This is a genomic window from Thermus antranikianii DSM 12462 (genome assembly GCF_000423905.1).
Classification (GTDB): Bacteria; Deinococcota; Deinococci; order Deinococcales; family Thermaceae; genus Thermus; species Thermus antranikianii.
On the sequence record NZ_AUIW01000013.1, the window covers coordinates 1 to 51,949 of the forward strand.

Annotated in this window: 59 protein-coding genes, 1 tRNA gene, 1 rRNA gene and 1 pseudogene; 40 read left to right on the forward strand and 22 right to left on the reverse strand. The window is 65.1% G+C overall.

Translation table 11 applies throughout. From position 1 onward, the window contains the following. The 3 genes from G584_RS0108850 to G584_RS0108860 all read right to left on the reverse strand — a co-directional run. Window positions 1-694: ribosomal RNA gene (locus tag G584_RS0108850) — 16S ribosomal RNA — on the reverse strand; the annotation flags it as partial. 104 nt (window positions 695-798) lie between these two features. Continuing rightward, window positions 799-1,260: a transcriptional regulator NrdR gene (gene nrdR / locus G584_RS0108855; protein ID WP_028494308.1), complete on the reverse strand. Its 462-nt coding sequence runs from the start codon at window positions 1,258-1,260 to the stop codon at window positions 799-801. Next, on the reverse strand, window positions 1,257-1,964 hold the full coding sequence (locus tag G584_RS0108860; RefSeq protein ID WP_028494309.1) for an SDR family NAD(P)-dependent oxidoreductase: 708 nt from the start codon (window positions 1,962-1,964) through the stop codon (window positions 1,257-1,259). Before G584_RS0108860 ends, nrdR begins: the two co-directional genes overlap by 4 nt. A gap of 28 nt (window positions 1,965-1,992) precedes the next feature. Between G584_RS0108860 and G584_RS0108865 the strand changes: the two genes are divergently transcribed. After that, the gene (locus tag G584_RS0108865; protein ID WP_028494310.1) at window positions 1,993-2,472 is read left to right on the forward strand and encodes a macro domain-containing protein; all 480 of its coding nucleotides are present in this window, start codon (window positions 1,993-1,995) and stop codon (window positions 2,470-2,472) included. On the opposite strand, the gene aac(6') is transcribed toward G584_RS0108865, so the two are convergent. Beyond that, window positions 2,469-2,909, reverse strand: coding sequence for an aminoglycoside 6'-N-acetyltransferase (gene aac(6'), locus G584_RS0108870; RefSeq protein ID WP_245563377.1), 441 nt, complete (start codon window positions 2,907-2,909; stop codon window positions 2,469-2,471). The genes G584_RS0108865 and aac(6') overlap by 4 nt on opposite strands. After that, window positions 2,906-3,787 (reverse strand): putative Ig domain-containing protein, encoded by an 882-nt coding sequence (locus G584_RS0108875; RefSeq protein ID WP_028494312.1) that lies wholly within the window; start codon window positions 3,785-3,787, stop codon window positions 2,906-2,908. The genes aac(6') and G584_RS0108875 overlap by 4 nt, the downstream gene beginning before the upstream one ends. A gap of 30 nt (window positions 3,788-3,817) precedes the next feature. On the opposite strand from G584_RS0108875, the gene dcd reads away from it, so the two are divergent. The 5 genes from dcd to trmH are packed head-to-tail and all read left to right on the forward strand — an operon-like array spanning window position 3,818 to window position 6,828. Further along, window positions 3,818-4,363 (forward strand): dCTP deaminase, encoded by a 546-nt coding sequence (gene dcd, locus G584_RS0108880; RefSeq protein ID WP_028494313.1) that lies wholly within the window; start codon window positions 3,818-3,820, stop codon window positions 4,361-4,363. A gap of 3 nt (window positions 4,364-4,366) precedes the next feature. Further along, a complete protein-coding gene (locus tag G584_RS12845; RefSeq protein ID WP_028494314.1) occupies window positions 4,367-4,567 on the forward strand; it encodes a hypothetical protein in 201 nt (66 codons plus the stop codon). Next, window positions 4,564-5,649, forward strand: a complete 1,086-nt coding sequence (locus G584_RS0108890) for an ATP phosphoribosyltransferase regulatory subunit (RefSeq protein ID WP_028494315.1) — start codon at window positions 4,564-4,566, stop codon at window positions 5,647-5,649. The genes G584_RS12845 and G584_RS0108890 overlap by 4 nt, the downstream gene beginning before the upstream one ends. After that, window positions 5,646-6,269: an ATP phosphoribosyltransferase gene (hisG, locus tag G584_RS0108895; protein WP_028494316.1), complete on the forward strand. Its 624-nt coding sequence runs from the start codon at window positions 5,646-5,648 to the stop codon at window positions 6,267-6,269. Before G584_RS0108890 ends, hisG begins: the two co-directional genes overlap by 4 nt. Further along, complete coding sequence (trmH, locus tag G584_RS0108900) at window positions 6,253-6,828, forward strand: tRNA (guanosine(18)-2'-O)-methyltransferase TrmH (RefSeq protein ID WP_028494317.1); 576 nt, start codon at window positions 6,253-6,255, stop codon at window positions 6,826-6,828. Before hisG ends, trmH begins: the two co-directional genes overlap by 17 nt. Here trmH and G584_RS0108905 read toward each other — a convergent pair. Next, window positions 6,818-7,771 (reverse strand): branched-chain amino acid transaminase, encoded by a 954-nt coding sequence (locus G584_RS0108905; RefSeq protein WP_028494318.1) that lies wholly within the window; start codon window positions 7,769-7,771, stop codon window positions 6,818-6,820. The genes trmH and G584_RS0108905 overlap by 11 nt on opposite strands. A 37-nt stretch (window positions 7,772-7,808) precedes the next feature. Further along, window positions 7,809-8,705 carry a LysR family transcriptional regulator gene (locus tag G584_RS0108910; RefSeq protein ID WP_028494319.1) on the reverse strand — a complete coding sequence of 299 codons (897 nt, stop codon included), beginning with the start codon at window positions 8,703-8,705 and terminating at the stop codon, window positions 7,809-7,811. Between the two features lie 102 nt (window positions 8,706-8,807). Here G584_RS0108910 and G584_RS0108915 point away from each other — a divergent pair, with 102 nt between their 5' ends. Then, window positions 8,808-9,716, forward strand: coding sequence for a manganese catalase family protein (locus G584_RS0108915; RefSeq protein ID WP_028494320.1), 909 nt, complete (start codon window positions 8,808-8,810; stop codon window positions 9,714-9,716). Window positions 9,717-9,755: 39 nt separating this feature from the next. Here the strand turns inward: G584_RS0108915 and dprA are convergent, their stop codons facing one another. Then, window positions 9,756-10,757 (reverse strand): DNA-processing protein DprA, encoded by a 1,002-nt coding sequence (gene dprA, locus G584_RS0108920; protein ID WP_028494321.1) that lies wholly within the window; start codon window positions 10,755-10,757, stop codon window positions 9,756-9,758. 109 nt (window positions 10,758-10,866) lie between these two features. Here dprA and era point away from each other — a divergent pair, with 109 nt between their 5' ends. Genes era through G584_RS0108935 form a run of 3 tightly spaced genes read left to right on the forward strand, consistent with a single transcriptional unit; the run spans window position 10,867 to window position 13,516 of the window. Beyond that, window positions 10,867-11,778, forward strand: coding sequence for a GTPase Era (gene era, locus G584_RS0108925; RefSeq protein ID WP_028494322.1), 912 nt, complete (start codon window positions 10,867-10,869; stop codon window positions 11,776-11,778). A 44-nt stretch (window positions 11,779-11,822) separates the two neighbouring features. Then, window positions 11,823-12,704, forward strand: coding sequence for an acyltransferase (locus G584_RS0108930; RefSeq protein ID WP_028494323.1), 882 nt, complete (start codon window positions 11,823-11,825; stop codon window positions 12,702-12,704). A gap of 2 nt (window positions 12,705-12,706) precedes the next feature. After that, window positions 12,707-13,516, forward strand: coding sequence for a HesA/MoeB/ThiF family protein (locus G584_RS0108935; protein WP_028494324.1), 810 nt, complete (start codon window positions 12,707-12,709; stop codon window positions 13,514-13,516). Between the two features lie 138 nt (window positions 13,517-13,654). Here the strand turns inward: G584_RS0108935 and G584_RS0108940 are convergent, their stop codons facing one another. Further along, a complete protein-coding gene (locus G584_RS0108940; protein ID WP_028494325.1) occupies window positions 13,655-14,788 on the reverse strand; it encodes a citrate synthase/methylcitrate synthase in 1,134 nt (377 codons plus the stop codon). A gap of 81 nt (window positions 14,789-14,869) precedes the next feature. Then, window positions 14,870-16,015: a class I SAM-dependent rRNA methyltransferase gene (locus G584_RS0108945; protein ID WP_028494326.1), complete on the reverse strand. Its 1,146-nt coding sequence runs from the start codon at window positions 16,013-16,015 to the stop codon at window positions 14,870-14,872. A gap of 33 nt (window positions 16,016-16,048) precedes the next feature. Between G584_RS0108945 and sppA the strand changes: the two genes are divergently transcribed. From sppA to G584_RS0108960, 3 genes are all read left to right on the forward strand, one after another. Further along, entirely contained in the window at window positions 16,049-16,981 is a 933-nt protein-coding gene (sppA, locus tag G584_RS0108950; protein WP_028494327.1) for a signal peptide peptidase SppA, read from the forward strand. Then, window positions 16,975-17,412, forward strand: coding sequence for an RDD family protein (locus G584_RS0108955; protein WP_028494328.1), 438 nt, complete (start codon window positions 16,975-16,977; stop codon window positions 17,410-17,412). The genes sppA and G584_RS0108955 overlap by 7 nt, the downstream gene beginning before the upstream one ends. A gap of 119 nt (window positions 17,413-17,531) precedes the next feature. Next, window positions 17,532-17,852, forward strand: coding sequence for a hypothetical protein (locus G584_RS0108960; RefSeq protein WP_028494329.1), 321 nt, complete (start codon window positions 17,532-17,534; stop codon window positions 17,850-17,852). Window positions 17,853-17,901: 49 nt separating this feature from the next. Here the strand turns inward: G584_RS0108960 and chrA are convergent, their stop codons facing one another. Together chrA and G584_RS0108970 are read right to left on the reverse strand one after the other, a co-directional pair. Next, window positions 17,902-19,296 carry a chromate efflux transporter gene (chrA, locus tag G584_RS0108965; RefSeq protein ID WP_028494330.1) on the reverse strand — a complete coding sequence of 465 codons (1,395 nt, stop codon included), beginning with the start codon at window positions 19,294-19,296 and terminating at the stop codon, window positions 17,902-17,904. A gap of 291 nt (window positions 19,297-19,587) precedes the next feature. Continuing rightward, the gene (locus G584_RS0108970) at window positions 19,588-19,989 is read right to left on the reverse strand and encodes a metal-sulfur cluster assembly factor (RefSeq protein ID WP_245563379.1); all 402 of its coding nucleotides are present in this window, start codon (window positions 19,987-19,989) and stop codon (window positions 19,588-19,590) included. Between the two features lie 232 nt (window positions 19,990-20,221). On the opposite strand from G584_RS0108970, the gene G584_RS0108975 reads away from it, so the two are divergent. Continuing rightward, complete coding sequence (locus G584_RS0108975; protein WP_028494332.1) at window positions 20,222-20,917, forward strand: TerC family protein; 696 nt, start codon at window positions 20,222-20,224, stop codon at window positions 20,915-20,917. A gap of 1 nt (window position 20,918) precedes the next feature. Next, window positions 20,919-21,449, forward strand: coding sequence for a DedA family protein (locus G584_RS0108980; RefSeq protein WP_028494333.1), 531 nt, complete (start codon window positions 20,919-20,921; stop codon window positions 21,447-21,449). On the opposite strand, the gene G584_RS0108985 is transcribed toward G584_RS0108980, so the two are convergent. Together G584_RS0108985 and G584_RS0108990 are read right to left on the reverse strand one after the other, a co-directional pair. Further along, on the reverse strand, window positions 21,446-21,748 hold the full coding sequence (locus G584_RS0108985; protein WP_015716536.1) for a P-II family nitrogen regulator: 303 nt from the start codon (window positions 21,746-21,748) through the stop codon (window positions 21,446-21,448). The genes G584_RS0108980 and G584_RS0108985 overlap by 4 nt on opposite strands. Window positions 21,749-21,751: 3 nt before the next feature. Continuing rightward, complete coding sequence (locus tag G584_RS0108990) at window positions 21,752-22,708, reverse strand: sodium-dependent bicarbonate transport family permease (RefSeq protein WP_028494334.1); 957 nt, start codon at window positions 22,706-22,708, stop codon at window positions 21,752-21,754. A 47-nt stretch (window positions 22,709-22,755) separates the two neighbouring features. On the opposite strand from G584_RS0108990, the gene purE reads away from it, so the two are divergent. The 4 genes from purE (at window position 22,756) to G584_RS0109010 (ending at window position 26,680) form a co-directional block, all read left to right on the forward strand. Beyond that, the gene (gene purE, locus G584_RS0108995) at window positions 22,756-23,250 is read left to right on the forward strand and encodes a 5-(carboxyamino)imidazole ribonucleotide mutase (protein ID WP_028494335.1); all 495 of its coding nucleotides are present in this window, start codon (window positions 22,756-22,758) and stop codon (window positions 23,248-23,250) included. Further along, on the forward strand, window positions 23,247-24,350 hold the full coding sequence (locus tag G584_RS0109000; protein WP_028494336.1) for a 5-(carboxyamino)imidazole ribonucleotide synthase: 1,104 nt from the start codon (window positions 23,247-23,249) through the stop codon (window positions 24,348-24,350). The genes purE and G584_RS0109000 overlap by 4 nt, the downstream gene beginning before the upstream one ends. 38 nt (window positions 24,351-24,388) lie before the next feature. After that, a complete protein-coding gene (locus G584_RS0109005; RefSeq protein WP_028494337.1) occupies window positions 24,389-25,525 on the forward strand; it encodes a phenylacetate--CoA ligase family protein in 1,137 nt (378 codons plus the stop codon). A 228-nt stretch (window positions 25,526-25,753) separates the two neighbouring features. Continuing rightward, window positions 25,754-26,680, forward strand: coding sequence for a carbohydrate kinase family protein (locus tag G584_RS0109010; RefSeq protein WP_028494338.1), 927 nt, complete (start codon window positions 25,754-25,756; stop codon window positions 26,678-26,680). Here G584_RS0109010 and hisH read toward each other — a convergent pair. Genes hisH through G584_RS0109030 form a run of 4 tightly spaced genes read right to left on the reverse strand, consistent with a single transcriptional unit; the run spans window position 26,645 to window position 29,823 of the window. Further along, window positions 26,645-27,241, reverse strand: a complete 597-nt coding sequence (gene hisH / locus G584_RS0109015; protein WP_028494339.1) for an imidazole glycerol phosphate synthase subunit HisH — start codon at window positions 27,239-27,241, stop codon at window positions 26,645-26,647. The two genes, G584_RS0109010 and hisH, sit on opposite strands and share 36 nt — an antisense overlap. 3 nt (window positions 27,242-27,244) lie before the next feature. After that, the gene (gene hisB / locus G584_RS0109020; protein ID WP_028494340.1) at window positions 27,245-27,829 is read right to left on the reverse strand and encodes an imidazoleglycerol-phosphate dehydratase HisB; all 585 of its coding nucleotides are present in this window, start codon (window positions 27,827-27,829) and stop codon (window positions 27,245-27,247) included. After that, window positions 27,822-28,874 (reverse strand): pyridoxal phosphate-dependent aminotransferase, encoded by a 1,053-nt coding sequence (locus G584_RS0109025; RefSeq protein ID WP_028494341.1) that lies wholly within the window; start codon window positions 28,872-28,874, stop codon window positions 27,822-27,824. The genes hisB and G584_RS0109025 overlap by 8 nt, the downstream gene beginning before the upstream one ends. A 13-nt stretch (window positions 28,875-28,887) precedes the next feature. After that, window positions 28,888-29,823: a thiamine-phosphate kinase gene (locus tag G584_RS0109030; RefSeq protein ID WP_028494342.1), complete on the reverse strand. Its 936-nt coding sequence runs from the start codon at window positions 29,821-29,823 to the stop codon at window positions 28,888-28,890. A 27-nt stretch (window positions 29,824-29,850) separates the two neighbouring features. Between G584_RS0109030 and G584_RS0109035 the strand changes: the two genes are divergently transcribed. The 3 genes from G584_RS0109035 to G584_RS0109045 are packed head-to-tail and all read left to right on the forward strand — an operon-like array spanning window position 29,851 to window position 33,164. Beyond that, the gene (locus G584_RS0109035; protein WP_028494343.1) at window positions 29,851-30,567 is read left to right on the forward strand and encodes a 2-phosphosulfolactate phosphatase; all 717 of its coding nucleotides are present in this window, start codon (window positions 29,851-29,853) and stop codon (window positions 30,565-30,567) included. Then, entirely contained in the window at window positions 30,555-31,259 is a 705-nt protein-coding gene (locus G584_RS0109040; protein ID WP_028494344.1) for a WecB/TagA/CpsF family glycosyltransferase, read from the forward strand. The genes G584_RS0109035 and G584_RS0109040 overlap by 13 nt, the downstream gene beginning before the upstream one ends. 9 nt (window positions 31,260-31,268) lie before the next feature. Next, window positions 31,269-33,164: a tetratricopeptide repeat protein gene (locus G584_RS0109045; RefSeq protein WP_028494345.1), complete on the forward strand. Its 1,896-nt coding sequence runs from the start codon at window positions 31,269-31,271 to the stop codon at window positions 33,162-33,164. 178 nt (window positions 33,165-33,342) lie between these two features. On the opposite strand, the gene G584_RS0109050 is transcribed toward G584_RS0109045, so the two are convergent. Continuing rightward, a tRNA-Ala gene (locus tag G584_RS0109050) sits at window positions 33,343-33,418 on the reverse strand. 37 nt (window positions 33,419-33,455) lie between these two features. Further along, window positions 33,456-33,818, reverse strand: a complete 363-nt coding sequence (locus G584_RS0109055; RefSeq protein ID WP_028494346.1) for a hypothetical protein — start codon at window positions 33,816-33,818, stop codon at window positions 33,456-33,458. Between the two features lie 62 nt (window positions 33,819-33,880). Between G584_RS0109055 and G584_RS0109060 the strand changes: the two genes are divergently transcribed. The 18 genes from G584_RS0109060 to G584_RS0109145 all read left to right on the forward strand — a co-directional run bounded on the left by G584_RS0109060 (window position 33,881) and on the right by G584_RS0109145 (window position 50,665). Continuing rightward, window positions 33,881-34,525, forward strand: a complete 645-nt coding sequence (locus G584_RS0109060) for a Rad52/Rad22 family DNA repair protein (RefSeq protein ID WP_028494347.1) — start codon at window positions 33,881-33,883, stop codon at window positions 34,523-34,525. Continuing rightward, window positions 34,522-35,271, forward strand: coding sequence for a metallophosphoesterase (locus G584_RS0109065; RefSeq protein WP_028494348.1), 750 nt, complete (start codon window positions 34,522-34,524; stop codon window positions 35,269-35,271). Before G584_RS0109060 ends, G584_RS0109065 begins: the two co-directional genes overlap by 4 nt. Further along, window positions 35,261-36,079, forward strand: a complete 819-nt coding sequence (gene rsmA, locus G584_RS0109070) for a 16S rRNA (adenine(1518)-N(6)/adenine(1519)-N(6))-dimethyltransferase RsmA (RefSeq protein WP_028494349.1) — start codon at window positions 35,261-35,263, stop codon at window positions 36,077-36,079. The genes G584_RS0109065 and rsmA overlap by 11 nt, the downstream gene beginning before the upstream one ends. Window positions 36,080-36,247: 168 nt before the next feature. Then, the gene (locus G584_RS0109075) at window positions 36,248-36,607 is read left to right on the forward strand and encodes an NADH-quinone oxidoreductase subunit A (protein WP_028494350.1); all 360 of its coding nucleotides are present in this window, start codon (window positions 36,248-36,250) and stop codon (window positions 36,605-36,607) included. Then, window positions 36,598-37,143, forward strand: coding sequence for a NuoB/complex I 20 kDa subunit family protein (locus G584_RS0109080; protein ID WP_015716518.1), 546 nt, complete (start codon window positions 36,598-36,600; stop codon window positions 37,141-37,143). The genes G584_RS0109075 and G584_RS0109080 overlap by 10 nt, the downstream gene beginning before the upstream one ends. 3 nt (window positions 37,144-37,146) lie before the next feature. Next, window positions 37,147-37,767, forward strand: coding sequence for an NADH-quinone oxidoreductase subunit C (locus G584_RS0109085; protein WP_028494351.1), 621 nt, complete (start codon window positions 37,147-37,149; stop codon window positions 37,765-37,767). Beyond that, window positions 37,764-38,984, forward strand: a complete 1,221-nt coding sequence (gene nuoD / locus G584_RS0109090; protein ID WP_028494352.1) for an NADH dehydrogenase (quinone) subunit D — start codon at window positions 37,764-37,766, stop codon at window positions 38,982-38,984. Before G584_RS0109085 ends, nuoD begins: the two co-directional genes overlap by 4 nt. A gap of 13 nt (window positions 38,985-38,997) precedes the next feature. After that, window positions 38,998-39,543, forward strand: a complete 546-nt coding sequence (nuoE, locus tag G584_RS0109095; protein ID WP_028494353.1) for an NADH-quinone oxidoreductase subunit NuoE — start codon at window positions 38,998-39,000, stop codon at window positions 39,541-39,543. Continuing rightward, window positions 39,540-40,853 carry an NADH-quinone oxidoreductase subunit NuoF gene (gene nuoF / locus G584_RS0109100; RefSeq protein WP_028494354.1) on the forward strand — a complete coding sequence of 438 codons (1,314 nt, stop codon included), beginning with the start codon at window positions 39,540-39,542 and terminating at the stop codon, window positions 40,851-40,853. The genes nuoE and nuoF overlap by 4 nt, the downstream gene beginning before the upstream one ends. A gap of 2 nt (window positions 40,854-40,855) precedes the next feature. Continuing rightward, window positions 40,856-43,204: an NADH-quinone oxidoreductase subunit NuoG gene (gene nuoG, locus G584_RS0109105; RefSeq protein ID WP_028494355.1), complete on the forward strand. Its 2,349-nt coding sequence runs from the start codon at window positions 40,856-40,858 to the stop codon at window positions 43,202-43,204. After that, a complete protein-coding gene (nuoH, locus tag G584_RS0109110) occupies window positions 43,201-44,319 on the forward strand; it encodes an NADH-quinone oxidoreductase subunit NuoH (protein ID WP_028494356.1) in 1,119 nt (372 codons plus the stop codon). The genes nuoG and nuoH overlap by 4 nt, the downstream gene beginning before the upstream one ends. Continuing rightward, window positions 44,316-44,864: an NADH-quinone oxidoreductase subunit NuoI gene (gene nuoI / locus G584_RS0109115; RefSeq protein ID WP_028494357.1), complete on the forward strand. Its 549-nt coding sequence runs from the start codon at window positions 44,316-44,318 to the stop codon at window positions 44,862-44,864. The genes nuoH and nuoI overlap by 4 nt, the downstream gene beginning before the upstream one ends. After that, on the forward strand, window positions 44,861-45,400 hold the full coding sequence (locus G584_RS0109120) for an NADH-quinone oxidoreductase subunit J family protein (protein WP_028494358.1): 540 nt from the start codon (window positions 44,861-44,863) through the stop codon (window positions 45,398-45,400). Before nuoI ends, G584_RS0109120 begins: the two co-directional genes overlap by 4 nt. Continuing rightward, window positions 45,397-45,684 (forward strand): NADH-quinone oxidoreductase subunit NuoK, encoded by a 288-nt coding sequence (nuoK, locus tag G584_RS0109125; protein WP_028494359.1) that lies wholly within the window; start codon window positions 45,397-45,399, stop codon window positions 45,682-45,684. The genes G584_RS0109120 and nuoK overlap by 4 nt, the downstream gene beginning before the upstream one ends. A gap of 2 nt (window positions 45,685-45,686) precedes the next feature. Next, entirely contained in the window at window positions 45,687-47,507 is a 1,821-nt protein-coding gene (gene nuoL, locus G584_RS0109130) for an NADH-quinone oxidoreductase subunit L (RefSeq protein WP_028494360.1), read from the forward strand. Beyond that, the gene (locus tag G584_RS0109135) at window positions 47,501-48,910 is read left to right on the forward strand and encodes a complex I subunit 4 family protein (protein WP_028494361.1); all 1,410 of its coding nucleotides are present in this window, start codon (window positions 47,501-47,503) and stop codon (window positions 48,908-48,910) included. Before nuoL ends, G584_RS0109135 begins: the two co-directional genes overlap by 7 nt. Continuing rightward, window positions 48,907-50,196 carry an NADH-quinone oxidoreductase subunit N gene (locus tag G584_RS0109140; RefSeq protein WP_028494362.1) on the forward strand — a complete coding sequence of 430 codons (1,290 nt, stop codon included), beginning with the start codon at window positions 48,907-48,909 and terminating at the stop codon, window positions 50,194-50,196. Before G584_RS0109135 ends, G584_RS0109140 begins: the two co-directional genes overlap by 4 nt. Window positions 50,197-50,281: 85 nt before the next feature. Beyond that, window positions 50,282-50,665, forward strand: coding sequence for a hypothetical protein (locus tag G584_RS0109145; protein WP_028494363.1), 384 nt, complete (start codon window positions 50,282-50,284; stop codon window positions 50,663-50,665). A 31-nt stretch (window positions 50,666-50,696) separates the two neighbouring features. On the opposite strand, the gene rocF is transcribed toward G584_RS0109145, so the two are convergent. Together rocF and G584_RS0109155 are read right to left on the reverse strand one after the other, a co-directional pair. After that, window positions 50,697-51,587: an arginase gene (gene rocF / locus G584_RS0109150; protein WP_028494364.1), complete on the reverse strand. Its 891-nt coding sequence runs from the start codon at window positions 51,585-51,587 to the stop codon at window positions 50,697-50,699. Window positions 51,588-51,643: 56 nt separating this feature from the next. Further along, a pseudogene (locus G584_RS0109155) lies at window positions 51,644-51,949 on the reverse strand (transposase); the annotation flags it as partial.

The window sequence follows — 51,949 nt, forward strand, 5'->3', positions numbered from 1 at the left end:
TCCCGGTATCTGCGCATTTCACCGCTACTCCGGGAATTCCACCACCCTCTCCCACCCTCTAGCTTGAGCGTATCCCACGCTCCCCCACGGTTGAGCCGTGGTCTTTCACATGGGACGCCCCAAGCCGCCTACACGCCCTTTACGCCCAGTAAATCCGGGTAACGCTCGCGCCCTCCGTATTACCGCGGCTGCTGGCACGGAGTTGGCCGGCGCTATTACCTGGGTACCGTCATCCCCCTAACCGGGGCTTTCGTCCCCAGTTCAGGAGTTTACACCCCGAAGGGCTTCCTCCTCCAAGCGGCGTCGCTCCGTCAGGCTTCCGCCCATTGCGGAAGATTCCTAACTGCTGCCTCCCGTAGGAGTGGGGCCCGTGTCTCAGTGCCCCTGTGGCCGGCCGTCCTCTCAGACCGGCTACCCGTCGTCGCCTTGGTGGGCCTTTACCCCACCAACTAGCTGATGGGACGCGGGCCCATCCGGAAGCGGGGCTATCCACCCCTTTAGTCCTACCCCACAGGATAGGACCACATGGCGGATTAGCCTGGGTTTCCCCAGGTTGTCCACCTCTTCCGGGTAGGTCACCCACGCGTTACTCACCCGTCCGCCGCTGGGTAGGCATAAACCTACCCCGCTCGACTTGCATGTCTTAGGCACGCCGCCAGCGTTCACCCTGAGCCAGGATCAAACTCTCCAACAAAAAGAACTCGCCCGAAGGCGTTGTTGGCTTGGTGTTAGCCTCTGCTCCCCCCTTTTCAAGATCCCCCTGCTCGGGCTTTCGCCCGCGCAGCAAAAGCTATGCTATCAAGCCCCCTCCTTCTTGTCAACACCCCCCAGGCGGCGGATCTCCTCGATGAAGCGCTCCACGGAATCAAACTCTCGGTATACGGAGGCAAAGCGGATGTAGGCCACGTGGTCCAGATCCCTTAAGAAGGCCATGGCCTTAAGGCCGATCTCCTCAGAGGTGATCTCCGGGCCCGTCACCTGGTCCTCAAAGGTATAGGCGAAGCGGCGGAGAACCTCCGGATCCACAGGGCGTTTCTCGCAGGCCAAGAGGAGCCCCCTCAGAAGCTTATCGGGGTTGAAGGGTTCCCTTCGGCCATCCCGCTTCACCACCATCAAGGGCTCCAGCTGGGTGCGCTCGTAGGTGGTGAAACGGCGACCGCAGGCCGGGCATTCCCGGCGGCGGCGGATGGCCGCTCCCTCATCCGAGGGGCGGGAGTCCACCACCCGGGTATCGGGATGACCGCAGTAAGGACACTTCATGGCACTTCCCTAAGGAGCTCGTAGATCTCGGGGGATGGGGGAGGCTCGGGAAGCTCCACCTCCAGCACCACCCCGCGCACCCCTTCGGAAATCATGGAACCCAGGCCCAAGGCCGCTCGAACCAAGGCCTGGTCATAAACCTCGGAAACCGGGTCCCGGGAGGGTACCACCCCGTTTACCCGCACCCCGGGGAAGGTCCGGGTAACCCCTTCGATGAGCCCCTCCACCGCCCGGCGCACGGAAAGGGTATGGGGCTCTATACGCACCGCTGGTGGCAACACCAGGGTGACAAACCCACCCCCTGCCAGGTGGCGTAGGCCCTGCTGGAGCACATATAGGCTGGACTTCACATCCTGGCTCATGAGGTCGTACCACTCCCCCTCCAGAAGCTCCACGAAGGGGGTCTTGCTCTCGGCGGTGGTCACATGAACGATGCCGTCCAATAGCCCAAAAAGCTCCTCCACCTTTTCAAAGGTGCTGGTCACATCCAAAACCACGCTCATATCGCCCCGGATGGGGATGGCCGTGGCCCCCAGAGCCTCCACCTCCGAGGCCACGCTGGTGGCCATCTCCACATCGGGGTCTACGGCAATGACCGTGGCCCCATTGCGTCCATAGCCGTGGGCAATGGCCCGGCCGAAGCCCCTGCCGGCCCCGGTTACCATGACGATCCGCCCCTCGAGGCCCAAGATATCCCGTGACATCAGGCCCATTGTACGGGAAAATGAGGACATGGCCCGCATCCGCGTGGAAGAAGGGGACATCACCGAGTTCCGGGGAGATGCCATCGTCAACGCCGCCAACAACTACCTGAAGCTGGGGGCCGGGGTGGCGGGAGCCATCCTCAGGAAAGGAGGCCCCTCCATCCAAGAGGAATGCGACCGGATCGGGAAGATCCGGGTGGGGGAAGCCGCGGTCACGGGGGCGGGGAACCTGGGGGTGCGCTACGTGATCCACGCCGCTGTCCTAGGGGATGAACCCGCCAGCTTGGAAAGCGTGCGCAAGGCCACCCGAAGCGCCCTGGCAAAGGCCGTGGAGCTAGGCCTAAGAACCGTGGCTTTTCCCCTTTTGGGCACCGGGGTGGGAGGGCTTCCCGTGGACCAGGTGGCCCAGGTGATGCTGGAGGAGATCAAGAAGGCCCCAGATACCCTCGAGGTCACCCTCTACGGCTACCGGAAGGAGGACGCCGAGGCCATCCGCCGGGCCCTTTAAAGGTCTTTGCGAAAACAGATCAGGCGCTCCACCTCCTGGTAGCCCAGGCGGCGGTGGGCCTCCTGGCCAAGAAGGTTGCCAGGTTCCGCATCGGAGGCCATCTCTCGGCACCCCCTTGCCCTGGCCCAGTCCTCCGCTGCCTCCACCAGGAGCCGGCCTATTCCCTGCCCTCGCCACGCGGGGGCCACGTACCAGCCCTCGAGGTAGCCCACAGGGCTGGTGGTGCACCCCTCGGCGTAGGGACGCAGGGCAACCTCCACGAAACCCACGAGGGCTCCCGCCTCCTCCGCCACAAAGGCTGCCTGATCTGAGCGGGAAAGAAGGCCCTCCACCTCCTCCCGGTCTGCACCTCCCCCCGGCCAAAGGGACGTGCGCAGGCTCAGGTAAGCGGGGACATCCTCTAGCCCCAAGGGCCGGATGTGGATGCCCCCCCTCACGGGGCTTCCTCCTCCGCGGGCCCCGGATTGCCCTCCCCACCCCCAGGGAAAGGCGCTGGGGCCTTGAGGAAGTAGCCCTGGCCCAGCGCCTGGAGATCGGCGCCTTCCACCCTACCATCCCCGTTCAGGTCCCCTTTGAGCTCCTTCCCTTCCTTGCCCCAGTCCTGGGCCATCTGGAGGAGTTCGGCAAAGGGCCTGCCCCGCTTCAAGGCCTCCCCCAGGGGTTTCCCCTCCTTGTCGTAGAAGACCACCCGGGGAAAAAGCCTGGGGGTAAGGGGTCTTTGCGGGGTAAGGAGGAGGCGGAAGGCCTCCTGGTCCTTTAGGGGTTTGGCGAAGGCCACATCCAGGCGCAAAAGCCCCGCTTCCGGATCGTAATCCAGGAGGTAGACGGGGCTCGCCACCTTCAGGCTGGCAAGATCCGGGCTCAGATCCCTTAAGGGAAGCTCCAGCTGGAAGCCCAAGGCCTCCCGCACCTCCACCCGGCCCAAGAGCAGGAAGGGCCCTTCCACCTGGGCCGGCGGGGCCACCAAGGTAAGCCTGGGCGGGGGTGGGTCGGACACCGTGAGGGTAAGCCGCTGGACCCGGCTGTTCTTGGCCCCGTCCTCCACGGTGAGGGTAAGGGGGAACTGGCCCTTCTCCCTGGGTACCCCGGTGATCCGCCCTCCCTGGAAGGCGAGGCCTTGGGGGAGCCTGCCCTCGAGGCTAAAGGAATAAGGCCGCACCCCGCCTTCGGCGCTGAAGGTGACGGCGTAGGCCTCCCCCAGGTAGGCGGGAGGAAGGCTGGTGCTGGCGAGGCGCAAGGGCTCCATCCCTGCCCCCGTGGGGTCTTGCGTGCCGCAGGCGCTCAGGAGGAGGAACAGGGCCCATAGCCTCTGCACGGCTCCAGTCTAGCGGGTATAGTTGAAGGCATGATTAAGCCGGACTGGTGGATCCGGGAGATGGCCAAAAAGGGAATGATTGAGCCCTTTGAGGAAAGGCTGGTACGGGAAGGGGTGATCAGCTACGGGCTTTCCAGCTTCGGCTACGACCTCCGCGCCGCCCCGGAGTGGAGGATCTTTACCAACGTCTTCTCCACGGTGGTGGATCCCAAGGGCTTTGACCCCAAAAGCTTCGTGGAGTACGAGGGTGAGGAGGTCATCATCCCCCCCAACTCCTTCGCCCTCACCCGGAGCATCGAGTACATCCGCATGCCGGAGAATGTGATCGCCATCGCCCTGGGCAAAAGCACCTACGCCCGTTGCGGCATCGTGGCCAACGTGACCCCTTTAGAACCCGGCTGGGAAGGGCACGTCACCCTGGAGATCTCCAACACCACCCCCCTGCCCGCCAAGGTCTACGCCAACGAGGGCATCGTACAGATCATCTTCCTCGAGGGCCCACGGCCCGAAACCACCTATAAGGACCGCCGGGGCAAGTACCAAGGGCAGAAGGGCATCACCCTGCCCCGGGTGTAGGCTATGAAGGTACGCCCCTTCTCCCTCGCCTTTCTCCCCATGGGCGCCTGCAAGGGTGAGAGCATGCGACCCCTTCCCTACCTTTTGGAAACGCCGGTCCGTTCCCTCGAGATGGAAGCGCCAAGGCGCCTCGCCCCCACGGAGGGCTTGGGCGCCACGGGGGAACGGAACATCCTCAGCGTGGAGATCCTGGTCAAGAAATGATCCCCGAAGGCACCCGCTTTCTGCTCCCCCCCGAGGCCCGGCTCAAGGCCGAGCTCATGGCCCGGCTACGGGATCTCTTCCTCCGCCATGGGTATGAGCCTGTGGAACTCCCAGCCCTCGAGGTCTATGACCCCTCCCATCCCCTGGCGGAACGGGCCTTCAAGCTGGTGGACAAAACCGGGGAGGTGCTTACCCTAAGGAGCGAGTTCACCACCCTTCTGGCCAAGCTCTTGAGGCCCCACCTGGGGGAAGGGGTGGCCCGCTTCCAGTACGCCGGAGCCCTTTGGCTTAGGGAAGGGGATGCGGAACTTGGTCGCTACCGGGAGTACACCCAGGTGGGGCTGGAACTCATCGGGGCCACGGGCCCCCTGGCGGATGCCGAGATCCTTTCCCTGGCCTTTTCCGCCCTCGAGGCCCTCGGCCTTGAAGGGGAGGTGGAGGTGGGCCTCCCCAGCCTGGTGGGGGAGGTGCTCAAGGCCTCGGGCCTGCCGGAGGAGGCCCGCAAGGAGGCCCAAAGGGCCATCCATCGCAAGAACCTACCCGAGCTCACCGAGCTCCTCTCCCGCCACCCGGTTTCCCCTGAGGCCAGGCGTACCCTCCTGGCCCTCCCCGACCTCTACGGGGGCATGGAGGTGCTGGCCGAGGCCAAGAGCCTCCCCCTCCCCGAAAGAGCCAGGAAGGCCCTGGAGGATCTGGAAAAGACCCTGGAACTTCTGGAAAGGCCCGTGCTTTTGGACCTGGGCATGGCCCGGCGCTACGAGTACTACTCGGGGGTCTTCTTCCGCGCCTACACCCCTGGGTTCGGCCTGCCCCTTTTAGGAGGCGGCCGGTACGACGGGGCCCTCCTCCCCAAGGCGGCGGGGTTCGCTATAGGGGTAGAGCGGGCCCTGGAGGCCCTAAAACCCCCCAAGGTGGACGTAAGCCCCGAGGTTTTGGCCCTGGACCTAAAGGCCCTTCGCCGTTTCGCCCAGGAGAAGCGGGTAGAGCTCTTCCACGGGGAAGACCCCGTGGCCTACGCCAAGGCCCGGGGCATTCCCTACCTGGCCCAAGGGGAGCGCATCTGGAGGGTGGAGGAGGCATGAAGCGCTTTGCCCTTACCATTGCCCTGCCCAAGGGGCGAATGTTTCAGGAAGCCTACGAGGCCTTAAGGAAAGCGGGGCTGGAACTCCCCCCCATAGAGAACGAGCGGGCCCTCCTCCACGGGGAAGAAGGAGGAATCGCCCTCCTGGAGCTTCGCAACAAGGATGTGCCCGTGTATGTGGATCTGGGGATCGCCGAGGTGGGGGTGGTGGGCAAGGATGTGCTTTTGGACTCGGGCCGGGACCTTTTCGAGCCGGTGGACCTGGGCTTCGGAGCCTGCCGCCTTTCCCTCATCCGACGCCCCGGCGATACCTCCCCCATCCGGCGCATCGCCACCAAGTATCCCCTCTTCACCACCCGGCTCCTGAAGGAACGGGGCTGGGTGGCGGATGTGGTGGAGCTATCCGGCAACATCGAGCTGGCCGCGGTCACGGGCCTGGCGGATGCGGTGGTGGACGTGGTCCAGACCGGGGCTACCCTTAGGGCAGCGGGCCTTGTGGAGGTGGAGGTCCTGGCCCATTCCACCGCCCGCCTCATCGTGAACCGCCAGGCCTTGAAGCTTAAACGCTCGCTTTTAAAGCCCCTGATCGCTAAGCTGAGAAACCGTGACGGAGGCCCGTAGACGCCGCATAGAGGAGGTCCTTAAAAAGCGCCAGCCCGACCTCACCGTCTTACTGGAAAACGTGCACAAGCCCCACAACCTCTCGGCCATCCTGAGGACCTGCGACGCGGTAGGGGTCCTCGAGGCCCATGCGGTAAACCCCACCGGGGGCGTGCCCACCTTCAACGAGACCAGCGGGGGAAGCCATAAGTGGGTCTACCTGCGGGTGCACCCCGACATCCAGACGGCGATCGCCCACCTGAGAGAGCGGGGCTTTCGGGTCTACGCCACCGCCTTGCGGGAGGACGCCCAAGACTTCCGGGAAATGGACTACACCAAGCCCACCGCCATCCTCCTGGGAGCGGAGAAATGGGGGGTTTCCGAAGAGGCCCTAGCCCTTTCCCATGGAGCCATAAAGATCCCCATGCTGGGCATGGTGCAGAGCCTGAACGTGAGCGTGGCGGCGGCGGTGATCCTCTTTGAGGCCCAAAGGCAAAGGTTAAAGGCGGGGTTTTACGAACATCCCCGCCTGGACCCAGAGCTCTACCAAAGGGTCCTCGAGGACTGGCTTAGGAAGTGACGTAGGTAAGCCAACCCTCGTACTCGGGCCGCAAGCCCCTGGCGGCCTCCAGGTAGACCTCCCGTAGCCTCAGGGTGATGGGCCCGGCGGTACCCGAGCCGATGGGCCGCCAGTCGATCATGGAAACCGGCGTCACCTCGGCGGCGGTGCCGGTCATGAAGACCTCGTCGGCCATGTAGAGCTGGTCCCGGGTGGCCCGCACCACCTGGACCTCGTACCCCAGGTCCTTGGCGATGCGGATCACGGAATCCCGGGTGATCCCCTCCAGGTTCACCGAGTGCTCGAGGGCATAGATCACCCCGTCCCGCACGAAGAAGAGGTTCTCCCCGCTGCCCTCGGCCACATACCCCTCCTCGTCCAAAAGGAGCGCCTCATCGGCGCCGGCCGCCACCGCCTCCATCTTGGCCAGGGCCGAGTTCACGTAGTTCCCTCCCACCTTGGCCTTGCCCGGCATCACGTTGGCGGGGAAGCGAGCCCAGGAGCTGGTGATGAGCTTAGCCCCCTTGCGCACCGCCTCCTCCCCAAGATAGGCTCCCCACTCCCAGGCGGCCACCATCACCTCGGCGGGGTTGTTGGGCAGGGGGTTCACCCCCAAGGCCTTGGCCCCCATCCAAGCCAGGGGGCGGATGTAGCAGCTTTTGTAGCCGTTTCGCCGCACCACCTCCTTGATGGCCTCCTCGATCTCCTCCGGGGTGAAAGGGATCTCCATGCGCAGGACCTTGGCGGAGTTGAAAAAGCGCCGCACGTGCTCCTTTAGACGGAAGATGGCCGCGCCCTTAGGGGTTTCGTAGGCCCGTATACCCTCAAAGACGCTGGTCCCGTAGTGAAGGGCATGGCTTAGGACGCTGGTCTTGGCCTCCTCCTGGGGAACGAAGGCGCCATTCATCCAAATGAGACCGGCTTTGATATGAACATCCCCACCTTTAGCCTCGGGCTTCACCATGGCGAACCTCCGCCCCCATCATAACGCTTTTCCGCCCCTAGCCCTTTAACCGTAGCTCTTGGAAAACCCCCTTGGCCTCTTCCCCAAGGGCCCGGGCCACAGGTGCCTTGAGGCTTCCCTCCCGCAAAAGAAGATAGACGGTCCGCCCCGCCCCTGGGGGGCTCAAGGGCCTTAGGTGGATGCGCTTGGCCCGGGGAAGGGTCCATAGGGCCACCTCGGGCAGAAGGGTAAGCCCCCCCACCTCCTCCACCAAAAGGATCAGGGTTTCCAGATCCCCGCTTTGGAACTCCACCCTCCGTCTTTCCAAGCTGGGACGGCAGACGGAAAGGACCTGGTCCCGGAAACAGTGGCCTTCCGAAAGGATCCAGGTGTCCTCAAGGGGGATCTCCAAGGGATGAAGGCTCGCCTTGGCATAAAGGGGGTGCCCCGGGGAGATGTAGGCCAGAAACTCCTCGGAGAAAAGGGGAAGGCTCTGCACCCCCGGTGCCCGCTCCTCCGTACCCACCAACCCCGCATCCAACCGGCCCTCCACCAGCCCCTGAAGGATAGCTGGGGTAAGCTCCTCCCGCACCGAAACCTCGAGGCCCGGATACCTTTCCAGCAACCGGGGCAAAAGCCTTGGCAGAAGATAAGGGGCCAGGGTGGGGATGACCCCCACGCGGAAGGGACCCTGGAAGACCCCCTCCTCCCCCCGGGCAATGGCCCTGACCCTGGCCACCTCCTCCAGCACCCGGCGGGCTTGGGCCGCCACCCTCTGCCCCACCTCCGTGGGCTTCCCCTGCCTGCGGTCAAAGAGCTTAACCCCAAGCTCCTCCTCCAGCTTGCGGATCTGCACGCTGAGGGCAGGCTGGGTGAGGTAGACCCGCTCGGCCGCCCGGGTAAAGCTCCCTTCCTCCACCAAGGCTACCAGGTAGCGCATCTGTTCCAGGGTCATAAGTCCAATTTATCCCGACAACCAATGAGATGTATTGGACTTATGCGTGGATCCCCCCTAAGGTGAAAACTGCCTGGCCTTGCCAGGCAGGAGGTGACGAGGATGTTCCTGAGAATAGACCGCCTGCAGATCGAACTCCCCATGCCCAAGGAACAGGACCCCAACGCCGCCGCCGCGGTACAGGCCCTACTGGGCGGGCGCTTTGGGGAAATGTCCACCTTGATGAACTACATGTACCAGTCCTTCAACTTCCGGGGGAAGAAGGCCCTTAAGCCCTACTACGACCTCATCGCCAACATCGCCACCGAGGAGCTGGGCCACATCGAGCTGGTGGCCGCCACCATCAACAGCCTCTTGGCCAAGAACCCGGGGAAGGACCTCGAGGAAGGTGTGGACCCCGCGGCTACCCCCCTGGGCTTCGCCAAGAATGCCCGCAACGCCGCTCACTTCATCGCCGGCGGGGCCAACAGCCTGGTGATGGGAGCCATGGGGGAGCACTGGCACGGGGAGTACGTGTTCTCCAGCGGCAACCTTATCCTGGACCTTCTCCATAACTTCTTCCTGGAGGTAGCTGCCCGCACCCACAAGCTCCGGGTTTACGAGATGACGGATAACCCCGTGGCCCGCGAGATGATCGGCTACCTCCTGGTGCGAGGCGGGGTGCATGCCGCTGCCTACGGCAAGGCCTTAGAAAGCCTCACCGGGGTGGAGATGACCAAGATGCTCCCCATCCCCCGCATCGATAACAGCAAGATCCCCGAAGCCAAAAAGTACATGGATCTGGGCTTCCACAGGAACTTGTACCGCTTCAGCCCTTCCGACTACCAGGACCTGGGGCTCATCTGGTCCGGCCCCTCCCCGGAGGACGGTAGCGAGGTAAGGGTGGTGGACGGCCCCCCCGAAGGCGGACCCGTCTTTGACGCGGGCCACGACGCCGCCGAGTTTGCTCCCGAGTTCCACCCGGGCGAGCTCTACGAGATCGCCAAGAAGCTTTACGAGAAGGCCAAGTAAGCGGGTTCTTCCCGGCTGGGCCAAGAGGCCCAGCCGGCCCTAGAGTGCCCCATACCTCCCCCCAGGCAAAGCCTGGGCCAGCCCCTTAAGCTCCAGCAGGGTGAGGAGGGAAAGCACCTTTTCCGCAGGAACCCCCAAGGCCTGGGCCAGGTCCTCGGGTAGGGCTTCACCTTGCCTAAGGAGGGCATAAAGCCCCTCCTCCTCCTGGGAAAGCTCCACCGCCCTTCTGGGCTTCCCGGAAAACCCCAGGTAGGAAAGAACGTCCTCCGCGGAAAGCACCGGATAGGCCCCATCCTGGATGAGGCGGTTGGTTCCCAAGGAGTTCGCATCCGTGGGACGGCCCGGCACCGCCAAAACCTCCTTGCCCAGTTCCAGGGCATACCGGGCAGTGATGAGGGCCCCGGATTCCATGGGGGCCTCCACCACGATCACCGCCCGCACCAGCCCTGCGATGATGCGGTTTCTTCTCGGGAAAAACTCCGGCTTGGGTCCGGTGCCGAAGGGAAACTCGGAAACCAGGGCCACCTTCCGGGCCAGCTCCCGGTGCTCGGGAGGATAGATGCGGTCCAAGGCGCTTCCCAAAACCCCCAGGGTGGATCCACCTCCCTCCAGGGCCCCGAGGTGGGCTTCCCGGTCCACCCCCCTGGCCAGGCCCGAGACCACGCAAAGCCCGGCCTCGGAAAGCTCCCGGGCAAGTTTGCGGGTGAAGGAAAGCGCCCAGGTGGAGGCTTTCCTGGTGCCCACGATGGCCACCGCCTTCCCCTCCTCCGGAAGATCCCCTTGCACATAAAGGTGGGTGGGAGGTTGGGGAAGCCTCCTAAGCCCCTCGGGAAAGGCCTCTTCCCAAAGGCCCAGGATGCGCGCCCCCAAGGCCTCCGCCCGCTCCCTTTCCCTCCAGGCCTGCCTTTCCGCTTGGGGAAGCCCCGTTGCCGCCTGGGGAAAGCGCTTTTTTAAAGAAGAAAGGGGATTTCGCTCCGCCAAAATCTCAAGAAGCCGCTTGGGACCGATGCCGGGAAGCAGGGCCAGGGCCAAGGGATCCACGGCTTAAGAGTATACTGAAGAACCTGGGTCACGGGCGAAGCCCGTGCCCGGAAGGTCCGGCCCCAGGCCCAAGGCCAATCCTAGGGGTCGGGATGACCTAAAGGAAAATATGGAGAAGAAAGAGACAACCTACTCCGGGTTCGTGGCCATCGTGGGCAAGCCCAACGTGGGCAAGTCCACCCTCCTCAACAACCTCCTGGGGGTGAAAGTGGCTCCCATCAGCCCCAAACCCCAAACCACCCGCAAGCGCCTCCGGGGCATTCTCACAGAGGGCCGCCGCCAAATTGTGTTCGTGGATACCCCGGGCCTGCACAAACCCATGGACGCCCTGGGGCAGTTCATGGATCAGGAGGTCTACGAAGCCCTTTCCGACGTAAACGCCGTGGTGTGGGTGGTGGACCTCCGCCACCCCCCTACCCCGGAAGACGAACTGGTAGCCAAGGCCCTAAGGCCCTTGGTGGGCAAGGTACCCATCCTCCTCGTGGGCAACAAGCTGGATGCTGCCAAATACCCCGAGGAAGCCCTCAAGGCCTACCATGCCCTCCTCCCCGAGGCCGAGGCCAGGATGCTTTCCGCCTTGGACGAACGCCAGGTGGCCCAGCTTAAAGCCGAGCTCTTTGCCCTCCTACCCGAAGGACCCTTTTTCTACCCCGAGAACTTCGCCAAAAGCGACCAGGACTTCGGGGAATGGGTGGCGGAGATCATTCGGGAGGAGGCCATGAAGCGCCTCTGGCACGAGGTGCCCTACGCGGTGGCGGTGAAGACCGAGGAGGTGGCGGAAAGGGAAAACGGCGTGCTCTACATTAAGGCTACTCTCTACGTGGAGCGCCCCTCGCAAAAGGCCATCGTCATCGGGGAAGGGGGCAGAAAGATCAAGGAGATTGGCCAAGCCGCCAGGAAACAACTGGAGATCTTCCTGAACCGGCAGATATACTTGGACCTCGAGGTCAAGGTCTATCCCAACTGGCGCAAGGACCCCGAGGCCTTGAGGGAACTGGGCTACCGATCCCCCATAGGGTGAGGAAGGGCATTCCCCTGTCGGCCTTTTCCGGTTAGCATACCCATATGCCCTGGCTCCTTCCTCGAGGTATCGCTCCCCTTCACGAGAAGGCCCTAGATCGCTTCATCGGGGCTCTGGTGGAAAAGCTCTCGGATCCCAGTGTGGACCGGAACGCCCTCGTGAGAGAAGAGCTCGCCCGCCTCCTCTACGGCCGGCCCTATGAGGAACTCCTGGAGCTAAACCCCCTGGCCGCCATGGGGCTAGACCCCGAGGGCATCACCTTTGAGGCGGAGTACTATGCCGCCACCGACCAGGAGAAGTTCCAAAAGGTTAAACCCCTCCTTTGGTTCTGGAAGGTTCTAGACCTCACCCCCATCGGCCAGTCCGTGCACTCCGGGGTGGCCATCCGCCGGGCCTTAGCCCCCTTCATCTTCAAGCGGGTGGGGAAAAACCCCAAGTTCTTCCAAAACGTGGAGTTTTCCGTGGGGTACAACCTGGAGCTAGGCGACGACGTGGTGGTCCACCGCTACGTGCTCCTGGACGACATCGGGGGCATAAAAATCGGGGACCGCACCTCGCTTTCCGACTACGTGAACGTCTACAGCCACACCCACCACGTCCTGGCTTCCCCCGACGTCACCCTCAAGGAAACCATCATTGGCAGCGGGGTGCGCATCACCTACCACGCCACCATCCTGGCCGGGGTACGCATCGGGGACGACGCCATGGTGGGCACAGGGGCCATCGTCACCAAGGATGTACCGCCCCACGCCATCGCCCTGGGAATCCCGGCCCGCCCCGTGCGCTACAAGGTCCGCCATGACTGCCCCTACTGCCGCAAGGGGGAACCCCACCCCTCGGACCTCATCCCCAGGGCTCCCGACCGCAAGGGCAACCCCGACTTCCCCGACTTCCTGCCCCCTGGATTCGGAACCCGGGAGGCCTAGGCATGTGGACCAAGGAGGAGTTGGACCGGTACCACCGCCAGATGATCCTGCCCCAGGTGGGCCCCGAGGGGCAGGAAAGGTTGAAGCGCTCCTCCGTGGTGGTGGTGGGGGCCGGAGGCCTAGGGGTGCCGGTCCTGCAGTACCTGGTGGCCGCTGGGGTGGGGCGGATCGGCATCGTGGAGATGGACCGGGTGGAGCTTTCCAACCTCCACCGCCAGGTGCTCTACACCACGGAGGATGTGGGCAAGCCCAAGGCCCTGGCCGCCAAGGAGCGCCTCTTAGCCCTGAATCCTCTGGTGCAGATCGACACCTACCCCGTGCGCCTCACCTCGGAAAACGCCCTGGAGATCCTAAAGCCTTACGACCTGGTGATCGATGCCTCCGACAACTTCCCCACCCGCTATTTGGTGAACGACGCCTGCGTGCTCCTGGGAAAACCCCTCGTCTACGGGGCTATCTACCAGTTTGATGGCCAGGCGGCGGTCTTTCACCACCTTACCCCCGAAGGGGAGATGGGCCCCTGCTACCGGTGCCTTTTCCCCAAGCCCCCTCCCCCGGGAAGCGTTCCCTCCTGCGCCGAGGCCGGAGTCTTCGGGGTGTTACCGGCGGTGGTGGGAAGCCTCATGGCCGCAGAGGCCCTCAAGGTGCTTTTGGGGATCGGGAAACCCCTGGCTGGGGCCCTGCTTCTCTACGACGCCTTAGAAGCCCAGTTCCGCAAGCTCTCCCTGCGCCGCAACCCCGCCTGCCCGGTCTGCGGGGACCACCCCACCCAGCGGGAACTCATAGACTACGAGGCCTTTTGCGGCCTTTGATCCCCCTCTGGCTCCGCCAGGGGGGGTCCCTCGGGCTACCTCCTTGGACCCCCAGGGGGTGCGATAGGGTGGGAAAGAGCCTAAAGCTAGAGGGAAAAAGCCGGGGGCAAGACCCCCGGCTTTCCCATAGCCTCTCTCCTAAGCCCGGGCCTCGAGGGGCACGTAGGGCACGTCCAGCTCGCCGGTATACTTGGCATCCGGCCTGAGGAGGCGGTTATCCAGGGCCTTGTACTCCAGGATGTGTCCCACCCAACCGGAGATACGGGCCACGGCAAAAATAGGGGTGAAGAACTCCAGGCCAAACCCCAGGTCGGAGTAAACCACCCCGGAGTAGAAGTCCACGTTGGGGTAGATGCCCCTGGGGTTCAAGACCTTGCCCGCCTCCTCCTCCACGATCTTCAGAATCTGGTACTCGGTGGAATGCCCATGGGTTTCCGCCACGATGCGGGCCAGTTTTTCTAGTACCCCAGCCCTTGGGTCAAAGGCCTTGTAGACCCGGTGGCCCATACCCATGATGCGCTCCTTCTTGGCCAGCTTCTCCCGCACCCACTCCCGCGCCCTTTCGGGGGTGCCGATCTCCCGGATCATCTTCATCACCGCCTCATTGGCTCCTCCGTGCCTGGGCCCCTTGAGGGAGGCCACGGCGGCGGTGATGGCAGAGTAGAGGTCGGTCTCCGTGGAAAAAGCAGCGATGGCGGTAAAGGTACTGGCGTTGAAGCCGTGCTCGGCGTGCAGGATAAGAGCAGCATCCATGAGGCGCTCCTGCTCCTTGGAGGGTTCCACCCCGTTAGCCATGTACAAAAAGTTGGCGGCGTGGGAGAGGTCTTCCCGGGGAGCCAGGGGCTCCTTCCCTTCCCTCAGGCGCTTGTTGGCGGCCACAATGGTGGCGAACTTGGCAATGAGGTCCAGCCCCTTTTGGTAGAGGGCCTCTTGGGAGATGTCCCCCTCGGTGGGATCCAGCATCCCCAGCTCGGAAACCGCCGTGCGCAGGAAGCTCATGGGATGGGCCGAGAGGGGATAGCGGCGGAAGGACTCCAGGAGGGGCTCAGGCAAGGCCCTTCGCTTGGCCAGCTCCTTTTTGAACGCCTCGAGCTCCTCCCGTTTGGGAAGTCTCCCATGTAGCAGGAGAAAGGTGGTTTCCTCAAAGGTGCTCTTCTCCGCCAGCTCCTGGATGGGGATCCCGTAGTAGTAGAGGCGGCCCGCCTCCCCGTCGATGAAGCACATCCGGCTTTCCGTAAAGAGCACGCCTTCCAAACCCCTTGCCACTTCCATACGCTCCTCCTTTTTTCGCACCCCAAGGGTGCTTCCTCGCCCATCATACCAGGGTGACCTGGTCCTGCCGGGCTAGGGCAGCTACAGGGCATCCTCCTGAAGGATCAGGGTCTTGAGGTAAAGGCTTTCCGGCACGTGCAAACTCCAGGGATGGTCCCGGGGTTGGTAGGTGAGGGCATGCACCCTAAGGCGCATTCCCCGGTCGGCGGCCGCCCGCCGGGCCACTTCCAGAAGGTCCTCCGCCTTGAGGTAATAGCTGCAGGTGGAAAGCCAGAGGTACCCCCCAGGAGCGAGAAGGCGCAAGGCCTCCCGCAGAAGGTCCACCAGGTGGCGCTTCATGGGGGGAATCTCCTCCGGGCGCTTCACCAGGGTAGGGGGGTCCAGGAGGATGTGATCGAAAAGCCCTTGAAGGCCTCTAAGCACCTCCAAGGCCTCCCCGTGGCGGATGTCCACCTTAAGGCCCATCCTCAAGGCCACCTGGTCCAGGATGGCCAGGGCCTCGAGGTCCTTGTCCACCGCCAAAGCGTAGGCTCCTTTCCGTGCGGCCCTCAAGGCAAAGCCCCCCACATAGCTAAAGACATCCAAGACCCTTTCCCCAGGGCGCACCATGCCCTCAAAGAGGCGGCGGTTCTCCCGCTGGTCCAGGTAAAACCCCGTCTTCTGGGCCAGGGCCAAGGGGATGGGGAAAATCAGGCCATCCTCCTCCACCGCCAAAACCTCGGGCACCTCCCCGTAGACCACCCCCACCCTCTCGGGAAGCCCTTCCTGCCTCCTGGCCTCCACGTCGCTCCGCTCGTAAACCCCCTTGGGGCCCACTGCCTCTAGGAGGGCGGGAAACCAAACCTCCCTTAAAGCCTCCATCCCCCGGGTGCGCACTTGGAGAACCAGAACCTCTCCAAACCGGTCCACCACTAGGCCGGGGAGGCCATCCGCCTCTCCATGCACCAGGCGGTAGCTTTGGCCCATCCCCTCCCTCTTGCGCAAGGCCCGCTCAAAGCGAGCCAGAAAAAAGGCCCGATCCAAAGGGCCAGGGTCAAAGCGATAAGCCCGGAACGGGATGCGGGAGCCCGGGTCCAGGTAGCCCACCGCCAAAAAACTGCCATCGGCGGCCACCGCCTCCGCCACCCCGGCCTGCTTGGGCATCTCCTCCAGCTCGTCCCGGTAGAGGTTGGGATAAAAGTTGCGGACTTTCCTTTCCTTTCCCGGCTTGACCACCACCCTCAGCACGGGCTCAGCATACCCTTGTGCTACCTTGGAACCATGAACCGAAAGCGCTGGCTAGCCCTTCTCCTCTTTGTAGCAGTAGCCCTTCTCGTGGTGGGCCTAGGGCGCCTCATCCAGTCCCGGGAAACCGGCCACCCCTGGCGGGAAGCCACCCTGTATGGCCGGGGCGAAAAAGTAGTCCTCCTGGAGGTGGTGGGCAGCATCCCCATGGGGAAGGACCTCGAGGACCTCCTCGCCAAAATCCGCCAGGCCCGGGAGGACCAGGACATCCGGGCCGCGGTCCTCTTCGTGGATAGCCCTGGGGGTAGCGTCACGGAAACCGAGGCCATCCACCGCGCCCTGAAGGACTTGGCCCGGGAAAAGCCCCTGGTGGCTGCCTTCGGCACCGTGGCCGCCAGCGGCGGCTACTACGTGGCCACCGCTGCCCGCGAGATCTTCACCCCGGCCACCGCCATCACCGGCTCCATCGGGGTCATCGCCACCCTTCCCCAGGTCCAAGGTTTACTGGCCAAACTGGGCGTTCAAGTGGAGGTCCTCAAGGAAGGCCGGCTCAAGGATATGGGCTCCGGCCTCCGGCCCCTCACCCCGGAGGAGCGAACCCTCATCCAGGGCTACATGCGCGAGGCGTACGAGCTTTTCGTGGCCAGGGTTGCGGAGGGAAGGCACCTTCCTAAGGACAAAGTGCGGCAACTGGCCGATGGCCGCATCTACTCGGGAACCCAGGCCATCGCCCTCGGGCTTGCAGACCGGGAAGGCTACCTGGAAGACGCCGCTAAGCGCGCCGCGGAGCTGGCCGGCCTGGAGGAGTTTCGCCTGGTGCGCTATGTGAAACCTAAAGGCCTGCTGGACGGACTTCTGGGCGAGGGGTTTCCCCTGGGCCTTTCCTCGGAAACCGAGCAGCTAGTTTCCCTGCTCGGCCAGAACCGGTTTCGCCTCGAGTACCGCTACCTGGGAGGAGGGTTATGGTGATCGCTAGCCCCTGGCGCAGGCTCGTGGCCTCCCTTATCGACGGTCTCATCCTGGTTCCCCTGAGCTTCCTCCTGATGACCCTGGCCGGGATAAACCCCCTGGCGCAAACCACCACCTTCGTCCAGGACCTCCTCTTCAACTGGATACCCAGCTGGGCCTACTACGTGATCTTCACCGCATTGTATGGGGCAACCCCGGGAAAAATGGCCCTGGGCCTCAAGGTGGTCCGCACGGACGGCCAGCCTGTGGACTGGCTCACCGCCTTTATGCGGGAGGTGGTAGGCAAGACCCTTTCCACCCTGCCCCTCCTCCTTGGCTACCTCTGGGCTTTCTTCCACCCTAAGCGCCAGGCCTGGCATGACCTCATCGCCGACACCCTGGTGGTGCGCTCAGGCCCAGCCAGTGCCAGATCCGAAGAGGGAGCCCCGTAAACCGGGCAAGGCGGTAGAAACCCCCCGCACCCCTCTGGATCCATCCCCGAAACAAGGGGAAAGGTGAGGTAGGGCTTTCCGTCCGACGGAAAACAGGCAAGGGGCTACGCTGAGGATGTATGGATAGGCTTACGGAGCTTACGGATGTTGCGGCGGGCCTTTTCCTCTATGCCCTCATGGTAGGGAAGGACAGGGAGGAAGCCCTTGCCATCGCTCTCTCCGACCCTCCCTCTCACCTCGAGGCAAGCCTCCTTGCCCTATTTGCCCAAGCCCATGGCGTGAACGGGAAGAATCTGGAGGAAATAGAAGAGTATGCCATGAGGTTCCGAACCGGAAGCCCACTTCCACGGGAAATCTCCCCGATATCGCCCGAGGAACTGAGAGCCTTCTACCTGGAAACCTGGGGAGTGGACCCCATGCAGGAACGGAATGAGGGCTGAGGCTACACCGGCTCTCCCGCCCTCCCAATCGGGTGATCCGCCAAGCCCTTCAGCCGCCGAGCAGCGGCCTCAGCGCAAAGGCATACACCAACCCCGCCGCGCCGCAGGCGAGGATCACGGGGATGATGCCGACCTGGTAACGCACGAGCGCGACAAGGGCGGCAGCCCCCAGCAGGGCCGAGAACCATTCGAAACCGTTGAACAAGGTGTCGAGACCGAACGGTCCGGCAAGGCCCTGCGGCCAGAGCACGTGGTAGGCGAAGAACACGGCGAGGTTCAGAATCACCCCTACCACAGCGGCGGTGATGCCGGTGAGCGGTGCAGTGAAATGGATCGCCCCGCGCGTCGCCTCCACGAGCGGGCCGCCGATCAGGATGAACAGAAACGACGGCAAAAAGGTGTAGAACGTGGTGACGAGCGCCCCCAGCGTGCCCGCAAGCGCTAGGGCCTCGGGCCCGAGCGCCTCACGCTGCCAGCCCCCGAGAAAGCCGACAAAGGTCACAATCTTGACGAGCGGACCGGGCGTGGTCTCGCCGAGCGCGAGGCCATCCATCATCTGCGGCACGGTGAGCCAGCCATGGATCTCCACCGCGTGCTGATAGACATACGGTAGCGCCGCATACGCTCCCCCGAAGGTCAGGAGCGCCACCTTGGTCGAGAACCACGCCATTTGCGCGTACACACCGTTCCAGCCCTGCCAGGCGACAAGCGACCCGAACGGCACGGCCCAGATCAAAAGACCCACGATCGTGTAACGCACGAGCCTGGCGCGCGAGAAGCGCGCGTGCTCGGGGGTGGCGTGGTGATCGCCGATGAGCGCACTGTTGCCGCCATCTGCCTCCCCATCGTGCAGCGTGAAACGCTCCGGGGCATAGCGGCCGCCGAGGTAGCCGATGAGACCGGCGCCGATGATGATGAGCGGGAACGGCAGGCGCAGCGCAAAGGTCGCGACGAACGCCGCTGCCGCGATGGCCCAGAGCCAGGCGTTCCGGAGCGCCCTGCGGCCGATGCGGTAGGCGGCATACACCACGATCGCGATCACCGCCGGCTTGATGCCGTAGAGCACGCCGGCCACGGCGGGCAAATCGCCGAAGCGGAGATAGATCCAGCCGAACAGCACGATCACCAGCACCGAGGGCAGGACGAAGAGCGTACCCGCGGCGATCCCACCCCAGGTGCCATGCATGAGCCACCCGATGTAGGTGGCCAGCTGCTGCGCCTCGGGACCTGGTAGCGTCATGCAGTAGTTGAGCGCGTGCAGGAAGCGCTGCTCCGAAATCCAGCGCCGGCGCTCAACCAGCTCGTGATGCATCATGGCGATCTGGCCGGCCGGACCGCCGAAGGCGAGCCATCCGAGCTTGAACCAGTATGCGAGCGCCTCCCGGAACGGGACGCGTGCAGCCAGCGGGGTCGTTTCTAGGGTCCGCACACTTTTCTTGGGCATGGATATCCCTTCTCAGGCCATCCCCCGTGTGTGGGGACTACCCTAGGCAGGCACTATGTACACACTAGCAAAAACGGGCCATCCCCACATGCGTGGGGACTACACATGACCCAGACGGCAAAAACCCCCGCTGACCCCCCTCTATGTGTATGTAAAGGGAGCCAGTCCAGATTAGCCTTTCAAGATCCCCCGTGCGTGAGCCCAGGTGCACACCCGGAGCCTAAAAGCCCTCTCTGAGCGCACCCAGCTCCCTCGCACCTCGAGGCCCACTATACCACCCAGCTGAGCCCCTTACACATTGAACCCGAACATGCGCATCATGCGCTTGCCTTCCTCGGTCATTCTGGCAGGGGTCCAGGGAGGCGTCCAAACGAACTCCACATTCACCCCCTGCACCCCGGGAAGGCGCATCACCGCCATTTCCGCATCCGCCTTCACCATCTCTTGGGCCGGGCAGCCGATGGCGGTAAGGGTCATGGTGAGGTCCACCACCCCGTTTTCGTGGATCTCCACATCGTAGACCAAGCCCAGGTCCACGATGTTCACGGGAATTTCCGGGTCATAGACCACTTTCAAGGCCTCGAGGATCTGCTCCTTGGTGGGCAGACCCTCTTTGCCCCCCGCCTGGTTCGCATTCCCTTCCTGCAAGCCAGCCTGCCCCTCCGGCAAACCCTCGCGGTGCCTCTCGTCCATGCTTCACAGGATACCCCTTCGCCCAGCATCCTGCCCACCCAGGCTCACCATTCCCCAAAAGCTTCCTGGTCCTGGCAAAACCGCCACGGGTGTGGCACAATGTCTTCCGGTTGGGGAGTAGCCCCAAGGCCAGCCTTCCGTCAAGACGGGCATGGGCCCCGGGAGGCTGGGGGCGGAAAGCCCGGGCAAGACCACCGCTTAAGCGGTGGTCTTCATCTTTTGGGAGGTGCGCATGGAAGCCAGTGTCCTCTCGGTGATCCTAATTCTGGTGGCCCTCGAGGTGATCCTTTCCGCCGACAACGCCCTGATCCTGGGGGTAATGGTCCAGAAGCTTCCCCCTCACCTCAGGCGGAAGGCCCTCTTCTACGGCATCATGGGGGCCTACGTGCTCAGGGGCCTCGCCCTCCTCTTTGCCGCCTTGGTCATCCAGCTCTGGTGGGTCCAAGTGTTGGGCGCCGCGTACCTGCTCTACGTGAGCCTAAGGCACTTCCTGCGGCCGGAAGAAGCCCACGCCGCCCCGCCCCTAGAGGTGAGCGCGGCCCAGTTCTGGAAGGTGGTGGCCCAAGTGGAGCTTATGGACCTAGCCTTCGCGGTGGACTCGGTTCTGGTGGCCGTGGCTCTTTCCGATAAACTCTGGGTCATCTACACCGGGGTCTTCCTGGGCATCCTGGCCCTCAGGATGCTGGCCAGTCTGGTGGTCACCCTCCTGGACCGCTACCCTCGCTTCAAACACCTGGCCTACGTGGTGGTGGGGCTTGCAGGAGTGAAGCTCCTGGTGGGCGGCTGGGACAAGCTCACGAAGGAGATTCTCCACCGCCCCGAGCTGGCCGTGGGATTGGACAAGGAAGCCTTCAGCCTCCTCATCCTGGCGGTGCTCCTTCTGGGAAGCCTATGGGCCTTGCGCAAGCCCGCGGCCCAACCCTCATAGGATGAGCTTCTGGACCTATTTTCTTCCGGCCCTTCTCCTCTTTTTGGAAGTGGGGTTCCCCTTCGGCCTCCTCGTGCCCGGAGGGGACACCCTCCTCCTGGCCTTGGGTGCGCTGGCCGGGGAGGGAAGGCTAAGCCTTTTCCCCCTCCTTCCCCTCCTCTTCCTGGGAAGCTACCTGGGACACGCGGTGGGGTACGGCCTGGGGCGGACCCTGGGCCAAAAGCTCCTCGAGCGCTTTCCCGAGCACCTAAGGGAGCGGGCCATCAGGCTCCTAAGCCGTTTCGGCCCCTCGGCCCTCCTCCTTGCCCCCTTTGTGCCGGGCATGCGCACGGCGGTGCCCTTCTTGCTGGGGACCATGGGCTTTCCCTGGCTGCCCTACCTGCTCCTAGCCGCCTTGGGAAGCCTCCTCTGGACCCAGGGGCTCGTCCTCTTCGCCTACTTCCTGGGGGAAAGGCTTCCCGCCTGGCTCCTCTGGCCTATCCTGCTCCTCCTCGCCCTTCTTCCCCTTCTGCGCCGAAAGCCCAAAGCCTAGATGTACTTCTCCCCCCGCACCACCCAGACGTTCTCCACATAGGCGATTACGGCGTAATGGGGAAAGTAGGCCTCCTGCAAGCGGGCCAGGATCCTAAGGGCCACCTCTTCGGGAACGATGGTTTCCAGGCGGATGTTCTGGCCCTCCCAGTCCAGGCTGCGCATGCCCCGGGAACCCTCTCCCCTGGCGGGCACGATGGTGTACCCCTTGGCCCCCAGGCGCTTGATCTCCTCCACCAGCTTCTTCTCCAGGATGCTTTCCGCCACAATGGTGACCAGCTTCAAAGGCACCAGGTCCATGCTTCACCCCCCCATCCATTGGGCCAAGGCATGGTAGATGGGAATGCCCAGAACCAGGTTAAAGGGAAAGGTTACCGCCAGGCTTGCCGCCAGATACAGGCTGGGGTTGGCCTCGGGCAGGGCGATGCGCACGGCAGCAGGGGCAGCGATGTAACTGCTGCTGGCTGCCATGGCCCCCAAGACGGTAGCCCCGCCCACGGAAAACCCCACCAGGTGCCCCACATAGACCCCTATGGCCCCGTGAAAGAGGGGAAGGAGGGTTCCGTAGAGGACCAGACGGAAGCCCACCTGCCTTAAGGTGGCGAACCTCGAGGCCGCCACCATCCCCAGGTCCATGAGGAAAAGGGTGAGGGCCCCGTAGAAGGGATCCACAAAAAAAGGCTTCACCCGTTCCATCCCCGCCTCGCCGGAAAGCGCCCCGATGAGAAGCCCACCCACCAGGAGGACCACGCTCTTCCCCGTGAGGACCTCCTGGAAGGCCTCCCCCAGGTTCCCACCCCCCCGCTTGGCCAAAAGCAGGGCCACCACGATACCCGGTACCTCCAAAAGGGCCACCAGGGTGGGCAAAAACCCCTCGGGCCGGTGGCCCACCGCCTGGGCAAAGGTGAGGGCTGCCAGGAAGGTTACCGCGGAAACCGAGCCGTAATGGGCGGCCAGGGCCCCGGCATCCACCCGGCCCAGGGCTAAAAAACGGCGGGCCAGAACATAACTGGAAAGGGGCCGGAAAAGCCCCAAACCCAGGGTGGCCAAGGCAGGAAGAAGCACGATAGTCAGGGGCGTTTTGGAAAGCTCCACCCCCCCTTTGAAGCCGATGGCGAAGAGCAGGTAGATGGAAAGCGCCGTGTACATGGCCTCAGGGAAGGCGAGGTCGCTTCTAAGAAGCCGGGCCGCCATCCCCAGGGCGAAGGCCAGGACCATGGGGGAGAGGAGGTTGAGCCGAAGGAGCTCCAAGGCATCCATGGCCTGCCTTTTACCACAGGCGGGAGGGCTTGGTACAATCCGGTACGATGCGGCCTTTGGTGGGCGTCATCATGGGCTCCAAGTCCGACTGGGAAACCCTCCGCCATGCGGCGGAAACCCTGGAAACCCTAGGCATCCCCTACGAGGTGCGGGTGGTCTCTGCCCACCGCACCCCGGACCTGATGGCGGAGTACGCCAAGACCGCCAAGGAGCGGGGGCTTATGGTGATCATCGCCGGAGCTGGCGGGGCTGCCCACCTTCCCGGCATGACCGCCGCCCACACCCCTTTGCCCGTGCTGGGGGTGCCGGTGGAAAGCAAGGCCTTGAAGGGCCTGGATTCCCTTCTCTCCATCGTGCAAATGCCCGCCGGCATCCCCGTGGGAACCCTGGCCATCGGGAAAGCGGGAGCGGTGAACGCCGCACTTCTCGCCGCCAGCATCGTGGGGCTCTCCCACCCTGAGGTGATGGAGCGCCTCGAGGCCTATCGCAAGGCCCAGACGGAGGCCGTCTTGGCCCACCCCGATCCCCGGGAGGAAGGATGAGGCTGGGCATCCTGGGCGGGGGCCAGCTGGGGAGGATGCTGGCCCTGGCGGGCTATCCCCTGGGGCTTTCCTTCCGCTTCCTGGATCCCTCCCCCGAGGCCTGCGCCGGGCAAGTGGGGGAGCTGGTGGCAGGGGATTTTCTGGACGAAGAGACCCTCCGGCGCTTTGCCGAAGGGCTTGAGCTGGTCACCTATGAGTTCGAAAACGTGCCGGTGGAAGCCGCCCGGTTCCTTGAGGCAAGGCTTCCCGTCCTTCCTCCACCCAAGGCCCTGGAGGTGGCCCAGGACCGCCTTGCGGAAAAGACCTTCATGCAAAGCCTGGGGATACCCACCCCTCCCTTTCGCCGGGTGGATAGCCTCAGGGAGCTTAGGGAAGGCCTCGAGGCCCTGGGCTTCCCCGCCCTCCTCAAGACCCGCCGGGGCGGGTACGACGGTAAGGGCCAGGCCCTTCTCACCTCATGGGAGGAGGCGGAAAGGGCTTTCCACGCCCTGGGGGGAGGGGGATTGATCCTCGAGGGGTACGTTCCCTTCCAGCGGGAGCTTTCCATCCTGGGGGTGCGGAGCCGAACCGGGGAGGTGGCCTTCTATCCCTTGGTGGAAAACCGCCATCAGGGAGGTATCCTGCGCCTTTCCCTGGCCCCGGCCCCAGGGGTTTTCCCCACCCTGCAGCAGAAAGCGGAAATCTACGCCAGGAAGGCCATGGAGGCCCTGGGATACGTGGGCGTGCTGGCCCTGGAACTTTTCCAAGTAGGAGAGGAACTCCTCTTCAACGAGATGGCCCCCCGGGTTCACAACTCCGGCCACTGGACCCTAGAGGGCGCCGAGACCAGCCAGTTCGAAAACCACCTCCGGGCCCTTCTGGGCCTCCCCTTGGGAAGTACCCTCCCGCGGGGCCATAGCGCCATGGCCAACCTCATTGGAGTGAAGCCCGACTTCGCCCAGGTCCTCGCCCTTCCCGGAACCCACCTGCACTGGTACGGCAAGGAGGTGCGCCCGGGACGCAAGGTGGGGCACATCACCCTGCGGCGGGACACCTGGGAGGATCTGGCCCGGGACCTTCCCCATCTCCTCACCTTGGCCCAGGCTCCCGAACCGGTATAATCCCTGTGTTCCCTGCGGGAGCGGTAAGGAGGCAGGCTATGGACCGGAATGCTCGGCTCAAAGAGGTGGTGCGCGCGGCCAAGGAACACCCCGTTTACCGGGAGAAGTTCAAGGGAGTCCACCCGGAGGAGGTCACCCTGGAAAACCTAGGGGAGCTTCCCCTCACCACCCGCGAGGAATGGGTGGCCTACCTTAAGGAAAACCCCAGGCCCCCAGAAGGGGCAAGCCTCATGCACCTGACCCCAAGCCCCCTCATGGGCTGGATGCCCGAGTACCTTTCCCAGGAGGACCTCCGTTACCAGACCGAGGCCCTGGCAGAACACTACCGCAGGCTCGGCCTCACCGGCAAAAAGGTGCTGGTGGCCTTCAGCTACCACGTCTTCGCTGGGGGGTGGCTCTTCCACCAGGCCCTCTGGCGGGCGGGGAACCTGGTCTTCCCCCATGGCCCAGGGGAGGCCTCCCGCATTGCCGAGATCGGCCAGACCTATGGCTTTGACGTGCTGGTCACCAACCCCTCCTTCGCCCTCAAGGTGGGCCAGGCGGGGGGGCGGTTTGCCCTCCTCCTGGCAGGGGGAGAGCCCTTTACCTCCGTCCCCGGCTTCCGGGAAAAGGTGGAAGCCCTTTTGGGATGCACCGCCCTGGACGCCTACGGTACCAGCGAGCTCGGGATCGTGGCCGGGGAAAGGCTTAGCAAGGACGGGCTATGGGAGATCCCGGAGATGGCGGTACTGGAGGTCTTGGATCCCGAAACCCTGAAGCCTGTGCCCGACGGGGAAAAGGGGGAACTGGTGGTCACCGCCCTGAGCCGTACCCTCATGCCCATGGTGCGCTTCCGCACCGGGGACCTGGCCGTGGCCGAAAGGCGGGAAGGGCTCACCGTCCTGCCCCGGGGAGTCTTTGGCCGCACCGACCAGATGGTGAAGGTAAAGGGGGTAAAGCTCTACCCCACGGAACTCGCCCCCATCCTGGGCGGATTCGGCCTGGACCCCAAGGGCTTCCAGGTGGTGGTGGAAAGGAAGCTGGAGGGCACGGACAAGCTGGTTCTCCGGCTCAAGGCGGAGAAGGTGCCAGCGGGGCTTTTGGAGGCCATCACCAAGGCCACGGGCCTAAGGGTGGACGAGGTGGAGATGGTGGGGGAGCTGGAAGGCGGCCTGGTGGTGGACCGCCGCTTTTAAACCACCCCACCTTGGCTCTCGCCAAGGTGGGTACCTTGGTACACCCCTTCTCCAAGGGGTGTTCTCGGGCACCCATGGAGGGCGGTACGGCGAGAAAGGGTATAAGGCCATCCTCGTGAGGCCACTTGTTATATTCTTCTCATAAGCCCGAGGTATACTCCTCCCAAAGCAACGGGGCCCTTGCGCTATAGTAAGGGCAAACCCTGTGCCTTGTGGGAAGGAGGCAAGATGCGGTTTTTCGTGGTGGGCGATGTTTCCGTGGACCTGCTCTTCTTCGTGGAGCGCATACCGGAGCCAGGGGAGGAGGTTCCTTCCCGCCGTGCCCTGATGAAACCGGGGGGCGCCGGGGCCACCCTGGCGGCGCAGCTCTCTAGCCTGGGCCACCGGGTCTACCTGGCTGGCCGGGTGGGGCAGGATCCCTTCGCCGAGCTGGCTCTTTCCCGGGTGCGGGAGGTGGGGGTGGACCTGAGGCACCTTCAGGAGGACCCCGATCACACCACCAGCTCGGTGCTGATCCTTTTGGTGCCGGGGGGGGAAAGGGCCATGGTGAGCGCCGAAGGGGCAAGCCGTTACCTGGACCCTTCCCTCTTCAAGCCCCGCTTCCTGGACCAGGCGGACGCCGTGGTCCTCTCCGCCTACGCCCTGGTGGGAGGCCCTAGCCGCAGCTACGCGGTGGAGGTCCTCGAGGCTGCCAGGAAGCGGGAGATGCCCATCTTCGCCGACTTGGGAACCGGGGCGGTACGGGCAGCGGGCAGGGAGCTTTTAAGGTACCTACGGGGTGTAAACTGGCTTCTCATGAACCAAACGGAGCTTCTGGCCCTGACGGAGGCCTCCTCCCTTTCCGAAGGGGTGGCCCGCCTCCGGGAAGAGGGCTTCCACCACCTGGCCATCAAGGTGGGGGCCATGGGTTCCATTGTGGTCACCCCGGAAGGGGAGGAGCTTATCGAACCCTTCCCCGTGGAGGACATCGTGGATTCCACGGGATCCGGAGACGCCTATACCGCCGCCTTCGCCCACGCCATCCTGAGCGGGAAAAGCCCCCTGGAGGCAGGCAGGCTGGCCAACCTGGCCGGGGCCTTGGCCGCCACCGCCATCGGCGCCCAGGGCAGGCTCATCCGGCTAGAGGACCTGGAAGTAGCGGTGGGCCAGGGCTAAGAAGGCCAGGCCCGCCTTCCCGCTCTTTTCCGGGTGGAACTGGGGGGCCAGGAGGTTTTCCTTGGCCAAAAGTGCGGTGAAGGGGGTACCCTCGTACTCCCCTCGGCCCAGGGAGTAGGGGGTAAGGGGGCCGTAGTAGGAGTTGGCGAAGTAGAAGTGGCGCTCCGAAAGCTCCTGGAAAGCGCCTGCGAAGCGCACCCGGTTCCACCCCATCTGGGGCACGCGGCCTTGGGTGAAGCGCCTCACCACCCCCTCCACCAGGCCCAGTCCCCTGACCCCCGGGGCTTCCTCGCTCTCCTGGTACAGAACCTGCATGCCCACGCAGATGCCCAGGAAGGGAAGGCCCCTTTCCAGGTGGGCCAGGACCCGGTCCACGAAACCGCTATTCCGGAAGGCCTGCATCACCTGGCCGAAGTGGCCCTGGCCGGGAAGGACCAGGAGGCTGGCCTCGAGGTGTGCCCGGGGGTCCGAGGAAACGCTAACGGAAAAGCCCGCCGCCTCGAGGGCCTTGGCGGCGCTCCGAAGGTTCCCCGAACCGTAGTCGATGAGCAGGGCCTTCATGCCCTAGAGCACCCCCTTGGTGCTGGGAAGCTCCTCCCCCGTGATCCGGGTCGCCCGGTGTAGGGCCCGGGCCAGGGCCTTGAAGCTGGCCTCCACCACATGGTGCGCCTCCCTGCCGGAAAGAAGCCGAAGGTGCAGGGTAAGGCGGCCGTGGTTGACGAGCCCCCTTAGGAACTCCCGGAGGTGGTAGTGGTTCACCCCGCCCGCCTCCCCCACCACGGGCCACTCCTCCGGACGGTACTCCAGGTGGGGCCTTCCCGAGAGGTCCAAGACGCAAAGCACCAGGGTTTCGTCCATGGGGGCAAAGGCCTCGGCGTAGCGTTCCACGCCCCTTCCCTCCCCCAAAGCCTCCCTTAAGGCCTGGCCCAGGGTGATGCCCACATCCTCCACCAAGTGGTGCACGTCCACCTCGAGGTCCCCTTTGGCCTCCACCTCCAGGAGAAAACGCCCGTGGCGCTGGAGCTGGAGGAGCATATGGTCCAGGAAGGGAAGCCCCGTGGCCACCTTACCCCCAGGGGGTCCATCCAAGCCCAGGCGCACCCGCACCCAGGTTTCTGCGGTCGCCCGCTCCACGGAAGCCTCACGCATAGGCCACCTCAAAGGCCGCCTTCAGAAAGGCGTCCATCTCCTCCTTGGAGCCCACCGTGACCCGGATGCACCCCGAAAGGCCTGGGTAGTGGTCCTGCCTGCGCACCAGTATCCCTTGGGCGAGAAGGTGGCGGAAGGCCTTCTCAGCATCCGGGGTCCGCACCAACAGGAAGTTGGTGTGGCTCCTATAGGGCTGCCAGGTGGGATGGCTCCTAAGCCTCGCATAAACCCGCTCCCGCTCAGCCCGCACGTGGGCCGCCACCGCCTCCACGTAGCCGGGGTTTTCCAGGACCACCTCCAGGATGGTCCCGGTGTGGGCGGGAAGGACAAAGGGAGGAAGCACCTCGCGAACAAGGGCAGCCACCTCCGGCGAGGCCAACAAATAACCCGCCCTCACTCCTCCTAGGGAGAAGGCCTTGGAAAAGGTGCGCAAGAAGGCCACATGGGGGTTTCCCCGCCCCAAGGGGCTAAAGTCCGTGCCCGCAAACTCCCGGTAGGCCTCGTCCACCACCAGTAGCCCCTCCACCTCCTTGGCCCTCTCGGCCAAGGCCCAAAGGGCTTCCTCGGGGAAAAGGGTCCCCGTGGGGGCGTGGGGGTTGGGAAGGAAGAAGACCCCGCCCTGGAAGGCGGAAAGAAGCTCCTCCAAAGGCAAAGCGAATCCTTCCTCCCCTGCCTCCAAGGGTATGGCCCGGTAAGGGGTCCCTGTCACCCGGGCGGCATGGGCGTAGTGGGGAAAGGAGGGGCTTACATCCAAAACCTCCCCCGCCGCCACCGCCAGGGCCAGGATGAGGAGGTTGGAACCCGGGGCCAGGACGATGCCCTCCTCCGGCCATCCCACCCGGGCGGCAAGCCTTTGCCGCAGGGTCTCGGCGTGGATCTCCGGGTACCGGTTCCAGGAAAGGTGGGCCAGGCGCCTCAGGGCCTCCGCCTTCAGGGCCTGGGGAAGGTCAAAAGGGCTTTCGTTCTGGTCCAGCTTCACCGGGGCCTCCACCTTCCTGTAGGGATAGGGGGAGATTCCCCGGAGGTGCGCCTTGAAGGCCCGCATGGGTCAAGTATAGCTAGAAGTGGGCGTAACCCCGCCGCTTTACGGGTGCGCCCAGGAAGTACACCCCCTCTCCCTCGGACACCTGGCCGGCGCGAAAAAGGGGAAGCCCCGCCTCCTTCGCCCGGGCCAGGACCTGGGCCTCCCGCTCCGGGGGAACCACCAGCACCGCCTCGAACTCCTCTCCCCCGTAAAGGACCAGCTCATGGGCCAGGACCTCATCCCCGGCGAAGGCCAGCACATCGGGGTAAAGGGGAAGGGCCTCGAGGTCCACCCGCACCCCCTGTTCCGAAAGTTGCCAAAGGGTTTCCGCCAGGCCATCCGAGGAGTCCAGGCCACCCCGGAGGAGGCCCTTGAGGCTTAAGAGTTCCAGCCGGGGCAAAGGGTAGAAGGCCGCCTCCCGGATCTTCGGATATGCCCCCAGGTCCCGGGCCTGGTAGTGGGCCTGTATGGCCGCCCCCGTCCTGCCCCAGCGATCCCCGGCCAGGTAGAGGAGGTCCCCTGGAAGGGCCCTCCGGGGTAGGGGAACCTCCGCCAGGGCAAAGCCGGAAACGGTGAGGGCCACCTCCTCGCCGGCGTTGGTGTCCCCCCCAAGGAGCACAGCCCCAAGCCGCCCTGCCGCCTCCGCCGCACCCTTGACCAGCTCAAGGGCGAAGTCCTCCTCCAAATCCGGGGGCAGAAAAAGCCCCAGGGTAAAGCCCAGGGGCCTTCCCATCTTGCAAAGAAGGTCGGAGGCCGTGGCCGCCACCCCCCGGAAGCCCACCTCAAAGGGCCCCATCCCCAGGAGGGCCACTTCCCGGTAGAGAAAGCCATCCGTCTTCAAAAGCCAGGCTACCTCCCCCACCCAAACCCCCCCGGCATCATCCCCGGGAGGCAGGGGAGCCCCTGGGGGATAGCCGATGGGGGCAAGCTTCCCAAGAAGCGCCCGCTCGCCCAAGTCCTTAAGCCGCATACGCCCAGGCTAGGGTATCATGGCGGGGTGTGCCGGGTTGACCTTTGCCTTACGCCGGCCCGTGGCCCCCTGGTCCTGGTGGAGGTCCTCCCCGCAGGAAGCCTCCTCACCCAGCTCCTGGCCCAAGGAGCCTTGGAGGTCTGGGTGGCCCCAGGGCCCAAGGTGGCCCGCCTTCTGGCCCAGGAACTGGGACAAGGGGTCCTTCTCCTGGGCGAGGTGGAAGGCTTCCCTCCCGAGGGCTTCCACGGCCGGCTTTCCTTGGTGGACTTGGAAAGCACCCCTGTGGCGGGGAAAAAGGCCATCCTGGTGGCTCCCCTCCTTAACGCCAGCCTCCTGCCCGGGGAGGAGGAGGTGTACGTGGCGGGGTTTCGCAACGCCAAAGCGGTCCTGGAAGCCCTTCGCAGCCTAAAGGGGCTGGTGCTCCGACCCTCCGGGGCCCCGGAGCCCCTGCTCTCGGCGGTGGTGGCCGCCGGCTTCTTGCAGAAGCGCCTCTCCCCCGATGGCCCCACCACCCTGGCCACCGCCCTCCTCAAGGCCTTCCCCGATCCCCAGGAGGCCCTCTTCCAAAGCCCGGAGGGCCAGGCCCTTCACAAGGAGGGGCGCACGGAGGAGCTGGCGCGGGCAAGCCTCATCGGGGTGGATCCCGTGGTGCCCAGGCTTGCCGGGGTACGCTTCTTCCCCAAGGCGGAGTTCGGCCTGACCCAGGACCGCTACGCCCAGAGGTTTGTGGCATGGAACGGGTAGAACTCTTAGGCCTTCCCCTGGACCCTGTGCGGATGGAGGAGGCCCTGGCCCGAATCCAGGGCTTCCTAAAGGAGGAAGGCACCCACCAGGTGGTCACCCTGAACCCGGAGATCGCCGTGCGGGCCCAGGAGGACCAGGCCCTCAGGCAAGCCATCCTCGAGGCGGAGCTGGTAACCCCGGATGGGGTGGGCATCCTCTGGGCCGCCAAAAGGCTTTTGGGCCTGGAGCTCAAGGAGCGGGTCACCGGGGTGGACCTCACCCTGGCCCTTCTGCGCCGCTTCCCCGGTATCCGGGTCTACCTCCTGGGGGGCAGGCCCGGGGTGGCGGAGCGGGCGGCCCTCGAGGCCAGGCGGCTCGGGGCGGAGGTGGTCGGGCACCACCACGGCTACTTCCAGGAGGAGGAAGGGGTGGTGGAGGACATCCGGCAAAAGGCCCCGGACCTCCTCCTGGTGGGCATGGGGGAAAGGCAGGAAACCTTTATCCACCGGCACAAGGCCCACCTGAGGGCCAAGGTGGCCATGGGGGTGGGGGGTACCCTGGACGTGCTGGCCGGCGAGGCCCGACGACCCCCGGCCTGGGCGCAGAGGCTCGGCCTGGAGTGGCTTCTCCGGGTAGGCCTCGACCCCAAGCGTTGGAAAAGGGCTCCCAGGCTTTTCCGCTTCGCTTATATGGTTCTCAAGGAAAGGCGCTAGAATGCATCCATGGTGACCCCAAGGCGCTTCCTCGCCCTTTTCCTTCTCCTGGGGCTCGGCCTGGCCCAGGGGCTGGTCCTGCCCTTTGAAGGCCCCCAGGGCTTCCGCCTGGCCCAGGCCTTCGCCCAAGGCCTCAAGGCCCCTCCCCCCACCCTCCTGGCCCTCCTCCTTCCCGATCTGCCCTGGCGGAGCAGCTACGACCTGACCGGAGGGCTTTACACCCGGGCGGGGGCCCGGCTGGTCCAGGCGGCCACGGGGGCCGAATGGGTCCTCCTGGGCAAACAGGAGGAAGGGGGCCTGAGGCTCTTCCTGGCCCGCAGGGAAGGGGTCAAGGAGGGGCGGTTCGCCACCCCGGACCTGGCCTGGCTCTGGCTCCAAGGGGAGGGACTGGCCCAAAAGTTCAGTCCCCTACCCCACCCCTCCCTCTCCGAGGAGGAGCTCAGGGCCCTGGCCCAGGGGGAAAACCCCGATCCCCTCCACCAGTCCGCCCTGGACCTCAAGGAGGGGAGGGGAAGCGGGCTTTTAGAGGGGATCCTTCCGGAAAGGCTCCTCCTTCTCTGGCAAGGGAAGCTCCCCCCCGCCTACCGGGCCTTCGCCCTCCTCTCCCAGGGTAAGCGGGAGGAAGCCCTCAAGCTGGCGGAAACCCTCCTGAAAGGGGATGTCCTGGAAAAGACCGCCGCAGAACTGGTCTTTAGGACCCTCGAGGACCCGCGCTGGAGGGAAGCGGCCCGCACCCTGGCCCAAGCCTTCCCCGAACTTCCCCTGGCCTGGGAAGAAGTCAGCTTCGCCGCCTTCGCCGAGGGAAAAGGGGAAGAAGCCAGGGATGCCCTGCTAAAGGCCATCCGGCTCAGGCCGGATTACTGGCTTTACTGGACCAACCTGGGCTGGGCCTACTACCTCACGGGGGATCTCCCCAGGGCCATCCTGGCCTCAAAGCGGGCGGTGGAGCTCATGCCCAACGCCACCGCCTACTACAACCTGGGCCTGTTCAAGGCCATCTACGGGGACCTCCTGGGGGCCAAGGCCGCCTACGACCGGGCCCTGAGGCTGGACCAGGGGGAGGACTTCCCCGAGGCCCTAAAGGACCTGGAGGGGCGAACTGAGCCCCTGGCCCTTTTCTTCCGGGCCTACGTGGCGGAACGGGCAGGGCTTCCGGCCAAGGGGCTTTACCAAGCCTTTCTGGAAACCCACCCCCGGCATCCCCTGACCCAGGCGGCAAGGAGGGCCCTGCATCAGGAAGAGGGAAGGCTCGCTCTGGAGGTGAAAAAGCTTTCCCTGATCCCCGGGGACCTGGAGGCCAGGCCCTTCCACGCCGGGGAAGCGGTCTTCCCCGAGGTCAGGCTCACGGGAAGCCCCTATCTTCCCCGGCACGAGCTGCAAACCCTCCTTTACAAGGAAGGTGCCCTGGTGGCCCAGGAGAAGAAGCCCTTGGGCTTCCCTCCTCTCACCACCGCCCTCGAGGAGGTGGCCCCTGCGGTCAGCCTGCCCGAGCCGGGCAGGTACGTGCTGGAGGTGCGCTACGGCGAGGCCCAGGCCCTCATCCCCCTGGAGGTGGGTCCCGAAAGCCTGGCCCGGAAGCTTTATGCCCTGGGCCTCGAGGTGCGGGACCTTTCCGGAAACCCTCTCCTCACCCCCAGGGAAACCCTGGGCCCGGATGGGGACCGGCTCCTTCTGGAAAGGACCCTGGAGGCTCTCAAGGAAGCGGCTCCCCTGGCCACCAGCGCCCGGCTCACCGCCCCCCTCCCCCAGGGTCCCTACGCGGGAAAGAGCGTCCAGGAACTGCTGAAGAACCCCCCCTTGGAAATGGTCCGCTCCTTCTTCCAAAGGGTGGTGGAAGCCCCTGAGCTCCTGGCGGATAACGACGTGGTGAACGCCTTGGTGAACTGGCTCCTGGAAAGCCGGTAACGTTGTAACGGCCCTGTAACGCTGGGTCGGGTTTACCCTAATCCTGGTCTCATTGGACCGGATTGGAAGCGTACTCGTATGAGTACCCCCAGAGCCCTCATCCTCTCCTGAACCCAAGCTCGGTCACCGGCTACCAGGAAGCGTCAAGCAAAACCCCCCGCCTAGGCGGGGGGTTTTCTGGTGGAGCCGACGGGACTCGAACCCGTGACCTCCTGAGTGCGATTCAGGCGCGCTCCCAGCTGCGCCACGGCCCCACGCGCCCTATATGGTAGCGGGGGGCTTTGGCCTTGTCTAGTCCCCTTCCTTAAGCCGCACCTCCACCCGGCCCTTCTTGTCCTTCACGGAAAGCTTGGCCTTGGCCTTACCCTTCTTGTACTCCGCCTTCCACTCGTCCTTCTTCACCTCGTACTTGACCCGCACCCAGCCCCGGCGGCGGAGGTCCTCGTCGTGGTAGCGGAAGATGGCCTCCGCCTGGGAGAAGCGGTAGACCACCACGAGCCCTTGGGGCTCTGGAAGGCGCTCCACCACCACCGCCTGGGGGAAAAGGTTAAAGGAGAGGGTGGCAGTGATGCGGAGCTCCGCGGAGCCGGTGGGATTCACCTCGAGGGCCCAGGCCAGAACCAGCAAGGGTAGCATCCCGAGTATTCTGCGCATGACCCTAGCTTAACCTACCCTCCCCCCTAACCCCTGAGGGTGGCCTAAAGTACACTTTAGCTATGGATGAAGTCTGGCAAAAACTCTCCGAACCCTTCCCCCCCGGCGAGGTGCAGTGGCGCATCGAGGCCCTCTCCCGGGATAAAAAACGCGCCCTGGTGGTCCCCTATGTGGATGCCCGCACCGTTTTGGACCGGCTGGACCGGGTGGTGGGCCCCGAGGGGTGGCAGGACGCCTACGAGGTGCTGGCCGACGCCGAGCGTGCGGTGAAGGATGAGCGGGGGGAGCGGCGGGAACGCCTGGTGGAGGTGAAGTGCCGCCTCACGGTCCTGGGGGTGACCAAGGAGGACGTGGGGGAAGGGGATTCCCTGAAGGCGGCCTTCTCCGATGCCTTGAAGAGGGCCGCGGTGAAGTTCGGGGTGGGCCGGTACCTCTACCGCCTCGAGAAACAGTGGGTGGACTACGACCCGGAAAAGGGGCGCTTCACCCCACCCAAGCTGCCTGAACCCTCCCCTGGCGAGGAGGAGGGCCTTGGGGAGGAAAAGCCCGAGGCCTACCGGCTCATCGACCAGCTTCTGGAAAGGCTCAAGGAAAAGGGCCTGGGCAAGGAGGCCGCCAAAATCGTTACCAAGTACGGCGGCTACGGCAAAACCCCCGAGGAAACCAAGCGGCTTTACGGGGAGCTCAGGGCCCTGCTTAAGGGATGAGAATCATCGCCGTCGGGGACCTTCACGCCAACTTCCCCGCCCTTTGGCGGATCCTGAAGGCAGAGGGCCTGGCGGACGCTGGGCTTAAGCCCACGGAGGAGCTCCTTTCGGGGAAGACCCACCTGGTCCTCCTGGGAGACCTGGTCCACCCCAAGACCCCCAGGGACTACGAACGCCTGACGGGGCTTAGCCCCTTCGACCCCCTGGACCCAAGCCACCTGCGCCTGGCGGCAGGGGCCCAGATCCGGGAGCTCTTCCGGCTAAAGGCCTTTCAGGAGGCAGCCCAGGGGCAGGTGACCATCCTCCTGGGCAACCACGACGAGGCGGTGCTGAGGGGAGAACCCATCCTGGGAAACCAGCACCTCAAGCACCTGGAGTTCCATCCCGAGCACGGAGGGCGCCCCCTTCCCGAGGCCCTCAGGGCCTGGATAGCGGGCTTCCCCCGGGAGGTGGTCTTCCACGGGGTGCACTTCGCCCACGTGGGGCCCGTGCCCTGGCTCCAGGAGTACGACGAGCTCTTCTACGCCCAAAGCGAGCCCAAAACCTGGTGGTTCCGTACCCCCGACTACGTGGAGCGGATGGGCTACCGCTACGGCGTGTACGGCCATGTGCCCATGAAGGAGGGCATCCTGCTCAAGGAACGCTTCGCCCTCATCGACGCCCTGGACCTAGGGGAGTACCTGGAGCTTTTCCCGGAGAAGGAGCCCCCGCGCCCCGTGGTCAAGCGCCTGAGCCATGCTCAATAACCTCACCTCCCCCAAAGGAATACGGGAACTCCTGAAGCGCCACGGGCTTTTCGCCGACAAGCGCCTGGGGCAAAACTTTCTGGTTTCGGAAGCCCACCTAAGGCGCATCGTGGAGGCGGCCAAACCCTTCACCGGCCCCGTTTACGAGGTAGGGCCTGGCCTTGGGGTCCTCACCCGGGCCCTGGCGGAGGCGGGAGCCCAGGTCACGGCCATCGAAAAGGACCTGCGGCTTAAGCCCGTGCTGGAGGAAACCCTGAGGGGTCTTCCCGTCCATTTGGTCTTCGCCGATGCCCTCACCTACCCTTGGGAGGAGGTGCCGGAAAATAGCCTTCTGGTGGCCAATCTCCCCTACAACATCGCCACCCCCTTGGTCACCCGTCTCCTCAGGACCGGGCGGTTTGCCCGCCTGGTCTTTCTGGTGCAGAAGGAGGTAGCCGAACGCATGGTGGCCCGGCCCAATACCCCTTCCTACGGCCTCCTCTCCCTGCGGGTGGCCTACCACGCCCAGGCGGAGAAGCTCTTCGACCTTCCCCCCGGGGCCTTCTTTCCCCCTCCCAAGGTGGTGAGCAGCCTGGTGCGCCTCACCCCCAGGAAGGTGCCGGACGACCCCGCCCTTTTCCAGCTCCTCGAGGCCGCCTTTTCCAAGCGGCGCAAGACCCTGAAAAACGCCCTCACCGCCGCCGGATACCCCAAGGAGGAGGTGGAGGAGGCCCTTAGGAGCCTGGGCCTTCCCCCGGATATTCGGGCGGAGGCCTTGGACCTATCCCATTTCCAGAGGCTCAAGGATCTTCTCTACACCAGGGTGTAACACCTCGGCTTCCGATAACCAAACGGCTTACACCGATTAGCCTCCCCTTCGGTGTAGTCCACCCCTATTGTCCCGCACCTGGGGTGATAAGATGGGCGGGAACTGAGGTGGGGGCCTCGAGGGTTTTGGGCCCTCACCTCGTGAAGAGATGCACGAAAGGAGGGGACCTTGGCGCCGATCGCGGAGTACGTGAGCATCCTGATCTATCTGGGGGTGGCCCTTTTCATCGGGGTGGCGGCCCTGGTGGTGGGGGCCCTCCTGGGTCCCAAGAAACCGGGGAAGGCCAAGCTGATGCCCTACGAGTCGGGGAACGACCCGGCGGGGGAGGTCAAGCGCTTCCCCGTCCACTTCTACGTGGTGGCCATGCTGTTCATCCTCTTTGACGTGGAGGTGGCCTTCCTCTGGCCCTATGCGGTGAGCGCAGGCACGCTCGGCCTGTACGGCTTCCTGGGCGTGGCGGGCTTCACCCTGCTCCTCTTCGTGGGCTTCCTCTACGAGTGGTGGAAGGGGGTGATGCGGTGGCACTGAAGGACCTCTTTGAGCGGGACGTGCAGGAGCTGGAGCGGGAAGGCATCCTCTTTACCACCCTGGAGAAGCTGGTGGCCTGGGGGCGCTCCAATTCCCTATGGCCCGCCACCTTCGGCCTGGCCTGCTGCGCCATCGAGATGATGGCCTCCACCGACGCCAGAAACGACCTAGCCCGCTTCGGGAGCGAGGTCTTCCGGGCAAGCCCCCGCCAAGCAGACGTGATGATCGTGGCGGGCCGGCTTTCCAAGAAGATGGCCCCCGTCATGCGGCGGGTCTGGGAGCAGATGCCCGACCCCAAGTGGGTGATCTCCATGGGGGCCTGCGCCAGCTCAGGGGGGATGTTCAACAACTACGCCATCGTGCAGAACGTGGACTCGGTGGTGCCGGTGGACGTGTACGTGCCCGGCTGTCCCCCGCGCCCCGAGGCCCTTATCTATGCGGTGATGCAGCTGCAGAAGAAGGTGCGGGGCCAGGCGGTCAACGAACGGGGCGAGAGGCTTCCCCCCGTGGCCGCCTGGAAGCGCGCCAGGGGGTGAGGTATGCGGCTCAATAGGGTGTTGGAAGAAGCCCAGGCCAAGGGCTACACCATAGAGGACAACGGCCTCGGCAACCTCTGGGTGGTGGTGCCTCGGGAGGCCTTTAAGGAGGAGATGATCCACTACAAGGCCCTGGGCTTTAACTACCTGGCGGACATCGTGGGCCTGGACTACTTGGAATACCCCGATCCCCGCCCGGAGCGCTTCGCCGTGGTCTACGAGCTGGTCTCCCTTCCCGGGTGGCAGGACGGGGACGGAAGCCGGTTCTTCGTCCGGGTCTACGTGCCGGAAAAGGACCCCAGGCTTCCCACCGTCACCGACCTCTGGGGAAGCGCAAACTTTTTGGAGAGGGAGGTTTACGACCTCTTTGGGATCGTCTTTGAAGGCCACCCGGATTTGCGCAAGATCCTGACCCCGGAGGACCTCGAGGGCCACCCCCTGCGCAAGGACTTCCCCCTGGGGGAAACCCCCACCCTCTTCCGCGAGGGGCGCTTCATCGTGCCCAGCGAGTTCCGGGCCGCCCTTACCGGGAAGAACCCCGGCCTCACCCTATACCGGGGGGGTAGCCGCAAGGGGTACCGGGCCCTTTGGGCCGATCTCATGAAGGCCAAGGAGGTCAAATGAAGGACTACCTAGACCTGGACCCAAGGGTGGCGGAGGAGCCTAAGGAGCTCCGCACGGAGGTCATGACCCTGAACGTGGGACCCCAGCATCCCTCCACCCATGGGGTGCTGCGAGTGGTGGTGACCCTATCGGGCGAAGAGATCCTAGACCTCGTCCCCCACATCGGCTACCTCCACACCGGGTTTGAGAAGAACATGGAGTACCGGACGTATACGCAGGTGATCACGTATACGCCCCGGATGGACTACCTCCACTCCTTTGCCCACGACCTGGCCTACGCCCTGGCGGTGGAGAAGCTGGTGGGGGCAGTGGTGCCCCCAAGGGCCCAGACCATCCGCATCATCCTGAACGAGCTTTCCCGCCTGGCCAGCCACCTGGTCTTCCTGGGCACCGGGCTACTGGACCTTGGGGCCCTTACCCCCTTCTTCTACGCCTTCCGGGAGCGGGAAACCATCCTGGACCTCTTCGAGTGGGTTACGGGCCAGCGCTTCCACCACAACTACATCCGCATCGGCGGGGTTAAGGAGGACCTCCCCGAGGAGTTCGTGCCCGAGCTAAAGAAGTTCCTCGAGGTCATGCCCCATCGCATCGACGAGTACGAGGCCCTCTTTGCGGAAAGCCCCATCTTCTACGAGCGGGCCCGGGGCGTGGGGGTCATCCCTCCCGAGGTGGCCATCAACCTGGGTCTCACGGGGGGCTCCCTAAGGGCCAGTGGGGTGAACTACGACGTGCGCAAGGCCTACCCCTATGCGGGCTACGACACCTACCAGTTCGATGTGCCCTTGGGGGAGCACGGGGACGTGTTCGACCGCATGATCATCCGCATCCGAGAGATGCGGGAGTCGGTGAAGATCATCAAGCAGGCCTTGGAGAGGCTGGAGCCAGGGCCGGTGCGGGACCCTAATCCCCAGATTACCCCGCCTCCCAGACACCTTTTGGAAACCTCCATGGAGGCGGTCATCTACCACTTCAAGCACTACACCGAGGGTTTCCACCCTCCCAAGGGGGAGGTGTACGTGCCCACGGAGTCCGCCAGGGGCGAGCTGGGGTACTACATCGTTTCCGACGGGGGCAGCATGCCCTACCGGGTCAAGGTGCGGGCCCCAAGCTTCGTGAACCTGCAAAGCCTCCCCTACGCCTGCAAAGGGGAACAGGTAGCCGACATGGTGGCCATCATCGCCAGCCTGGATCCCGTCATGGGCGACGTGGACCGATAGGAGGGAAGGGAAGATGGGGTTTTTTGACGACAAGCAAGACTTCCTGGAGGAAACCTTCGCCAAGTATCCGCCGGAAGGACGACGCTCCGCCATCATGCCCCTCTTAAGGCGGGTGCAGCAGGAGGAGGGCTGGATCCGCCCGGAACGGATAGAGGAGATCGCCCGGCTGGTGGGCACCACGGCCACGGAGGTCCTGGGGGTGGCGAGCTTCTACTCCTACTACCAGTTCGTGCCCACAGGGCGCTATCACCTTCAGGTGTGCGCCACCTTGAGCTGTAAGCTGGCCGGGGCCGAGGAGCTTTGGGATTACCTCACGGAAACCCTGGGCATCGGCCCGGGGGAGGTGACCCCAGATGGCCTTTTCAGCGTGCAGAAGGTGGAGTGCCTGGGAAGCTGCCACACGGCCCCCGTGGTCCAGGTGAACGACGAACCCTACGTGGAATGCGTGACCCGGGCGAGGCTTGAGGCGCTCCTGGAGGGCCTTAAGGCGGGGAAGCGCCTCGAGGAGATCGAGCTCCCCGGCAAATGCGGGCACCACGTGCACGAGGTGGAGGTATGACCGGGCCCATCGTTTCCGGACACGACCCCCGCTTTGAAAAAACCCTCTACGCCCACGTGGGCCAGGAGGGAAGCTGGACCCTGGACTACTACCTGAAGCACGGGGGATACGAGACCGCCAAACGGGTTTTAAGGGAGAAAACCCCGGAGGAGGTCATCGAGGAGGTGAAGCGCTCCGGGCTCAGGGGCCGGGGCGGGGCAGGCTTTCCCACAGGGGTGAAGTGGAGCTTCATGCCCAAGGATGGGAAGCAACACTACCTGATCTGCAACGCCGACGAGTCCGAGCCGGGTAGCTTCAAGGACCGCTACATCCTGGAGGATGTTCCCCACCTGCTCCTCGAGGGCATGATCCTGGCGGGCTACGCCATCCAGGCCACGGTGGGGTACATCTACGTGCGGGGGGAGTACCGGAAGGCGGCGGACCGCCTGGAGGCGGCCATCCGGGAGGCCCGCGCCCGGGGCTACCTGGGGGAAAACCTCTTCGGCAGCGGCTTCTCCTTCAACGTGCACGTGCACAGGGGGGCTGGGGCCTACATCTGCGGCGAGGAAACCGCCCTCATGAACTCCCTGGAGGGCTTGAGGGCCAATCCCCGCCTAAAGCCTCCCTTCCCTGCCCAATCCGGCCTTTGGGGCAAGCCCACCACCATCAACAACGTGGAAACCCTGGCCGCGGTGGTGCCAATCCTGGAACGGGGCGCCGACTGGTTTGCCAGCATGGGCACCGAGCAGTCCAAGGGGATGAAGCTCTACCAGATCTCCGGCCCCGTGAGGCGGCCAGGGGTTTATGAGCTACCCATGGGCACCACCTTCCGGGAACTCATCTACGACTGGGCAGGAGGGCCCCTGGAACCCATCCAGGCCCTCATCCCCGGGGGATCCTCCACCCCGCCCCTGCCCTTTACCGATGAGGTCCTGGACACCCCCATGAGCTACGAGCACCTGCAGGCCAAGGGCTCCATGCTGGGCACAGGAGGCGTGATCCTCATTCCGGAGAGGGTCAGCATGGTGGACGCCATGTGGAACCTGACCCGCTTCTACGCCCACGAGTCCTGCGGCAAGTGCACCCCCTGCCGGGAGGGGGTGGCGGGCTTCATGGTGAACCTCTTCGCCAAGATTGGCTCCGGGGAAGGGGAGGAGAAGGACGTGGAAAACCTGGAGGCCCTTCTGCCCCTCATCGAGGGCCGAAGCTTCTGCCCCCTGGCGGATGCGGCGGTGTGGCCGGTGAAAGGTTCCTTGAAGCACTTTAAGGATCAGTACCTGGCCCTGGTGCGGGAAAAGAAACCCGTGCCCAGGGTGAACCTCTGGAGGTGAAGGTGGTTAAAGTCAAGGTCAACGACCGGATGGTGGAGGTGCCCCCAGGGACCAGCGTCATGGACGCGGTCTTCCACGCGGGGTACGACGTGCCCCTCTTCTGCTCGGAAAAGCACCTCTCCCCCATAGGGGCCTGCCGCATGTGCCTGGTGCGCATCGGCCTGCCCAAAAGGGGCCCGGACGGCAAGCCGGTCCTGAACGACAAGGGAGAGCCCGAGATCGCCTGGCAGCCCAAGCTGGTGGCCAGTTGCGTCACCGCCGTGGCGGATGGCATGGTGGTGGACACCCTTTCGGAGGTGGTGCGGGAAGCCCAGGCGGGGATGGTGGAGTTCACCCTCCTCAACCACCCCTTAGACTGCCCCACCTGCGACAAGGGGGGAGCCTGTGAGCTCCAGGACCGCACGGTGGAGTACGGGCTTTACGAGAAGTATTACCAGAAGGCCCCCCTCGAGCTTCCCACCTACACCCGCTTCGAGTTCACCCGCCGCCACGTGGACAAGCACCATCCCCTCTCCTCCTTTGTGGTGCTGGACCGGGAGCGGTGCATCCACTGCAAGCGCTGCGTGCGCTACTTTGAGGAGATCCCGGGGGACGAGGTCCTGGACTTCATCGAGCGGGGGGTGCACACCTTCATCGGCACCATGGACTTCGGGCTTCCCTCGGGGTTTTCCGGGAACATCACCGACATCTGCCCGGTGGGGGCCCTTTTGGACCTCACCGCCCGCTTCCGGGCCCGCAACTGGGAGATGGAGGAAACCCCAAGCCACTGCGCCCTCTGCAGCGTGGGGTGCGGCATCACCGCGGACACCCGTAGCGGCGAGCTTTTGAGGATCCGGGCCCGGGAAATCCCCGAGGTGAACGAGATCTGGCTTTGCGATGCGGGCCGGTTCGGGCACGAGTGGGCGGACGAGAACCGGATCAAATACCCCCTGGTGCGGAAAGGGGAAGGGCTGGTGGAGGCCACCTGGGAGGAGGCCTTCGCCGCCATCCGGGAGGGCCTCAAGGGAGCCAGGAAGGAGGAGGTGGGCATCTACCTGGCCCACGACGCCACCCTCGAGGAGGGCCTCATGGCAGCGGAGCTGGCCCGGGTGCTAAACACCCCTCACCTGGACTTCCAGGGCCGCACCGCCGCCCCAGCGAGCCTCTTTGTGCCCGCCACCTTGGAGGACCTCCTCAGGGCCGATTTCGCCCTGGTCCTAGGGGATCCCACGGAGGAAGCCCCCATCCTGCACCTCCGCCTAAGCGAGTTCGTGCGGGACCTCAAGCCCGCTCCCAGGTTCGCCCACGGCACCCCCTTCGCCGACCTCTCCATCAAGGAGAGGATGCCCCGCCGCACCGACAAGATGGCCCTCTTCGCTCCCTACCGCGCCCCCTTGATGAGGTGGGCCCGCATTGCAGAGGTCCACGCCCCCGGGGAGGAGCGGGAGATCCTCCTGGCCCTTCTTGGGGAAAAGGAGGGGAGCGAGGCGGTTAAGCAGGCCAAGGAGGCCTGGGAGAAGGCCCAAAACCCCATCCTGATCCTGGGGGCTGGGGTCTTGCAGGACGCGGTGGCGGCGGAAAGGGCAAGGCTTTTGGCCGAGCGCAAGGGGGCTAAGGTGCTGGCCATGACCCCGGCGGCGAATGCCCGGGGCCTCGAGGCCCTGGGGGTCTGGCCCGGGGAGAAAGGGGCGGCCTGGGACGAAGCCGGAAGCCCCTACGCCTACTACGGCTTCGTACCCCCAGAAGGGGCCCTAAAGGACAAACGCTTTCTGGTCATGCACCTAAGCCACCTCCACCCCCTGGCGGAGCGGTATGCGGACGTGGTCCTCCCCGCCCCCACCTTCTACGAGAAGCGGGGGCAGGTGGTGAACCTGGAAGGACGGGTCCTTTCCCTCAACCCCGCCCCCATCGAAAACGGCGAGGCGGAGGGCGCCATCCAGGCCCTGGCCCTGCTGGCCGAGGCCCTTGGGGTGCGGCCGCCCTTCAGGCTTGGCCTCGAGGTGGAGCGGGAGCTCAAGAAAAAGGTGCCCGCTCCTAACGGCCTCCTCATCCACCGCACCCAGCGCCTGCGGCCCAGGGCCCAGGAGGGAAGGCTCTACCTTAGGCCCACCATGTGGAGGGCCTGGCAGCTTACGGGCAAGGTGGCCCAGACCGTCCGCCCTGAGCTTTGGGTCCACCCGGAAACCGCCAAGGCCGAGGCCCTCTTGGAGGGAGCCCGGGTGGAGGTGGAAGGCCCCTTGGGCCCGGTCCTGGCCCAGGTGGTCCACCGGGAAGACCTGCCCAAGGGCTTCCTCTACCTCTCCGCCCTCGGTCCCTTTGCGGGCAGGAGGATGGAGGCCAAGGTGTTGGTTCCCACGGGAGGTGAGGCATGAACCCTTATCCCTTGGATCCCTACTGGATGGTGGCCTTGAAGGCCCTCCTGGTGGTGGTGGGCCTCCTCACCGCCTTCGCCTTCATGACCCTGATCGAGCGCCGCCTTCTCGCCCGCTTCCAGATCCGCCTGGGCCCCAACCGGGTAGGGCCCTTTGGCCTTCTCCAGCCCGTGGCCGACGCCATCAAGAGCATCTTCAAGGAGGACCTGGTGGTGGAGCGGGCGGACAAGGTGCTTTTTGTCCTGGCCCCCTTGATCGGCGTGGTCTTCGCCCTCCTAGCCTTCGGAGCCATCCCCTTCGGCCCTCCGGGGAGCTTCTTCGGCTACCAGCCCTGGGTCCTGAACCTGGACCTTGGCCTCCTCTACCTCTTCGCCGTGAGCGAGATGGCCATCTACGGCATCTTCCTGGCGGGCTGGGCCTCCGGGAGCAAGTATAGCCTCCTGGGCTCCTTGCGCTCCTCGGCAAGCCTCATCTCCTACGAGCTGGGGCTGGGCATGGCCCTCCTCTCCCCGGTCCTCTTGGTGGGGAGCCTGAACCTGAACGACATCGTGAACTGGCAAAAGGAACACGGCTGGCTCATCCTTTACGCCTTCCCCGCCTTCCTCCTTTACGCCATCGCCGCCCTGGCGGAGGCCGCCCGCACCCCCTTTGACCTGCCCGAGGCGGAGCAGGAGCTCGTGGGGGGGTACCACACGGAGTACAGCTCCATCAAGTGGGCCCTCTTCCAGATGGCCGAGTACATCCACTTCATCACCGCCAGCGCCCTCATCCCCACCCTCTTCCTGGGAGGCTGGACCATGCCCTTCCTGGAGGTTCCCTACCTCTGGATGTTCCTCAAGATCGCCTTCTTCCTCTTCCTCTTCATCTGGATCCGGGCCACCTGGTTCCGGTTGCGCTACGACCAGCTCCTGCGCTTCGGCTGGGGCTTCCTCTTCCCGGTGGCCCTGGTCTGGTTCCTGGTGACCGCCCTGGTGGTGGCCTTAGACCTTCCCCGCTCCTACCTCCTCTACCTCTCCCTGATCGCCTTCTTGGTCCTCCTGGGAGCGGTGATGTACGGCCCCAAATCCACCCGCAAGCCAGCCCCCAAGGGGCTATCCAAGGGAGGTGGCGCATGACCCTAAAGGCCCTGGCCCAAAGCCTCGGCATCACCCTCAAGTACCTCTTCTCCAAGCCGGTGACCGTCCCCTACCCCGATGCCCCCGTGGCCCTCAAACCCCGCTTCCACGGCCGGCACGTACTCACCCGCCACCCCAACGGCCTGGAAAAGTGCATCGGCTGCTCCTTGTGCGCGGCCGCCTGCCCCGCCTACGCCATCTACGTGGAGCCCGCGGAAAACGACCCGGAAAACCCGGTCTCGGCGGGGGAGCGCTACGCCAAGGTCTACGAGATCAACATGCTCCGGTGCATCTTCTGCGGGCTTTGCGAGGAGGCCTGCCCCACCGGGGCCATCGTGCTGGGCTACGACTTTGAAATGGCCGACTACGAGTACTCCGACCTCATCTACGGCAAGGAGGACATGCTGGTGGATGTGGTGGGCACGAAGCCCCAGCGCCGGGAAGCGAAGATGACCGGCAAGCCCGTGAAGCCCGGCTACGTGGTGCCCTACGTCCGCCCGGAGCTGGAGGGGTTCAAGGCCCCCACGAAAGGAGGCGAGAAATGACCCCCTGGGAAGCCTTGGCCCTCCTGCTCCTCCTCTTCACCGGGGTCCTGGTGGTCACCCTGAGAAACGCCATCCACGCCGCCTTGGCCCTCATCGGGAACTTCCTGATCCTGGCGGGGATCTACGTGGCCCTCGAGGCCCGCTTCCTGGGCTTCATCCAGATCATCGTGTACGCCGGGGCCATCGTGGTCCTCTTCCTCTTCGTGATCATGCTCCTCTACGCCGCCCAGGGCGAGGTGGGCTTTGACCCCCTGGTGCGAAGCCGTCCCCTGGCCGCCCTCCTGGCCCTGGGGGTAGCTTTGGTCCTCCTCTCGGGCCTTTGGGGAGTGAACCTCGCCTTTACCAAGGATCTGCAGGGGGGTCTGCCCCAGGCCCTGGGGCCCCTCCTGTACGGGGACTGGCTTTTCGTCCTGCTGGCGGTGGGCTTCCTCCTCATGGCGGCCACGGTGGTGGCGGTGGCCCTGGTGCAGCCCACCCGCCCCCTGGACGCCCTGAGCCCTGAGGAGCGCAAGGAGGAAAAGGAGGTGGTGCGGTGAGCTACCTGTACGCCTCCGTCCTCCTCTTCGCCCTAGGGGTCTACGGGGTTTTGACCCGCAGGACCGCCATCCTGGTCTTTCTCTCCATCGAGCTCATGCTCAACGCCGCCAACCTCTCCCTGGTGGGCTTCGCCCGGGCCCTTGGCCTGGAAGGCCAGGTGGCCGCCCTCATGGTCATCGCCATCGCCGCCGCCGAGGTGGCGGTGGGTCTGGGCCTCATCGTGGCCATCTTCCGCCACCGGGAGAGCACCGCGGTGGACGATCTCTCGGAGCTTAGGGGGTGAAGATGCTGCTGCTGACCATCCTCCTTCCCCTCTTGGGCTTTGCCCTTTTGGGGCTTTTCGGAAAACGGATGAGAGAACCCCTCCCCGGGGTCCTGGCCTCGGCCCTGGTCCTGGCCTCCTTCCTGGTGGGGGTGGGCCTTCTCCTTTCGGGCGGGGCCCGCTACGAGGTGGAATGGCTTCCCGGGATCCCCTTTAGCCTGCTTCTGGACAACCTCTCCGGCTTCATGCTCATCGTCGTCACCGGGGTGGGCTTCCTCATCCACGTCTACGCCATCGGTTACATGGCCGGGGATCCAGGCTATAGCCGCTTCTTCGCCTATTTCAACTTCTTTATCGCCATGATGCTCACCCTGGTCCTGGCCGACAGCTACCCGGTGATGTTCATCGGCTGGGAGGGGGTGGGCCTGGCCAGCTTCCTCCTCATCGGCTTCTGGTACAAGAACGCCCAGTACGCCGACTCCGCCCGCAAGGCCTTCATCGTGAACCGGATCGGCGACCTGGGCTTCATGCTGGGCATGGCCATCCTGTGGGCCCTTTACGGCACCCTCTCCATCAGCGAGCTGAGGGAGGCCCTGGAAGGCCCCTTGAAGAACCCCAGCCTCCTGGCCCTGGCGGGCCTCCTCCTCTTCCTGGGGGCCGTGGGCAAAAGCGCCCAGGTGCCCCTCATGGTCTGGCTTCCCGACGCCATGGCCGGCCCTACCCCGGTTTCCGCCTTGATCCACGCGGCCACCATGGTGACCGCCGGGGTTTACCTCATCGCCCGTAGCTCCTTCCTCTACGCCAACCTTCCCGATGTCTCCTACACCATCGCCGTCATCGGCCTCATCACCGCCCTTTACGGGGCCCTTTCCGCCTTCGGCCAGAACGACATCAAAAGGATTGTGGCCTACTCCACCATCAGCCAGCTGGGCTACATGTTCCTGGCGGCGGGGGTGGGGGCCTACTGGGTGGCGCTTTTCCACGTCTTCACCCACGCCTTCTTCAAGGCCCTCCTCTTCTTGGCCTCGGGAAGCGTGATCCACGCCCTGGGCGGGGAGCAGGATGTGCGGAAGATGGGCGGCCTTTGGAAGCACCTGCCCTTAACCCGCTGGCACGGGCTCATCGGGGCCCTGGCCCTGGGGGGCCTGCCCCTGCTCTCCGGCTTCTGGTCCAAGGACGCCATCCTCACCGCCACCCTCACCTACCCCTTCGGCGGCCTGGGCTTCTACCTGGGGGCGCTTTTCGTAGCGGTCCTCACGGCCATGTACGCCATGCGCTGGTTCGTCCTGGTCTTCCTGGGCGAGGAGCGGGGCCACCACCATCACCCCCACGAGGCCCCTCCCGTGATGCTGTGGCCCAACCACCTCCTGGCCCTGGGCTCGGTGCTGGCGGGGTACCTGGCCCTGCCCTATCCCTTGCCCAACCTCCTCGAGCCCTTTTTGAAGCCCACCTTAGCGGAGGTGGAAGCCCACCACCTGTCCCTGGGAGCGGAGTGGGGCCTCATCGCCCTCTCGGGTGCGGTGGCCCTCCTTGGGCTTTGGCTGGGCTACACCTTCTTCCAGAGGAAGGCCTTCCCCAGCTGGTACCTCACCTTTGAGGCCTGGAGCCGGGAAAGCTTCTTCGCCGACCGGGTGTACAACGCCCTCATCGTCAACCCCTTGAAGGCCCTGGCGGAAGCCCTCTTCTACGGGGACGGCAGCCTCCTTCGCGGCTACTTTGGCCTAGGCGGAACGGTGCGGACCCTGGGACAGGGTATCGCCCGCCTGCAGACCGGCTATCTAAGGGTCTACGCCCTGCTTTTCGTGCTGGGCGTTCTGGTGTTGCTGGGGGTGATGCGGTGGTAGTCCTGGCGATCCTCCTACCCATCCTCTTCGGCCTTCTCCTCCTCCTGGGCCTTCCCCGCGCCCTGGGGGTCCTGGGAGCGGGCCTGAGTTTTCTCTTGAACCTCTACCTCTTTCTCACCCACCCGGGCGGGGTGGCCCATGGGGTCCAGGCCCCCCTCCTTCCCGGGGCCGGGGTCTACTGGGCCTTCGGTTTGGATGGCCTTTCCGCCCTCTTCTTCCTCACCATCGGCCTCACCGTCTTCCTGGGGGCCCTGGTGGCCAAGGTGGAGGGGCGGTTTTTGGGGCTTGCCCTTCTCATGTCCGGCCTCCTCCTGGGGCTTTTCGCCGCCCGGGACCTTCTGGTCTTCTACCTCTTCTTCGAAGCGGCCTTAATCCCAGCCCTCCTCATGCTCTTCTTCTACGGGGGCGAGGGAAGGATCCGGGCCATCTACACCTTCCTCCTCTTCACCCTGGCGGGCTCCTTGCCCATGCTGGCCGCCATCCTGGCAGTGAAAGCGCTAGGGGGTAGCCCCACCTTCCTCCTCGAGGACCTCCTGGCCCATCCGGTTAAGGGAGGCGCCGCCCTTTGGATCTTTTTGGGCTTCGCCCTGGCCTTCGCCGTCAAGACCCCCTTGTTCCCCGTGCACGCCTGGCTCCCCCTCTTCCACCAGGAAAACCATCCCTCGGGGCTCGCCGACGCCCTGGGCACCCTTTACAAGGTGGGGGTCTTCGCCTTCTTCCGCTTCGCCATCCCCCTCGCCCCCGAGGGGTTTGCGGAGCTTCAGGGGCTTCTCCTCTTCCTGGCGGCCATCTCCGCCCTATACGGGGCCTGGGTGGCCTTCTCCGCCAAGGACTTCAAAACCCTCCTGGCCTACGCCGGGGTTTCCCACATGGGGGTGGCCGCCTTGGGCGTCTTCTCCGGTACCCCGGAAGGCGCCTTGGGGGGGCTTTACCTCCTTTCGGCCAGCGGGGTGTACACGGGAGGGCTCTTCCTCCTGGCAGGGCGGCTTTACGAGCGGCTTCACACCCTGGAGATCGGCCGCTTCCGGGGCCTGGCCGAAAGCGCCCCCGGCTTAAGCGCCCTGGCCCTCTTCCTCTTCCTGGCCATGGTGGGGCTTCCCGGGCTTTCCGGCTTCCCCGGGGAGCTTATGACCCTCCTGGGCGCCTACAAGGCCAGCCCCTGGCTCACCGCCATCGCCTTCCTCTCGGTGATCGCCGGAGCCGCCTACGCCCTCACCGCCTTCCAGAAGGTCTTCTGGGAGGAAGGCCAAAGGGGAGCGGAGGACCTCAAGGGGGCGGAATGGCCTTTCGCCTTCCTGGCGGTGGCCGCTTTGGTCCTCATGGGGGTCTTCCCCGGGTTCTTCGTAAAGGGCCTTGAGCCCCTGGCGGAGGCCTTCGCCAAGATCCTTGGAGGTGGCGCATGATCCTTTTGGTGCTGAGCTCCTTTGCCGTAGCCCTCACCCTTGTGGGCTTCTTCGTCTCCGTGCCCCTTTTCAAGCGCCTCACCATCCTGGGGCTCTCCCTGGCCCTGCTCTCCCTCCTCTTCACCTGGGGGAAGCCCTTCGCCTTTGGGCCGTACCAGGTGGACGGCATCTCCCAGGTCTTCACCCTGCTCGCCCTCCTGGGAGCCCTCTGGACCGTGGGGCTGGTGCGCACCCGGCGGTTTGAGTTCTACCTCCTGGTCCTCTACGCCGCCCTGGGCATGCACCTTCTCGCCTCCACCAAGAACCTCATCCTGATGCTGGTGGCCCTCGAGGCCCTCTCCCTGCCCCTTTACGCCCTGGCCACCTGGCGGCGGGGAGAAGGCCTGGAGGCCGCCTTGAAGTACTTCCTTCTGGGGGCCCTGGCGGCCGCCTTCTTCCTCTACGGCACCGCCCTCCACTACGGGGCCACGGGAAGCCTCCTGGCGGGAACCCCTGGGGAAGGCCCCCTTTACGCCCTGGCCCTGGGCCTCCTCCTGGTGGGGCTTGGCTTCAAGGTGGCCCTGGCTCCCTTCCACTTCTGGACCCCGGATGTCTACCAGGGTAGCCCCACCCCGGTGGTGCTCTTCATGGCCACAGGGGTTAAGGCGGCGGCCTTCGCCGCCCTCCTCCGGGTGGTGGGACCGGGTGCCCTGGGTGCCCTGGATGCCCTGGCCCTCCTCATCGCCCTCTCCGTCCTCCTAGGGAACCTGGCCGCCCTGGGCCAGAAGGAGGCCAAGCGGCTTCTCGCCTATAGCTCCATCGCCCATGCGGGGTACATGGCCTTGGCCCTTTACACGGGGAACCTGCAGGCCCTGGGCTTCTACCTCCTCACCTACGTGCTGGCCACGGGGCTGGCCTTTGCCGTGCTCTCGGAGATCTCCCCCGACCGCGTGCCCCTGGAAAGGGTAAAGGGCCTCTTCCACCAGGACCCCCTCCTGGGCCTTGGCCTCCTCGTCTCCTCCCTCTCCCTCCTGGGCCTGCCCCCGCTGGCGGGCTTTTGGGGCAAGTACCTGGTCTTCAGCGAGGCCGCCAAGGCGGGGGCCTGGGGGCTTCTGGTCCTGGCCCTGGTGACCAGCGCCGTGAGCGCCTACTACTACCTGGCCCTGGGCTTGGCGGTGTTCCAGAAAGGGGCAGCCGAGGCCCACCCCCGTCCCTTGGCCCGGAGCGTGGCCCTGGGGGTGGCCCTTCTCCTCATCCTGCTGGGCCTTATCCCCGGGGCGGTTCTCCCCGCCCTGGCCGCGGGCTAACCCCGGGGCTTCCTTTCGGGCCCTGGGGTACGGAAGGTATCCCGGGGCCCGGGATTTTTCCCCACCCCAGGTTTACACTCGAAGCATGGAGGACCCCCTGGCCCATCTGCCGTGGGAGCTTCTGCACAAGGATCCCCTGGGCTACGTGGCCCGGGGGGCCCAGGCCTTGCCCAAGGACCTCCGAGGAGCCTGGCTCCTAGGGGTGGTGAGCGGCTTCCTCTGGCCGGAAGCCCCTGCGCCCAAGGACCTTTCCGCCTTCTTCCGCCGGAGCGAGGGAGCCTGGCGGGAAGCGGAGGAGTACTTCCTGGAAACGGGGCTGGACTTTCCCGTGCTGGTGAGCGAATGGGCGAGGGAGGCCCTCGAGCCCCTTCTTTACCGCAAACGGGGACCGAGCCTGGCCGGCCTTACCCTGGCTTTCCAAGAGGGAAAGAAGGTGGGGACGCACCTGCGGGGACGGGCTAGGGACTGAAGAGGATCCGTACCCCCTCCCGCCTGAATCCTCAAAGGATACGCTTCCCCAATAGACTTGAAGCCAATCCCACCATCATCTCCGCGGTGCGGTTACGCTCGTCCAGAATGGGGTTCACCTCCACCAGGTCCAGGCTCCGCACCCGGCCCGACTGGGCCAGGATCTCCATAAGAAGGTGCGCCTCCCGGTAGGAGAGGCCCCCGGGCACCGGGGTCCCCACCCCGGGAGCCAGGGTGGGATCCAGGACGTCGGCGTCCAGGGAAACGTGGAGGGGCAGGCCGGCGAGCCTTTCCAAAACCTCCTCGGCGATGCGGGCTACCCCCAGGCGGTCCACCTCGTGCATGGTGTAAACGGCAACCCCCATTTCCCGAAGAAGCCGCTTCTCCCCGGGGTCCAGGCTCCGCACCCCCACCAGGACCACCCTCTTGGGATCCACCGCCTGGAAGGCCTCCGTGAGGCGGGGGTGCCCAAGCCCGCAGAGCACCGCCAGGGGCATGCCGTGAATGTTTCCCGAAGGGCTGGTTTCGGGGGTGTTGAAGTCCGCATGGGCATCCACCCAGACCACCCCCAAGGGCTCCTTGGCCACCCCGCTCACCGAACCCATGCTCAGGGAATGGTCCCCGCCCAGCACGATGGGAAACACCCCCTCCGGCAGGGAACGGAGCCGCTCCTTGAGCTCGAGGGCCGCCTGGCGGATCTCCTCCAAGTAGTTCTCCCCGCTCGGGCGCAAGCCCTTGCGCCTGAGGGTTTCCGCCACGGGTACCCGCACGTCCCCCAGGTCCTCCACCGCCAGACCCAGGGCCTCGAGTTCCTCCGCCAGCCGGGCGTAGCGCAAAGCGGAAGGCCCCATGTCCACCCCACGCCGGCCTGCACCCAAGTCCATGGGCACTCCCAGGATGGCCACCCGCTCCATGGGGGGCATGCTAGCAGAAAACCCCATGCACCGCTTGGGAACTTTATGCCGACCAGACTTGACCGTTATACCGCATAGAGCCCCAGGAACCTGAGGGCGGAGAGGGGATGGAAGGAGAAGGTCTCCAGGGCCGCCTTCTTCTTCCGCACCCCCCTGCGGTACAGCAGGGACACCAGAAAGGCCCGGAGGACCGCCAAGACTTGCGCCCCCACGCCCCGCACCTGGCAGGCGTCCTCATGGAGGAGGACGTCCCGTACCCAAAAGGACCGGTTCTCCACCTCCCACCGGGAAAGGAGAAGCTCCCCAAGCCGCCTCGCGTCCGCCTCCTCGGCTCCCAAGCTGGTGAGGGCGTAGCTCGCCGCGCGCCGTAC

Bases quoted from the DNA above. Each gene is read 5' to 3' on its own strand.
- rocF (WP_028494364.1), bottom strand. From the start codon at position 51,587: ATGCCCCCCATGGAGCGGGTGGCCATCCTGGGAGTGCCCATGGACTTG.
- G584_RS0109060 (WP_028494347.1), top strand. From the start codon at position 33,881: ATGGATGAAGTCTGGCAAAAACTCTCCGAACCCTTCCCCCCCGGCGAG.
- G584_RS0108915 (WP_028494320.1), top strand. From the start codon at position 8,808: ATGTTCCTGAGAATAGACCGCCTGCAGATCGAACTCCCCATGCCCAAG.
- dcd (WP_028494313.1), top strand. From the start codon at position 3,818: ATGATTAAGCCGGACTGGTGGATCCGGGAGATGGCCAAAAAGGGAATG.
- G584_RS12845 (WP_028494314.1), top strand. From the start codon at position 4,367: ATGAAGGTACGCCCCTTCTCCCTCGCCTTTCTCCCCATGGGCGCCTGC.
- hisB (WP_028494340.1), bottom strand. From the start codon at position 27,829: ATGCGTGAGGCTTCCGTGGAGCGGGCGACCGCAGAAACCTGGGTGCGG.
- G584_RS0108975 (WP_028494332.1), top strand. From the start codon at position 20,222: ATGGAAGCCAGTGTCCTCTCGGTGATCCTAATTCTGGTGGCCCTCGAG.
- G584_RS0108970 (WP_245563379.1), bottom strand. From the start codon at position 19,989: ATGGACGAGAGGCACCGCGAGGGTTTGCCGGAGGGGCAGGCTGGCTTG.
- G584_RS0108935 (WP_028494324.1), top strand. From the start codon at position 12,707: ATGTGGACCAAGGAGGAGTTGGACCGGTACCACCGCCAGATGATCCTG.
- G584_RS0108985 (WP_015716536.1), bottom strand. From the start codon at position 21,748: ATGGACCTGGTGCCTTTGAAGCTGGTCACCATTGTGGCGGAAAGCATC.
- nuoD (WP_028494352.1), top strand. From the start codon at position 37,764: ATGAAGGACTACCTAGACCTGGACCCAAGGGTGGCGGAGGAGCCTAAG.
- G584_RS0108930 (WP_028494323.1), top strand. From the start codon at position 11,823: ATGCCCTGGCTCCTTCCTCGAGGTATCGCTCCCCTTCACGAGAAGGCC.
- chrA (WP_028494330.1), bottom strand. From the start codon at position 19,296: ATGCCCAAGAAAAGTGTGCGGACCCTAGAAACGACCCCGCTGGCTGCA.
- nuoH (WP_028494356.1), top strand. From the start codon at position 43,201: ATGAACCCTTATCCCTTGGATCCCTACTGGATGGTGGCCTTGAAGGCC.
- G584_RS0108960 (WP_028494329.1), top strand. From the start codon at position 17,532: ATGGATAGGCTTACGGAGCTTACGGATGTTGCGGCGGGCCTTTTCCTC.
- G584_RS0109030 (WP_028494342.1), bottom strand. From the start codon at position 29,823: ATGCGGCTTAAGGACTTGGGCGAGCGGGCGCTTCTTGGGAAGCTTGCC.
- nuoF (WP_028494354.1), top strand. From the start codon at position 39,540: ATGACCGGGCCCATCGTTTCCGGACACGACCCCCGCTTTGAAAAAACC.
- G584_RS0109120 (WP_028494358.1), top strand. From the start codon at position 44,861: ATGACCCCCTGGGAAGCCTTGGCCCTCCTGCTCCTCCTCTTCACCGGG.
- G584_RS0108990 (WP_028494334.1), bottom strand. From the start codon at position 22,708: ATGGATGCCTTGGAGCTCCTTCGGCTCAACCTCCTCTCCCCCATGGTC.
- G584_RS0109010 (WP_028494338.1), top strand. From the start codon at position 25,754: ATGCGGTTTTTCGTGGTGGGCGATGTTTCCGTGGACCTGCTCTTCTTC.
- G584_RS0108940 (WP_028494325.1), bottom strand. From the start codon at position 14,788: ATGGAAGTGGCAAGGGGTTTGGAAGGCGTGCTCTTTACGGAAAGCCGG.
- hisH (WP_028494339.1), bottom strand. From the start codon at position 27,241: ATGAAGGCCCTGCTCATCGACTACGGTTCGGGGAACCTTCGGAGCGCC.
- G584_RS0108905 (WP_028494318.1), bottom strand. From the start codon at position 7,771: ATGGTGAAGCCCGAGGCTAAAGGTGGGGATGTTCATATCAAAGCCGGT.
- nuoL (WP_028494360.1), top strand. From the start codon at position 45,687: ATGCTGCTGCTGACCATCCTCCTTCCCCTCTTGGGCTTTGCCCTTTTG.
- G584_RS0109055 (WP_028494346.1), bottom strand. From the start codon at position 33,818: ATGCGCAGAATACTCGGGATGCTACCCTTGCTGGTTCTGGCCTGGGCC.
- nuoE (WP_028494353.1), top strand. From the start codon at position 38,998: ATGGGGTTTTTTGACGACAAGCAAGACTTCCTGGAGGAAACCTTCGCC.
- sppA (WP_028494327.1), top strand. From the start codon at position 16,049: ATGAACCGAAAGCGCTGGCTAGCCCTTCTCCTCTTTGTAGCAGTAGCC.
- hisG (WP_028494316.1), top strand. From the start codon at position 5,646: ATGAAGCGCTTTGCCCTTACCATTGCCCTGCCCAAGGGGCGAATGTTT.
- purE (WP_028494335.1), top strand. From the start codon at position 22,756: ATGCGGCCTTTGGTGGGCGTCATCATGGGCTCCAAGTCCGACTGGGAA.
- G584_RS0109145 (WP_028494363.1), top strand. From the start codon at position 50,282: ATGGAGGACCCCCTGGCCCATCTGCCGTGGGAGCTTCTGCACAAGGAT.
- G584_RS0109065 (WP_028494348.1), top strand. From the start codon at position 34,522: ATGAGAATCATCGCCGTCGGGGACCTTCACGCCAACTTCCCCGCCCTT.
- G584_RS0109025 (WP_028494341.1), bottom strand. From the start codon at position 28,874: ATGCGGGCCTTCAAGGCGCACCTCCGGGGAATCTCCCCCTATCCCTAC.
- G584_RS0109085 (WP_028494351.1), top strand. From the start codon at position 37,147: ATGCGGCTCAATAGGGTGTTGGAAGAAGCCCAGGCCAAGGGCTACACC.
- rsmA (WP_028494349.1), top strand. From the start codon at position 35,261: ATGCTCAATAACCTCACCTCCCCCAAAGGAATACGGGAACTCCTGAAG.
- nrdR (WP_028494308.1), bottom strand. From the start codon at position 1,260: ATGAAGTGTCCTTACTGCGGTCATCCCGATACCCGGGTGGTGGACTCC.
- G584_RS0109045 (WP_028494345.1), top strand. From the start codon at position 31,269: ATGGTGACCCCAAGGCGCTTCCTCGCCCTTTTCCTTCTCCTGGGGCTC.
- G584_RS0109040 (WP_028494344.1), top strand. From the start codon at position 30,555: ATGGAACGGGTAGAACTCTTAGGCCTTCCCCTGGACCCTGTGCGGATG.
- nuoI (WP_028494357.1), top strand. From the start codon at position 44,316: ATGACCCTAAAGGCCCTGGCCCAAAGCCTCGGCATCACCCTCAAGTAC.
- G584_RS0108890 (WP_028494315.1), top strand. From the start codon at position 4,564: ATGATCCCCGAAGGCACCCGCTTTCTGCTCCCCCCCGAGGCCCGGCTC.
- G584_RS0109000 (WP_028494336.1), top strand. From the start codon at position 23,247: ATGAGGCTGGGCATCCTGGGCGGGGGCCAGCTGGGGAGGATGCTGGCC.
- G584_RS0109005 (WP_028494337.1), top strand. From the start codon at position 24,389: ATGGACCGGAATGCTCGGCTCAAAGAGGTGGTGCGCGCGGCCAAGGAA.
- era (WP_028494322.1), top strand. From the start codon at position 10,867: ATGGAGAAGAAAGAGACAACCTACTCCGGGTTCGTGGCCATCGTGGGC.
- G584_RS0108865 (WP_028494310.1), top strand. From the start codon at position 1,993: ATGGCCCGCATCCGCGTGGAAGAAGGGGACATCACCGAGTTCCGGGGA.
- G584_RS0108910 (WP_028494319.1), bottom strand. From the start codon at position 8,705: ATGACCCTGGAACAGATGCGCTACCTGGTAGCCTTGGTGGAGGAAGGG.
- G584_RS0108860 (WP_028494309.1), bottom strand. From the start codon at position 1,964: ATGTCACGGGATATCTTGGGCCTCGAGGGGCGGATCGTCATGGTAACC.
- G584_RS0109140 (WP_028494362.1), top strand. From the start codon at position 48,907: ATGATCCTTTTGGTGCTGAGCTCCTTTGCCGTAGCCCTCACCCTTGTG.
- G584_RS0108955 (WP_028494328.1), top strand. From the start codon at position 16,975: ATGGTGATCGCTAGCCCCTGGCGCAGGCTCGTGGCCTCCCTTATCGAC.
- G584_RS0108980 (WP_028494333.1), top strand. From the start codon at position 20,919: ATGAGCTTCTGGACCTATTTTCTTCCGGCCCTTCTCCTCTTTTTGGAA.